Raw genomic sequence first — 57,671 nt, forward strand, 5'->3', positions numbered from 1 at the left:
CGAAGTTGTAGAAGTCAGTTTCCACTTCATAACCGTCAACGATTTGGTAGCCCATTCCTAGGAAGATATCTTCGATTTCTTCAGTTGTTTGAGTCAAAACGTGGCGAGTTCCGCGTTTCACTTCCTTACCTGGTAGGGTTACGTCGATTGTTTCATTCTTAAGGGCTTCCTGCATGGCTTTTTCCTCAAGCTCAGCTTTCTTGCTTTCAAGAAGGGCTGAAACCTTGTCACGGAATTCGTTTGCAAGGGCACCGATTACTGGGCGTTCTTCAGGTGAAAGATCCTTCATCCCTTTAAGAATTTCGGTAAGCTCCCCTTTTTTCCCAAGAATAGCTACACGGATATCATTTAAAACTTTCTCGGTATCGACTTCTTCAAGTTTTGCAAGGGCTTTTGCTCTTAATTCTTCAATTTGTGTTTGTAAAGTCATAGTTCTCCTCTTACTTATACTATATATTTATTAATTTTATAACAAAAAAACGGCCCTTCGCTCCCTAAAGGAACGAAAGACCGTGGTACCATCCTAATTTATGCACTTAAAAAGTACAACTCTTTTTGATAAGGGAACACTCCCTGCCCATACTACTGGGTGAACTTCATCTAGTCATAAACTAGTGTGCTTACAGTCGGTGGCACACATTCCCTTTAAGTCGTATACTAAACTACTCTTCCAGAAAAAGGCTGTTATTGGCTTCATTATATCACATAATTAAGCTATTAAAAAAGAATCTTTAACAGATTCTTTAGAAACTCCGCCAGTAGGACTCGAACCTACGACATCATGATTAACAGTCATGCGCTACTACCAACTGAGCTATGGCGGAATATTCGCTTGGCGCCTACCATATCTCACAGGGGGCAACCCCCAACTACTTCCGGCGTAACGAGACTTAACTTCTGTGTTCGACATGGGAACAGGTGTATCTCTCGTGCAATAAGCACCAAACTTGTTTGTAATCTTTTCGGCTTACGCCATCTTCGATCACTCAAAATTGAATAATTTCATATAACTTGGAAACAACTTCAAATGTTGCTTGACTCTTATTTTAGGATAAGTCCTCGAGCGATTAGTACTAGTCCGCTACATGTGTCACCACACTTCCACTTCTAGCCTATCTACCTGATCATCTTTCAGGGCTCTTAACCAATAATTGGTGGGAAATCTCATCTTGAGGTGGGCTTCGCACTTAGATGCTTTCAGCGCTTATCCCTTCCCTACATAGCTACCCAGCGATGCTCTTGGCAGAACAACTGGTACACCAGCGGTAAGTCCATCCCGGTCCTCTCGTACTAAGGACAGATCCTCTCAAATTTCCTACGCCCGCGACGGATAGGGACCGAACTGTCTCACGACGTTCTGAACCCAGCTCGCGTGCCGCTTTAATGGGCGAACAGCCCAACCCTTGGGACCGACTACAGCCCCAGGATGCGACGAGCCGACATCGAGGTGCCAAACCTCCCCGTCGATGTGAACTCTTGGGGAGATAAGCCTGTTATCCCCAGGGTAGCTTTTATCCGTTGAGCGATGGCCCTTCCATGCGGAACCACCGGATCACTAAGCCCGACTTTCGTCCCTGCTCGATTTGTAGATCTCGCAGTCAAGCTCCCTTATACCTTTACACTCTATGAATGATTTCCAACCATTCTGAGGGAACCTTTGGGCGCCTCCGTTACCTTTTAGGAGGCGACCGCCCCAGTCAAACTGCCCGTCAGACACTGTCTCCCACCATGATTAATGGTGCGGGTTAGAGTAGCCATAACACAAGGGTAGTATCCCAACAACGCCTCATCATACACTGGCGTGCATGAATCTTAGGCTCCTACCTATCCTGTACATGTGGTACAGATACTCAATATCAAACTGCAGTAAAGCTCCATGGGGTCTTTCCGTCCTGTCGCGGGTAACCTGCATCTTCACAGGTACTAAAATTTCACCGAGTCTCTCGTTGAGACAGTGCCCAAATCGTTACGCCTTTCGTGCGGGTCGGAACTTACCCGACAAGGAATTTCGCTACCTTAGGACCGTTATAGTTACGGCCGCCGTTTACTGGGGCTTCAATTCATACGCTTCGCTTACGCTAAGCACTCCTCTTAACGCTTCCAGCACCGGGCAGGCGTCACCCCCTATACATCATCTTACGATTTAGCAGAGAGCTGTGTTTTTGATAAACAGTCGCTTGGGCCTATTCACTGCGGCTGACTTAAAGTCAGCGCCCCTTCTCCCTAAGTTACGGGGCCATTTTGCCGAGTTCCTTAACGAGAGTTCTCTCGCTCACCTGAGGCTACTCGCCTCGACTACCTGTGTCGGTTTGCGGTACGGGTAGATATTATTTAAACGCTAGAAGCTTTTCTCGGCAGTGTGACATCACATACTTCGCGACCTTAGTCGCTTCCCCATCACAGCTCAATGTTAGAAGTACAAGCATTTGACTCATACTACACCTCACTGCTTAGACCAGAATCCATTAACTGGCACATGTTAGCCTACTGCGTCCCTCCATCACTATAATATCTAGTACAGGAATATCAACCTGTTGTCCATCGGATACGCCTTTCGGCCTCTCCTTAGGTCCCGACTAACCCAGGGCGGACGAGCCTTCCCCTGGAAACCTTAGTCTTACGGTGGACAGGATTCTCACCTGTCTTTCGCTACTCATACCGGCATTCTCACTTCTATATACGCTCCAGCACTCCTCACGGTATACGCTTCGGCGCTGTATAGAACGCTCTCCTACCAATTACTTAAAAAGTAATTCCACAGCTTCGGTAATATGTTTAGCCCCGGTACATTTTCGGCGCAGGGTCACTCGACTAGTGAGCTATTACGCACTCTTTGAATGGTAGCTGCTTCTGAGCTAACATCCTAGTTGTCTGTGCAACCCCACATCCTTTTCCACTTAACATATATTTTGGGACCTTAGCTGGTGGTCTGGGCTGTTTCCCTTTCGACTACGGATCTTAGCACTCGCAGTCTGACTGCCGTACATATGTCATTGGCATTCGGAGTTTATCTGAGATTGGTAATCCGGGATGGACCCCTCACCCAAACAGTGCTCTACCTCCAAGACATTTAAATTACGACGCTAGCCCTAAAGCTATTTCGGAGAGAACCAGCTATCTCCAAGTTCGTTTGGAATTTCTCCGCTATCCACAAGTCATCCAAGCACTTTTCAACGTACTCTGGTTCGGTCCTCCAGTGAGTTTTACCTCACCTTCAACCTGCTCATGGATAGGTCACATGGTTTCGGGTCTACATCATGTTACTAAAGCGCCCTATTAAGACTCGCTTTCGCTACGGCTCCGACTCTTCATCTTAACCTCGCAACATAACGTAACTCGCCGGTTCATTCTACAAAAGGCACGCTCTCACCCATTAACGGGCTCGAACTTGTTGTAGGCACACGGTTTCAGGTGCTATTTCACTCCCCTTCCGGGGTTCTTTTCACCTTTCCCTCACGGTACTGGTTCACTATCGGTCACTAGGGAGTATTTAGACTTGGGAGATGGTCCTCCCGGATTCCGACAAGATTCCTCGTGTCTTGCCGTACTCAGGATACTGCTAGGTATACATTCTATTTCGATTACGAGGCTATTACTCTCTCTGGCTTACCTTTCCAGGTAATTCTTCTATAAAATGTAAGTCCACGTTGCAGTCCTACAACCCCAAGGGACAAGTCCCTTGGTTTGGTCTTCTTCCGTTTCGCTCGCCGCTACTCAGGAAATCGCATTTGCTTTCTCTTCCTGCAGCTACTTAGATGTTTCAGTTCACTGCGTCTTCCTTCTCATACACTATGTATTCATGTATGGATAACATCCATTAGATGTTGGGTTCCCCCATTCGGAAACTCACGGATCATCGCTTACTTACAGCTCCCCGTGAAATATCGTAGTTAGTCACGTCCTTCTTCGGCTCCTAGTGCCAAGGCATCCACCGTGCGCCCTTATTAACTTAACCTTTAATTTTGAATTATTAAATTCAGTTATAAGTTTTGATTTCTTCGTTTTTAAACTCTTTAAATCACAGCATTTTCGGTTTATTTCTTTGTTATATTAGAAATTATTCAATTTTCAATGATCGATGCGGTAGTAATTCAACTACCTATGGAGCCTAGCGGGATCGAACCGCTGACCTCCTGCGTGCAAAGCAGGCGCTCTCCCAGCTGAGCTAAGGCCCCAATCTTCTTTGAGAAGATATATATCTTGTTTTAGGTATAAACCTCTCAAAACTAAACAATGCAAAACTAAATGTGCAGGTATCCTCGTATTTTCCTTAGAAAGGAGGTGATCCAGCCGCACGCTTCCGATACGGCTACCTTGTTACGACTTCACCCCAATCATCTATCCCACCTTAGGCGGTTGGCTCCTTGCGGTTACCTCACCGACTTCGGGTGTTACAAACTCTCGTGGTGTGACGGGCGGTGTGTACAAGGCCCGGGAACGTATTCACCGCGGCGTGCTGATCCGCGATTACTAGCGATTCCGACTTCATGTAGGCGAGTTGCAGCCTACAATCCGAACTGAGAGAAGCTTTAAGAGATTAGCTTGCCGTCACCGGCTTGCGACTCGTTGTACTTCCCATTGTAGCACGTGTGTAGCCCAGGTCATAAGGGGCATGCTGATTTGACGTCATCCCCACCTTCCTCCGGTTTATTACCGGCAGTCTCGCTAGAGTGCCAACTTAATGATGGCAACTAACAATAGGGGTTGCGCTCGTTGCGGGACTTAACCCAACATCTCACGACACGAGCTGACGACAACCATGCACCACCTGTATCGAGTGTCCCAAAGGAACTCCCTATCTCTAGGGATAGCACTCGTATGTCAAGACCTGGTAAGGTTCTTCGCGTTGCTTCGAATTAAACCACATGCTCCACCGCTTGTGCGGGCCCCCGTCAATTCCTTTGAGTTTCAACCTTGCGGTCGTACTCCCCAGGCGGAGTGCTTAATGCGTTAGCTGCGACACTCAGGGGTGGATACCCCCGAACATCTAGCACTCATCGTTTACGGCGTGGACTACCAGGGTATCTAATCCTGTTTGCTCCCCACGCTTTCGAGCCTCAGCGTCAGTTACAGTCCAGAGAGCCGCTTTCGCCTCCGGTGTTCCTCCATATATCTACGCATTTCACCGCTACACATGGAATTCCACTCTCCTCTACTGCACTCAAGTTCACCAGTTTCCAATGCTTACAATGGTTGAGCCACTGCCTTTTACATCAGACTTAATGAACCGCCTGCGCTCGCTTTACGCCCAATAAATCCGGACAACGCTTGCCACCTACGTATTACCGCGGCTGCTGGCACGTAGTTAGCCGTGGCTTTCTGGTAAGATACCGTCAGCCAGAAAGCTTTCCACTCTTTCTGGTGTTCTTCTCTTACAACAGAGTTTTACGATCCGAAAACCTTCTTCACTCACGCGGCGTTGCTCGGTCAGACTTTCGTCCATTGCCGAAGATTCCCTACTGCTGCCTCCCGTAGGAGTCTGGGCCGTGTCTCAGTCCCAGTGTGGCCGATCACCCTCTCAGGTCGGCTATGTATCATCGCCTTGGTGAGCCTTTACCTCACCAACTAGCTAATACAACGCGGGTCCATCTCATAGTGTACCAGTTGGCACTTTCAACTCCGTATCATGTGATACTAAGTGTTATGCGGTATTAGCTACCGTTTCCAGTAGTTATCCCCCTCTATAAGGCAGGTTACCCACGCGTTACTCACCCGTTCGCTGCTCATCCATCTAGTACAAGTACCAGATTTCAGCGCTCAACTTGCATGTATTAGGCACGCCGCCAGCGTTCGTCCTGAGCCAGGATCAAACTCTCATATAAATTATGAGCAGACTATTAATAGTCACTAGCTCGCTTTTGTTGCTTTATTTATTGTCAAAATTGACAGTTGAATGTCTAAACATTCACCCTGCACATTTGGTTCGTTTTACTTTGTTCAGTTTTCAAAGGTCTATCGTCATCTCCTTCGAGACAACTTCATTAGTTTATCAAAACTTGTTTTACTTGTCAAGAACTTTTTTAAAGTTTTTTTCAAGCTTGTTTTGAACTGTTGCCCTCAGACAACTTTTATAGTTTACTATGACTTAATGTCTTTGTCAACTACTTTTTTTAACTTTTTTCTTAGTTGTTTAATCAAGTTATCCAACTAAGTGTTGCCCTTAAGCAACTTTGTTAGTTTACCATCTGTAGAACACTCTGTCAACATGTTTTTTAACTTTTTTTCAAAGTTATTAATCACAAATTTACCTGTCCTTGACAGTGTTATTAGTTTATCAAAGCTTTGAGTATTTGTCAACGCTTTATTTTAATTTTCTTTTAAAAAGGAATTATCAAGGGCTTGTAAGAGAGTTTTTTCCATGAAAAATCCTAATTTAGTAAGCTCGCTGTACTTGCTGATATTTTTCTTATAGGTGTCATAATCTTCTACACTTACTTGCTTAATTAGATCAGGAAGTGCATTGATATCTTGATAGACAAGGCCCAGCTTGTTTTCTTGAATAAATCTTGCCTGCACATTCTCGCTACTTACTAGAGGAGGAATTCCTAAAGCTAGATAGACTGCTAAATCCAAGGAATTATTAAAAAAATTATTTTTGACAAGGCCATAACCTGCAAGGCTACCTTGTAAAACAAGATCTGATACCTTTTCAAATTGGGTTGTTAAAAAGGGGAGGGGCTGATAATCCATGTCGCTTAAAAAGTAGATATTATCAGATTTCATAACTTCTCGAGCTTTTTGATCCAGTAAAAAATCGGTCAAATCTAAACTTAGGATATCCTTATCTCTATAACCACTTAGACTTCTGATTCTTTCTTTCATAGTCGCATTTTCAACTATTAGACAGTCAAAAAATTTTAAATTATCCTGGATATAATCGTCCTGATTTGTTATTTGATCATTAAAAGACCAGGCTGGAATGTCCCAGACGAGGGCTATGAGGATAATTTTTTTGGCCCTTAAATGTCTAATATATTCTGTGGAATATCTATCGTCATCCTGAAAAAGGGGATACTGTACAAAGACTAAATCGCCATCCTGTACCTGCTCCACTAGTTTTTCTAAATCAGCATTAAGCTCCTGGTCGGATTTATCACGCCCATCATAAGAATAGTACAAGAGGTCTTGAAAACCTAGCCTACTAGCAATTTTTGAGGCTTGCTCACTTTTTATGTACTTATCCTGCCCCTCTTCATAGTCTGGAAGATAGTACTTGCTCATCCAAATCGCCATAAGATTTCCCCTTCTATATCTATATAAGAAAAGGCGATTATTCGCCTTCTTTTATTTTACCATTCCACTCATTTAGACCATCTTTTAAGAGATAGATATCACTAAAGCCTGCCTTAGTCAAAACAGAAACAAGGCTTAAGGCTTGCTGGGGCTTACCTGCTTCATACAATAAAACTGGTTTATTCTTGTTTAAGGCTGCCAAGCTGTTTTTAAATTGACTGGCTGGAATATTCCTTGCCCCAAGAATATGCTTACGCCTGTAGTCAGAACCTTCTCTGATATCAATTAGTTGGCCTTTTGAAATATTAGCTTGAAATTCTTCATTATCAACCTTTTTAGAGGTTTTTTTCAGCACATAAGCTCGGTAAAGATTCCAAGCGATAAGAGCTAGTAAAATTACCAACAAAACAATATTAATATATTTAATCATTAATTTCTTCCTCTAAAATGCCATCAAACTGCATGGCAAGACTTGCTGCTCCAATAATTCCAGCATCATTTCCTAGTTGGGCTAGTTTAATTTTGGTTGAATCTGTGACCTGTGGGAAGGTATATTTTTGGAAGTAACTTTCAACCTGCGAACGTAAAAATTCACCTGCAGCTGAAACTCCACCACCAATAATAATTGAATCAGGATTTAAGGTATTAGCTAGGTTTCCACAAGCTAGACCCAAGTAATAAGATACCTTATCAACTATTCTAATAGCAAAAGGGTCTCCAGCTTCTGCAGCTACAAAAATATCCTTTGAAGTCACTTGCTCTCCGTCATCAATGGCTGCCTTGATTTGGCTGTCACCTTCATATTCTTCGGAAATTTTACGAGCAACTCGAACCACTCCTGTTGCAGAAGCCACAGTTTCAAGGCATCCGCTCTTACCGCAAGTACAGTCAAAACCACCTTCAGGTTCGACTGTTAAATGACCAATTTCGCCACCTGCTCCAGCTACCCCATGGATAAGGTTTCCGGCAGCAATAACACCGCCACCAACACCTGTTCCAAGGGTCATAAAGATTACATCTGGATTATTAGCACCAGCTCCTGTCCATCTTTCACCCAAGGCTGCAACGTTTGCATCATTGTCAATAGCAATAGGAAGACCTAGACCCTCTCTTATGCTCTTACCAACTTCTTGTGTTTCAGCCCAGTTTAGATTGTAGGCTCCCCTAACTGTTGCATTTTCAATATCAACACTTCCAGGACTTCCCATACCGATTCCGATGAAATCATCCTTACTTAAATTGTACAAACTCATCCTGTGCTTAATACTTTCAATGATATCTGGAACTATATTTTTCCCATCATCAGTTATTCTAGTTTCAATGGACCACTTATCCTGAATCTCACCTTCAAGGGTCAAAATTCCAAATTTAACAGTCGTTCCACCTAAATCAATACCGATGATTTTCTTTTCTAACATTAGCTACTCCTTATTACTTAATTATTTAATTCTTCTATCTTATGTTCTCTTCTTAAGATAAGCTCAGCCTGAAGATAGTCATCTCGATCAATCAGCCCTGAATCATAGAGATTTTTCAGCTCAATCTTCATCAGCTCGATATCATAGATTCTTTTTCCCACATAAATATAGATACCAAAACGCTTTAATAATTGTTGAACATCATAGAGAGTTTTCATCATTTTCATATGTGACAAGCATATCATGAAACCCTTTTTATTTCAAGAAAATAATAAAGAGACCCTATATGCCAAGGCCTCTCCCGCGTTTTTTATAGTCCTGGTGCACGTCCGATTTCAGACTCAAGCATCCAGATTGTTTTTTCGATTTCAGCATTTGCTGTAGTAAAGATGTCAGATGTTACAGGGTCACCTTCTTCATCAGAAACTTCAATACCTTGGTAGAACAAACCATCCAGATATTTGTAAGCTTCGATTACTTGCTCGATTCTTTCTTCAATATTCTTATCCCATGTTGCCTTTTCAAGTTTAATTTTTGAAAGTTCATCAAACTCTTTAAGGGTCGAAACTGGGCTTCCTCCGATTGTAATTAAACGCTCAGAAAGTGTGTCAAGAATTCCGTTCAATTGATCCATGTAGGTATCCATTTTTGGATGAAGCTTCATGAACCCAGGTCCACGCATGTACCAGTGTACTTGGTGAACAAGTGCACTTGCTTTTGATAAATCAGCAACTGATTGATTTAAAATTTCCTTTGTTTTTTCTCTAGACATTTAAATACCTCAATCTTTCTATGCTCTAATTTTATGACAATCACCATCATTTTGCAAAAATTTGGATTAAAAAATTAATATTTTTCGTATGTACAATTGAGGTGATTATTATGATTATTTATTTTATTTATGGAAGTATTTTTGGTTCCTTTTTCGGCCTTCTTATCGACCGTTTTCCAGAAGCTTCAATTGTTTTTCCAAATTCAAAATGCGATTCTTGCCAGACAAAACTTGCTTACTATGATTTAATTCCCATACTATCCCAGCTTTTTTTAAGATTTAAATGTCGATACTGTAAAAGTAAAACGAGTATCTGGTATTCTGCTCTTGAACTAATCACTGGTATTTATTTTTCCTTGTATTACCTACAAATAGTTAATTTTCCGCAAGTTCTTCTGCTAATTATGGCTACCATTCTTAGTATTTATGACATTAAAAGTCAGACCTATCCCCTAGTTGTTTGGATCGTCTTTAATTTAATTTTTTTAATTTTCCTACCTATCAATTATCTTTTTATGGTTTTCTTAGGTCTTGCCCTTTTAGCCATGGTTTTTGATTTTAAACTCGGGGCAGGGGACTTGTTTTTTCTGGCCAGCCTATCCTTATTTAATGGCTACAATCATGTGCTCTTAATAATCCAACTAGCTTCCCTGGGGGCAATCTTCTACTCAGAATCTTCCAAGAAAAGAACCATTCCCTTTGTTCCCTTTTTATTTGCCGGCCAAATTCTTATCCTCCTTTTCAAAAACCTGTAACTGTAACTCCTAAAAGTCTTATCCCTTTGGCCAAAATATCATCAAAATCTTCCAGTAATTTTACTGCACTCTTATTTATTATTTCGAAATCATCTATTTTTTCATCCATGGTCAATCGCTTGGTATGGGTTTCAAAATTAGATGTTCTAAGCTTTAAAACAATGGTTTTACCCTGAAGTTTTTCTTTTTTAAGGGTTTGACTCACATTTTTAGCCAGAGATGAAATTTCTGCTACTATGTCTTCTTCTGTGTATAAAAGTTTCCCGTAGGTTCTTTCATTACCCAGTGATTTTCTGATTCTACTAGCCTTGACCGGACTGTTATGAATACCGTGAGCTTTGAGGTAGAGGTCCCAGCCCAGAACTCCCAAATTATCAACTAACATTTGGGGACTTGCTTTAACCAGGTCAGAACCCTTATAAATTTCAAGAGCATTCAATCTCTCTTCGGTTTTTTGTCCCACTCCGTTAAACTTACTGATGGATAAATTTTCAAGAAATGCCTGAGCCTCTCCTGGGAGAATTAAGGTCAAACCTTTTGGTTTTTCAAAATCACTGGCAAGTTTTGCTAAAAATTTATTGTAGGATACGCCAGCAGAGCTGGTCAAATGGAGTTCCTTATAGATATCGTGCTGAATCATTTTAGCAATTTTAACAGCCGATAGACTGTTAATCTTATTTTCAGTCACATCTAAATAGGCTTCATCAAAGGCAATTCCCTCAACAAAATCTGTGTAGCGGTGAAAAATTTCATGGATTTGACTTGATACCTGCCTGTACTTGCTATAATTACCTGCCAAAAAAATTGCCTGGGGACAAAGTTCATAGGCAACTTTTGCAGACATGGCTGAATGAATACCGTATTTTCTGGCCTCGTAGTTGCAGGTTGAAACGACTCCACGCCCACCACTCTCCAAAGGATTTCGGGCAATAACCAAGGGTTTTCCAACTAGGGATGGGTCATCTCTTTCTTCGACTGAGGCATAAAAGGCATCCATGTCGATGTGAATAATTTTGCGACTTGTGTCATTAATCAATGGATATTCAAGCATGAATGCCTCCTTTCTTCTATCCTATTATAGCAAAAAACTGCTTTTTACAATGAAGGACGGTTCTTTTAATTTTTTCACTACCAAAAAACTCCCAGATATCCTGGGAGTCTCTTTTCTTATTAGAGTGCATCATCCATTGATAGAACTTCATGGAAAACACGTTTAGTAAGTTCTTGACGTTGTTCAGGGCCAAGGTATTTAGTGTTTACACAGTAACCAGAGATACGTACGATTACATCTTCTCCGTTCATGATTTTTCCGTAAACGTCATTAAGGTCCATAACATTTAGGTTCATGTGTTGTCCACCATTGATGAAGTAAGCATCAAGGATATCAACAAGATTTTCAATTTGCTCATCACGAGTTTTACCTAGGGCACGAGGTGAAACTTGGGTAGTCAGTGAGATACCGTCATTTGCGTGCTTGAACTCAAGTTTTGAAATTGAGTTAAGGTTTTGCAACCATCCACCGCGAGATGCTGGAAGTGGGTTAGCCCCTGGTGAGAAGAATTCAAATTCATCGTAGTTAACTGATCCATCTTCATTTAAGAATACTCCACGGTTAACTGGTGAGTGACCAGTTTGTTTAGAGTAGGCAACATTTGAAGTGATTGTTAGAAGAGATACTGTTGCTTCCGCATTCTTGTATAGTTTGTGGCGGGCAAGTTTTTCGTGATACATCTTCATAACAAGTTTACCGATTTCATCAACACGGTCGTCATCTTCACCAAAACGTGGGAATTCACCTTCAGTCACGTAGTCGACAATACGTCCTTCTTCATTACGAACTGGCTTAACAGTTGCATATTTAATAGCTGAAAGTGTGTCAACAACATTTGCAAATCCGCAAATCCCAAATCCCATATTGGCACGTTGGTGTGATGGAAGAAAGGCCATCTGAACTGCTTCATAGTTGTATTTATCAGTCATGTAGTGGATGATGTTTAGGGCATCAACATATGTATCAGTTAGCCAGTCAAGAGACTTGTCAAAGTTTTCCATTACTTCGTCGTATTCAAGAACGTCTGCAATAATTGGGGCGATGTCAAATACCTTGTAGTCGTGGTGGACATCATCATATCCTCCATCAATACCAGTAAGGAGGGCCTTAAGTACGTTTACACGAGCTCCAAAGTACTGGATGTTGTGGCGTTTGTCTTCACTTTCTGGATCAAGTGGAGATACACAACATGAAATACAAGACATTTCTCCGTATCCATCTTTAGCCATTGTTTCAACACCTTCATATTGGATAGAAGAGTGTTTGTGGCTCATATTCATACAGTAGCGACGGAAGTTATATGGAAGTTTATCTGACCAAAGGACAGTAAGGTTTGGCTCAGGAGAGTTTCCAATGTTGTCAAGGGTATTTAGGAAACGGTAGTCCATCTTAGTTACACGGTGACGTCCGTCATTACCCATACCAGCCATTGAAGTTGTAATGAATGTTGGGTCTCCTGAGTAGATTTGGTCGTAGGCTTTTGTACGAGCAAACTTAACTGAACGAAGTTTTAGGACAAAGTCATCGACAAATTCTTGGATTTCTTCTTCGGTGAAGGTTCCACGCTCAAGGTCACGTTGGGCAAAAATATCAAGAACGATTGGCACACGTCCAAGGGATGTCGCCGCCCCGTTGATAACACGAGCTGCTGCCATGAAGGCGATATTTGTCCATTGAATTGCTTCTTTAACGTTCATGGCTGGTTTACGAACATCTAATCCGTAAAGGTCACCAAGTTTTGCAACCTCATCAAGTGCTTGATACTGAAGGTTGATTTCTTCGCGTAGGCGGATTGTTTCTTCATCAATTTCAGTGATTGCATTCCAATCGGCAGCTTTTTCCTTCATAAGGAAGTCAGCTCCGTAAAGTGCCAGACGAGCATAAACCCCGATGATACGTCCTCGAGAGTAAGCATCAGGAAGACCTGTCACAGTGTGGGCGTGGCGGGCACGACGAATGTTTTGAGTGTAAGCACGGAAGATTCCGTCATTTACAGTTGTTACATATTTAGTAAAAATTTCATGAATTTCTGGTGAAATTTCGTAGCCATTTTCCTTAAGAGTAGTTTCTGCCATACGGATTCCACCCTTTGGCATTAAACTTAGACGGAAAGGTTCTGAATTTTGTAGTCCATAGATAATATCTAAATCTTTATCGATATAACCTGCTGGAATATCAGCAATACTTGCTACACGATCTGTGTCCATTGGAAAACGTGTTGCTTCATAGTGGTCTTTGGTAGTTTCTAAAATTTCTTTAACCTTAAGGCTACGGGCAGTAGGTCCAGCTAGGAAAGATTCGTCTCCATCGTATGGTTCGTAGTTAGCATTAACGAAACGCGATACTGATACTTTTTCTTTCCAATCAAGGCCTTTGAATCCCTCCCAAGCCTTTTCAAATAAATCTTGAGTTACTTCAGTCTTCATCTATTCATCTCCTTTGGATAAATGACCACATCTGTGATCTGTTACATTGACAAGTTAATAGTAACATATAGTAATCGCTTTCACAAACTTAACCTAATATTTTTTTAAAAACTTTTTTAGTACAGATTAATTTTTTAGGAAAACTGTATTATATTTTACAAACGGTATCTCCTAAAATAAAAGTCTTTATAAGGCCAATTTTTTGGCTTTAACATAAAAAAACTGAAACAGTTTTTAGGGACTGCTTCAGTTAATAACTCGTAGATAAGCATACTGTAATTTTTAGTGCTTAAGCATTTTTACGACGTATTTCATGATTTTTAGTAAGTATAAAGATAATGATAAAGATTAGGCCTGTAAGTATAAGTAAAGTTATGCTTAGGTGAGTAGATACAAGCATATCTTTATTGGAATAGCCTAAAATATATTTCAAAAATTCAACAATATGTTTTTGCACTACTTTTCCACTTAATTGAATAGCTATAACAATAAGTGTTGGAATACTCATAGCAAGAAGTAAGGCAATTATTTTTTTAATACCTGTTAACATATCATTCAAAGTTCCAACAAGTAGACCCATTGCTGAAAAAAAGACAATAATCGTAAACATCAGTAGCAGATTTAAGGCTAAATTATTATTGGTATAAAACTCATTGGACATAACAATTGCAGATACATCCAGATTCTTTATCGATATGCTCGATACAAGTAAAACTAATACCGAAGATACAAATGATGTTAGAAGGATACTTGTCAAATTTACCAAGAAAATATTAGTTCTACTTAGACCATTTTGTATAAAGAATTTAAAATCTTCTCCGCTACCAATAGCTAGGACAATTGCTGAAAAGATTACTACTGGAAAACTTATGTCCGTTGATATAGTTTCTGTGGTTCCTGAAATTAAAATTCCAATCATTGGAAGGACAATTCCCATAAAAAACCACCAAATAAAGAAGATGCCTAAAGATATTTCCTTTTTTATTAGGGTGTATTTTACTGCTGTTTCATACTTCATTATTTTTCCTCTTTTACTATTGTTATTTTTTTAAAATATTCTTGCAAGGGCATTTTACGGATTTTAACATTTTCTGTATTCTTTCCAGCCAAATTTCCCTTGATGTAGGCAGAAGTTATCCCTCCTAGTACTTTCTTCTCCAATACTTGAACGCCTTCTATGAGATAATCTACTTCACTAGTTGGACCGGATAAAATATATGTATTTTGAAGTAGATCCTCTAGGTCATCGTCCTTTATAACCCTCCCTTTATCAATGATGATAACCTTTTCCAATAAATTAGAAATCTCTTCAATCAAGTGAGTTGAGATTACAAATGTTCTTGACCTTTCTTGGTAGGTATCAAGTAAAAAATCATAGAAGATTTCACGGTGGTTAGCGTCTAAACCTAGAACAGGCTCATCTAAAAAGATATAGTCACATGGAACACATAGAGCTACAATCAACTTTGCGATACTACGATATCCAGTTGATAATTTATTTATTTGTTTAGAAGGATTTAACTCGAATTTATTTAACATTTGATGTGCAAGCTCCCAGTCAAAAGCCCCATAGAATCCTTCAGTCAACTTAAACAAAGAATTTAATTTTAATTTGGAAGGAAACATGTCATCTTCACTCATCAGATATACTTTATTTAATTCCTTTTCATTGTTTAGTAAATCTCTTCCATCAAGCTCTACTTGCCCGCTGGTAGGGAAAATTCTATTATTGATTATATTTAATAATGTACTTTTTCCAGCTCCATTATTTCCTAATAGACCATATATTTTCTTTGGCTTGAGATCGATAGAGATATTCTCTAATACAATTTTTTTACCATATATTTTGTTAACATTTTTTATTTTTAGACTCATCTCTCATAACTCCTTTTAATTAAAGTAATCAATTGTTCTCGTGAAATATTTAATTTTCCTGCTTCTTCTAGCATGTTTACTAGTTTATGGTCAATAAACTCAGTTTTTCTTTTTTCTAATAAAATCTCACGTGCCCCAACTTTTACAAACATTCCCAGACCCCTTTTCTTTTCAATCAAATTCTCATCAACCAACCTGTTCATACCTTTTAAGATGGTCGCTGGATTTATTTTGTATAATTTAGAAATTTCCGTTGTTGACGGTATTTGTGTCTCTTCCGCGTAAGAGCCATTAAAAATACCCTCTGAAATCTCATCTGCAACTTGTTGGTATAAAGGAGCGTCCCCCTCAAAATTAAATTCCATATATCTCCTTATCTTATATAGTTAACTACTCATGTAACTAACTATATAACGTTATATCATATTTGTCAACAATATTTATGCGGTAAACATTAAATCTATTTAGAATACATTACCAGCTAATAATAAAACTCCCCACTTTGATGGGGAGTTTTATTAGATCCTTTTTTTACCTTACAAATTACTGGCTAATACCTCACGGCTGTATCAAATTGTTCTGAATTCTCATAAATAAGAATTTTAATTCGCAAATTTCACACAAAAAAGACCTGCAAGCAAGTCTTTTTTTCATTAGATATATTCTAATTAAGCTTTGTTAGCTGATCCGAATACGTCGATACGTTCTTCAACAGCTTCTTGGATAGCTTTAACACCTGGTGCTAGGAATTTACGTGGGTCGAATAGTTTCTTAGCATCGTAAGCTTCTTCGTTAGCATCGTATTCTTTTGCAAAAGCACGTGTTGCGTTAGCAAAAGCGATTTGGCACTCAGTGTTAACGTTAACTTTAGCAACTCCAAGTTTGATAGCTTCTTGGATTTGTTCGTCAGGAATTCCTGATCCACCGTGAAGAACGATTGGGAAGTTTGGAACTGCCGCAGTAAGTTTCTCAAGGTGTCCAAGGTCAAGACCAGTCCAGTTAGCTGGGTATGGTCCGTGGATGTTTCCGATACCAGCTGCAAGGAAGTCAATTCCAGTTTCAACCATTGCTACAGCGTCTTCGATTGGAGCAAGTTCACCAGCACCAACGATTCCGTCTTCTTCTCCACCGATAGTTCCAACTTCAGCTTCAACAGAGATACCTTTAGCGTGAGCAAGTTTTACAACTTCACGAGTTTTTTCAAGGTTTTCTTCGATTGGAAGGTGTGATCCGTCGAACATAAGTGAAGTGTAACCAACTTCGATACACTCAAGAGCGTCATCGTAGTGACCGTGGTCAAGGTGGATTGCTACAGGAACAGTGATGTTCATTGATTCCACTAGGTTTTCGATAAGGTTTTTAGCAGTTTTGTAACCACCCATGTATTTACCAGCACCCATTGAAGTTTGAACAAGAACTGGAGCTTGTTTAGCTTCAGCAGCACGTAGGATAGCTTGAGTCCACTCAAGGTTGTTTGTGTTGAATCCTCCGACAGCGTATCCGTTGTCGCGAGCTGCTTTTACAAATTTTTCAGCTGAAACGATTGGCATTTTAATTCCTCCAAATATTTTAAATTGAGAGCCATTCCCTCATACATTGGCATTATAACACTTTATGAAAAAATATTCTAGCTCAAGATAAAAAAATGTTAAAGTACGCACAAAAAAGGCAGAAAATCACTCTCATATCTTCTGCCTGCTAAAATTTTTCCCAATCATTTGATGAAATTAGGCAAGTTCTAGCCAACTTTCAAGGAGTTCTATGAAGTCTTCATACATGATTTTTTTAGTATGGGCAATCTCTGCCCGTTGATAGTCTTCATTTTTGGCAAAAATCTCCTCAATTGTTCCTTGATTATGAGCCTGTTGTTTGAGCTTAAAAATCATTTGCTTTTTATCCATCTTGCTTCTCCTGCTTATCTATGTCTTTTGCTCAAGTATAACAAAAAAAGTTAACGCTTACAAAGATAAGGCTAATAGCCTATGACAATTTTTTCAATGTCTGAAAAAGTTGTGTCATCGATATCGTCAATAGGTAAAAGATAAACCTTATTAAGCCGGGGATTGAAGATACCAAGCCTTGAAATAGCTGTAAAATTGAGGTTTTTAGAACGCTTGCCCATTAGATAGTAAATGGCCAGCTGGAGGGTATTTTTAGAGGTCGGATTATTTTTAGAAACCTTAAAATCCCAAAGGGTATCCTTGGTTAAAAAATCACCATCTCCATTAGTTATGGTCGAGGTGTAGGCTCCATCAAAGCGAAAACCTTCTTCAGTTACTGGCCCATATTTTTTTATAAAATCTAAAGACCGCTCAACCATTATCCTGATGTTTGAAATGGTGGCCTCATCAGGCTTTATTTCTTCAATAGGTACAAAGCCTGCTTTTCCTACCCTGTAGACTGTATCATAACCAGCAAGTTTACAGGCAGATGTGATAGATAAGTCGTCAAGTCCCTTAATATTTTTTAATATCCCTTGGGCCTTGTCCTCCTCCGTTGAACCAAGATTTTTGGCTCCATATAAGGAAATTTTAAAGGATTTTTCAGGGTGCCCTGCGTCCATGAAGCGTGTCAAATAGTCAACGGCGATCCCTACAAGACCTGGGGAAATATTTTCTTTGGCTGAAAGCTCCTGATTACTTGAAAGTTCAATCTGAGTGAACCTCTTTACTGGTAAATAGCCACCATAGGGCTGTTTGACTTCTTGGATTCTCTGGGTGACTGTGACCATATTGATAACCTCCAATGAATTTATATTTTTAATTTTGTATTTTTAGTATAATATATAATTTTTATAATTACAAAAAACATCCTCCATTGATGATGGAGGATGATCCTTTTAGGCCTCTACTTGGTCAGTACGTGAGTAGTTTGCGATGTCTGAAGTGATTTCCTTGATAAAGTCGTCAAGTTTAAGAACCTTAGTTTCCTTACTTCCGTAGCGACGAACATTTACTGTTCCTTCTTCTTGTTCCTTGTCACCAACAACGATTTGGTAAGGAATTTTAGAAGTTTGGCTGGCACGAATTTTATAACCCATTTTTTCGTTACGTTCATCTACTTCTAGGCGGATTCCTTTGGCCTTAAGGGCATTTGCCACATCCCAAGCGTAGTCTGCGTGGACTTCGTTTGAAACTGGGATGATTGTTGCCTGAGTTGGAGCAAGCCAAGTTGGGAAGGCACCCTTGTAAACTTCTGTTAGATAGGCAACAAAACGTTCCATAGTTGATACGATACCACGGTGGATAACGACTGGGCGATGGTTTTCGCCGTCAGCTCCCACGTACTCAAGCTCAAAGCGTTCTGGAAGGAGGAAGTCAAGCTGGATAGTTGAAAGAGTTTCTTCGTTTCCAAGGGCAGTCTTCACCTGTACGTCAAGTTTTGGTCCGTAGAAGGCTGCTTCTCCTTCAGCTTCAAAGTAGTCAAGTTCAAGCTCATCCATGGCTGCCTTAAGCATGGCTTGGGCATTTTCCCACATGGCATCATCGTCAAAGTACTTGTGAGTGTCCTTAGGATCACGGTAGCTTAGACGGAAGCGGTAGTCGTCAATTCCGAAGTCCTTGTATACTGCAAGCATAAGCTCAAGAGTACGTTTGAATTCGTCTTTAATTTGATCAGGACGGACAAATGTGTGTCCATCATTCAGGGTCATTTCACGCACACGTTGAAGTCCTGATAAGGCTCCTGATTTTTCATAACGGTGCATCATTCCAAGTTCCGCCACACGAATTGGAAGTTCACGATATGAACGGATGTGGTTTTTATAGACCATCATGTGGTGTGGGCAGTTCATCGGACGAAGAACGAGCTCTTCACCGTCACCCATGTCCATTGGTGGGAACATGTCTTCCTTATAGTGATCCCAGTGTCCTGAAGTCTTGTAAAGACCGACATCTGCCATGATTGGAGTGTAGACATGCTCATATCCAAGGCTAAGCTCTTTATCAGTGATATAACGCTCGATTGTACGGCGAATTGTAGCTCCATTTGGTAGCCAGAAGGGAAGGCCGCTACCAACCTCTTGGCTGACCATGAATAGATCAAGTTCACGACCAAGCTTTCTGTGGTCACGTTCCTTAGCTTCTTCACGCATTTTCAGGTATTTTTTCATGTCCTTTTTGTCGAACCAGGCTGTACCATAAACACGTTGCATCATGTTATTGTCAGAGTTTCCACGCCAGTAAGCTCCAGCTACATTAAGTAGGTCGAAAACTTGGATGCGGCCTGTTGATGGGACGTGAGGTCCACGGCAAAGGTCAGTGAATTCCCCTTGTGAATAGACAGTAAGGCCTTCACCAGCATGCTCTTCAATAAGTTCAAGCTTGTAAGGATCGTCTGCAAAGATTTCACGAGCCTCGTCTTTTGTAACCTCGCGGCGGATGGCAGGGTAGTTTTCCTTGACGATTTTCATCATCTCTTCTTGGATGCGTGGAAGGTCTTCGTTGGTGATTTGACCTTCGGCATTATCGGTATCGTAGTAGAATCCGTCTTGGATGGCAGGGCCGACACCTAGTTTGATGTTAGGGAAAAGACGGCGGGCTGCTTGGGCAAAAAGGTGGGCAGCAGAGTGACGCAGTAAAGGTAGAGCTGCCTCGTGATCTGGTGTCACGATTTCTAGGCTTCCATCTTCAGTGATTGGGCGATCCCAGTCGATTAGTTGGCCGTTTAATTTACCGGCAAGAGTCTTTTTAGCAAGTGACTTGCTGATTGATTCAGCAATTTCATAAGTTGTCACACCTGATTGATACTCACGACTAGCACCATCAGGAAAAGTAATTTTTACCATGTATATCTCCTTTTATTTTTATCTTGTTCTCTAGTTTTAAGACATCACGGTCGTACTTTATTTCATAGCTTCACTTAATTTTTCAACAAAGAGATAAGCTGCTGGACAGTACTCTGTGTTTTTAAGGGTTAGGTGATTGATCTGATAAATCCTTTTGCGGTCAGTATGAGGAAACTCACGGCAGGCCTTGGGGCGGACACTGTAAATGTCACAGAGATTATCACAACCTAGGAATGGACAGGGCATGGACTGGAAGACCTTGTCGCCATCTTCGTCGACTCGTAGGTAGCTAGCCTCAAAGTCGGCAAGTTTCATGCGTTCTTTTTTAGCCACTCTTTCAATATCTGCCTCGGTCCATAAGGGACCAAGCCCCTTACAGCAGTTGGCGCATTTGGTACAGTCAACTTCTGAAAAGACCTCTTCATGGATGGCCTTGGTTAGTTTGTCTAAATTTTTTGGCTTCTTCTTTTTAAGGTTGGCCAAAAATTTTTCGTGACTTTTCCGTTTTTGAAGGGCTAAGTCCCTGTAGTAGTCTACATCTATTCTATTATCAATTTCTTTAATCATCTTTACATCTTTCTCACGGCATCTGGGTTTTTGAGTATAAAAAAAGCCCAAGCCATGCTTAGGACGTCGTAACGTGGTACCACCTAGGTTTGGGTAAACTACCCCTCTAAAGCCTTAACGCGACCCACGCACAAGGTTTCCCAAGTGTTTTTCTTAAGTAGTCTTGAACAAGTCCCTTTAATGGGCTTCCACCGTCCCCATCTCGCTTTAAAAGCTTAAATGCACAAGTTGTCTTACCCTTATTATATCCATTTGAACAAATTTTTCAAGTTAAATTATCTAATAAAAAAACGACCTGAGGTCGTTTTTAAAACATGCTAATAATGAGCTGGATATTCAAAATGGTCAGAACAATTGTTGCCACCCAAGCAAGGAGGGCAAGAATTTTCTTGTTCTTAAATCTTTTTCCCATAATTTTTTCGCTACTTGTAAAATAAACAAGGGGAATCATTGATACAGGAAGGGCAATACTTAGGAAAACTTGGCTACTTACCATCAAATCATCCAAGGCACCTTCATTGCCATTAAAGTAGATGGCACAAACCAAAACAGGGATTACTGATAAAGAACGGGTAATCAGGCGACGAATCCAGGTTGGGATTTTCATATGAATGAAGCCTTCCATAACAACCTGTCCCGTAAGGGTTCCTGTTATGGTTGAGTTTTGGCCACTGGCCAGAAGGGCTACTGCAAAAAGGGTTGAAAGGATGGGACTTGCCACATCACCTGCAATATTTTTATCCTTAAGGGCGTCATAGAGGGCTGTAAAGGTTCCAAGGTCTTCTTTGGTACCATAGAACATGGCAGCCCCTAAAATTAGAAGTAGACAGTTTATGACAAAAGCCACTGACAACTGAATATTTGAATCCCAGGTCGAAAAACGAACGGCACGTGCTACCTTCTCCGTATCCTGCCTGTCATACTTCCTACTTTGGGCTATTGATGAATGGAGGTAAAGATTATGGGGCATAACTGTCGCCCCAACAATACCTAGGGCCATTGTAAGCTCCCCGTGATTTAGGATTTGTTTTTTAGGGACGAAGCCTTCTACGATTGAGGCAAAGCTTGGATTAGAAAGGGCAACCTCGTAGCCAAAGACAATGAGAATAACCCCAATCAAACTTATGACTATGGCTTCAATCTTCCTAAAGCCTAGCTTCATCATAAAGAGAAGAAGAAAGACATCAAAGACCGTCAAGATAACTCCAAAAACAATGGGAATCCCAAAGAGGAGGTTGAGGGCTATGGCACCACCGATAACTTCAGCAATATCTGTAGCCATAATAGCAAGCTCAGTTATAATCCATAGAATGAAACCAAGCCTTCTACTGGTATGCTTTCTCGTTGCTTGGGCCAAGTCAAGCCCTGTTACAATCCCAAGTTTTGCTGCCATATACTGAAGCAGCATGGCAATCAAACTTGACAGCATGATGACTGATAAAAGGAGGTAACCGTACTGAGACCCCCCACCTATTGAGGTAATCCAGTTTCCTGGATCCATATAGCCCACGGCAACCAAGGCTCCTGGACCTGAAAATGCCATGAGATTCTTCCAAAAATTATTGTCCTTGGGCACATCCACAGTCCCATTTATCTCTTCAAGACTTGGGCCATTTGCGTATCTGGTAAAATTATTTTCTTTTTCCACAACTACTAATCCTTTCAATGATTATTTGTCAAAACATTACAATTTAAAATATAGCTCCTACTTTTCAATACCAGTTCATTATAAAAGATTAAATTATAGATGTAAAGAAAAATTAAGGCCAGCCTAAACTTTTTTTGAAAAAAATTAGGCAAATAGCCTAATTCTTACTTTTATTTGGAAAAATCCATTTCAAGGTCTGGGATAAGGCTTTCTTCAACCCCCTTAACAAAGTGAAGACCATAAAGCTCAGCCTTTACCTGTTCAAAACCTTCTTCGTTGACATAAATTTTTACATACCTTAGTCTTTTTGAGGTATAGATAAAGTCTCCATACTTTTTAAGCCTTCTTACGTGCTTGTAGCTATTGTAGTAAACATACAAGGCCCTTCTTTTTTGCAGGTCAAACTTAACTTCCACAAGATCCCCCCTTTCCATGATGGCCCTTCTTTGAAAAAGGTAGGCCCTCATCAATACTTATATCTTCTGATATAGTAGCTGCTATATCCTTGGTTAAATCAGCTAGTAGACCCTGTAAATCATTTTCTGCAAGCCTTAATTCATAAACATGCTCATTTAGATTTATTTGCCTTTGAAGCCCTCTAACCTCCCTTTGAAGCTCTTTTAATTCGGGTCTATAGGGCAAATAAGCCTCATTTTCTGCCAAAAGTTGATTTTTTTCTAGGAGACTTTTGATTTGTTCCTGAAGGAAAAAATCATCTTCAAAAGCCGATTTAGCCTTCCTATAGTGGTCAACCTGATTGAAAGTCAAAAAACTTGCCACTATTTTATCAATTACATCATCTATTTTTGCTAAACTTTCATTTACAATTAACATGTTCTTATTATAACAAATATTTTAATCGAACATAGTTTTAACCCCATCATTTTTTCTAGTCCCTACTATAAAAAAGGCTATTTCTATGTTAAAATACTAATTATTGAAATTTTGAAAGAGGTTACCATGGAAGAATATTTTAACCAACTGTCTGCTAAAAACAAGGATTATTTAATCACCGTTTCAAGGCAGCTGAGCGAAGCTGGCAAAAGCCAGGAGCAAATAGATGAAATCTTCAAGGAACATATTGATGAAATCATCAGCAACCAGGAAAAGGGAATTCCTGCCCGTAATTTCCTAGGTACCCCAAGTGTCTTTGCTAGTAAATTCATCGAAAAAAAAGAAGCTAGTACTAAAACTGAAGGTAAGCCAGTAAATACCAACAAGTACCTTATGTGGCTTGATAACTTCCTTCTACTACTTGGAGTTTTGGCTGCGGTCAATGGGGGAGTTGGACTTTTCAGTAAAAATCCACAAACTTACGGCATTATAACTCTTTTAATCATGAGTGCAGGTGCAGGTCTTATCATGAGCCTTATGTACAATAATTTTTCTAAAAAAGATAGCCAAAAATCAGGCAGTCGCCTTAAATCATTTGCCTTCATGACCCTTGCCATGTTTGCCTGGATTGCAGTTTTTGTCCTTGCATCCCTCCTACCGCAAGCAATCAATCCAACCCCAACCCCTCTTATTACCCTAATAATTGGTCTTGTGGCCCTAGTAGTCCGCTACTTTGTTAAAAAGCATTATAATATTCAAAGTTCAATGACTAACTACCAAGGTAAGTAGAATAAATAAAAAGATGATCTCTCTGATCATCTTTTTTTATGAGTTACTTATGGCCGTGAAAAATCCATTGACATAAACGTCCGTTACCAAGTCAGCAAGCTCTTCTGCAGTCAATTCATTAGTTTGGCTGGTAAAGTACTTGAAGGTTTGGATTAGGATATCAACCGAATATAGGCCCAAAAGGACGGTCTTATCATTTCTTTCGACCTCTAGGTGCCTACTCGCAAAAAAACTTTGATTAAGCTCTTTTTTGAGCTTTTCAGAAAAACTAGGACCTGCATTATCACTTAATAGGCGGTTAATTTCTTTGGCATAAAGCTTTAGATAGTTTAGGTGGTCAACAATATTTGCCCTAATAAATTCTGTGTCATTATACTTAAATTCGGCAGGCCTCCTGCCCTTCATCCCAGCTATAATCTCTTCTTCCATCTTGTCAATTAGGTCATACTTATCTTCGTAATACCTATAAAAGCTGCTTCTATTCAACTCAGCTTGGTCTACAATGTCATTAATGGTTATCTGGTCGAATCTTTTATCGGCCAGAAGGTTTATCAAGGCAGCCTGAATCTTTTTTCTAGTTGTTTGTGTCTTCTTACTATATTCCATGAGTCCTCCAACCCTTGTATTTTAGCACAAATTGTTAATATATGTCTTATTTGAGACAGATTGATTATTTTTGAACTAGAAAATAAGCTGCAAGAAGCCTATAATTTAAAAAGTTTTATAAGCTTTATTTTATAAAGATAAAGAACTATTAAGTAATTTTGAGAAAGGATTTACAAATCAAATGAATGAGACTAACAAAAATTATGACATTCATGGAAAAGAATATAACCGCTACGGTGTTCTCTTCCTGGTATTGATTGCGACTTTTGCAGGGGCCCTTATGCAGACCTCACTTGGGACTGCCCTACCAACCCTCATGAAGGCTTTTGATATCAACTTAAATACTGCCCAACAGGCAACAACTTGGTTCCTTCTAGCTAACGGAATCATGGTTCCACTATCGGCCTTCTTGGCTACCAAGGTATCAACCAAGTGGCTCCATATCTTTGCCTATGCTACCTTATTAATCGGGATACTAGCAACAGCTTTAACACCTGAGAATGGCTCATCTTGGTGGATTTTTATTGTCGGGCGTGTCCTTGCTGCGGTGGCTGTTGGAATCATGATGCCCCTTATGCAAATTGTTATTTTAAACATGTTTGCTCCTAAAGAACGTGCTCTTGCCATGGGACTTAGCGGACTTGTAGTTGGTATGGCACCAGCTATTGGTCCAACACTTTCTGGCTGGATTCTTGAAAAAAATCATGTCCTATTTGGCCTAACAATCTCTAACTCTTGGAGAACCATCTTCATCATCCCGGCAATTGTCATAGCTCTTGCCCTTGTCCTTGCTCCCTTTTTGATGAAGGATATCATCCCAACTAAGAATATCAAACTTGACTATCCATCTCTTATTCTTTCAGTTGTTGGTTTTGGAGCCTTCCTCTGGGGATTCACAAATGTTGCCTCACATGGTTGGGGAGATTTTACACGCGTTATTTCACCCATTGCAGGTGGTGTTTTACTTCTCACAATTTTTGCCTTTAGGCAGCTCAAGCTACCTGAACCCTTCCTTGACATTAAGGTCTTCAAGGTTAAGGAATTTACCATTCCAACCATTGGGCTCATTCTTTCAACCATGGCCATGTTTGGAGTTGAGATGATGCTTCCAACCTATATGCAAAATGTACACGGTCTATCACCTCTAAATTCAGGTCTTGCCCTATTGCCAGGTGCCCTTATGATTGGTCTAATGTCACCTGTGAATGGGATTCTTTATAATAAGGTTGGGGTTAAGAAGATGGCCATTCTTGGATTTACCATCTTAGGACTTGGTACCTTGCCTTTTGTCTTTCTGACTGAAACTACTCCAGTTAGTCTGATTGTTGTTTTATATGGAATTAGGATGTTTGCTGTAGCCATGCTTATGATGCCCCTTACCACGTCTGCTATGTCAGCTCTACCAGTTGATAAGGTAACCCACGGTACTGCGGCTAACAACACCTTAAGGCAGATTGCCTCATCAGTCGTTGTCGCTCTTTTGACCTCAATTGTTCAAAATATCATTAACAGCAACACACCAGCTTCTTCCCTTAAGGAAGGAAATCCCATGGAGTATGCCAGCCAGATGCTTACAGCTTCAATGGACGGCTTCCGTGTAGCCTTTCTTGTTGGTTTGAGTTTTGCGGTTACCGGACTAATCTTTGCCTTCTTCCTAAAGGGGGAGAAAAATACAGATCGTGAGGGAGAAAAATAAATGATACTTTATATTATAGTTGCCCTAACAATTTTAAGCTTCCTAAGTTGGCTGGTTCTTAAGAATAAAGTCCTAAGAGTAACTCTTGGAAGCATTTCAACAATCTTACTTTTTGGAGCAGTGGGTCTTCTTTCCCTTAATATGTCAAACCACTACGGAATGGAAGAGAAGACTGTCACAAGTGAAATAAGTGATATTTTCACAGCAGGTGATACTTCTTCTCCCGTAAATATGCTGATTGCCAATCAAATCGGTAGCGACTCTGGAAATTATGCTCTAGTTTATCGCGATCAGGCTAGTGATGCACAGGCCAGTCCCCACTTTGTTCCCAATCAAGATGATATAATAAACTCTGTCAAAAAATCTGCCAGCTATGAATTATCAGATTCAGCTAAAAATGCAAGTATCATTACCCAAAAAACCTACTGGGTTTATAAGTCAGATTTCTATAAAAATCTATTTGAATTAAAGTCAGATGATGAGGATATTAACCTAATCTCTGAAAAGACAACTGTTGAGCTTCCTAAGGGTAGCTGGGTGGTCCTATCAGCTGATCAGGCTAAAAAACTTGCTGAAAAACAAGCCAGTGTAACAGATGAGCAGAAAGCTGCTCAAAAAACTGCCCTGGAAACTGCTATTAAAACAAAGCTTGCAGAATACATGGCTCAAAATAAAAATGCCAGCAAGGAAGATATTGAAGCATTCACAAAGGCTGAGACCACTAAACTTGCCCTTGAATCAATCAATACTGCCCTTAAAGGACTCAATTAAAAACAAAGAAAAAACTTCAGGAAATCCTGGAGTTTTTTTCTTTTATACTAAACTAAGACCTTTTCTTCGTCCTTTAATTGTTTACTTCTCAACTGACCACAAGCTGCATCAATATCTGTTCCATGTTCTTGACGGATGACACAGTTAATTCCGTTCTTCTTAAGAATATCATAGAAGACTAAGACATCTTCCTTGGAAGAGCGTGAATATTGGTCGTGTTCACTTACTGGGTTGTAAGGAATTAAGTTAACATAGACTAACTTCTTCTTGTCCTTTAGTAAGTCAGCAAGCTCTTGGGCGTGGTGGCGACGATCATTAACACCTGAAAGCATGATGTACTCAAATGTTACACGGCGATTAGTTTCTTCGATATAGTAGTCAATTGCTTCAAACAGTTTTTCGATTGGAAAACTTCTGTTAATCCGCATGATGCTTGTACGGACATCGTTGTTTGGAGCATGAAGACTAACGGCAAGGTTAACCTGAAGACCATTGTGAGCAAATTCGCGGATTTTTGGTGCAAGTCCTGAAGTTGATACAGTGATGTGACGAGCTCCGATGGCAAGACCATTATCATCATTGATGGTATAAAGGAAGTTTGTTACATTATCGTAGTTATCAAATGGTTCACCAATACCCATTACTACCACATGGCTTACACGCTCATCTTGACCACGTTTATCGAAGTATTTTTGCACTAGCATGATTTGGGCAACAATTTCTCCTGCTGTAAGGTCACGTTGTTTTTTCAATAGACCGCTGGCACAAAAGGTACAACCAATGTTACAACCTACCTGGGTGGTTACACAAACTGAAAGACCATACTTTTGACGCATGAGAACTGTCTCAATTAGCATACCATCAGGTAGTTCAAACAAGTATTTAACAGTTCCATCAGCTGATTCTTGGATAACCTTTTCTTCAAGCGGGTTAATCACAAAGTTATCTTCTAATTTTTTAAGTAAATCCTTAGAAAGGTTGGTCATTTGTGAAAATTCATCAACACGTTTTCTATAAAGCCACTCCCAAATTTGTTTGGCCCTGAATTTTTTTTGGCCATTTTCTAAGACCCAGTCAGTTAATTGAGCCAAGGTTAGCCCGTAAATTGAATTTTTCATTGTTATTATTTTGTCCTTTGTATTTAGTCAGCTTTATAGTCTACCATCTTTTTTAGAAGTTGACAATAGCTCTATTTAGATTCTTCCTCATCTTTTTGAATGATTGTAAAAGTCTGTTTTCTTCCCTTATTTTGCCTCGTTGGCCGGTCTGAGCTGATTTTACTTCTGCTAGGCTCATGTTTTTTGTCAGAAACCTTGAATTTTCTCTCCTGCACATGGGCTGGTTTAAAATTGTTTTTCTTTTTACCAGTGCTTGAATTCTTACTTGGCTTATCCTGATCTCTATTTTTGATTATAGAAGCCTTATCTTGTCCTAGATTAAGTTTAAGTTCTGTCTTATCTAGGGACGGCTTGGCTGATTTTTCGCCCTGCCTGATTTGCCTTTCCGTATAAAGAGGACGGTCACTTTTATTTTTTTCTTTGGCCCTCAAACGCTTGATGATAAAAAAAGCACAACCATAATTACAATATTCATCCAAATAATCTTGGGCCGCAAGTATTTTTTGCTCATCAGGAATTTTTTTGCGGGAGCTTGAATAAAAACCCTTAAGCCTAAGCTGCTCATGGCCCCAATCCCCTAAGATATAATCATACTTGGTCAAAATATCGGAAAACCTTTGGGCTAATTTTTCGGAATCATAGGCCTCCTTGTAGTTGTAGACCAACCTAAAAACCTTGTCCCCAATTAAAATATCATCACCCTTTGAAATAACTGCCTCCCCCTTGAAGCGATTATAATTTTTCATCTCTTCTGGTATGTTTTTTTTATCCATTTTTCTCCCTCAAATAGCTGTAAACAACTTCCCTTAAAAATTTTGGAAATAAAATCTCTGCTTGACCACCCTCTTTTAGGCTGGGAAAATATTTGGCAAAATAATACTGGTCTGGCATGACAAAGCAGTAATTCAGACCATCCTCAATTTTTTTGCCCTTATATAGAAAATTTCCATTTGTATCTTGCTCAATGCCATAAAAAACAAGCTCACCAAAGGCCTTACCCCTAAAGCCCATGCCATATATGGGCTGGCCCTTAAGTAATTTTGAGACCTCCTTTAATTCCTTTAAAATCTCCTTAAATCTTTTTCCACCTACCTCAAAGCGAACTAGTCTCATAGAATGAGGTAAAATTTTAAGGAGTTCAGCTGGACTTAGCTTCTGGGGTAAACCATAAACAACAAGGCCACTATTCAAGATGGCCGCAGGAACTTCTGCATAGGCAGCAAAAATTTGACCAATAAACTGACTGGCTTCATAATCTGGGCTAGTATTTGGAAAGTCACGAGCTAGTATGATATCACCGCGGGCTCCAAGCAAGCGTTCGCCCTTTAAAATCCAAGAATTTGTAGTTGTCAAATCAGATTTTCTTGCAGGCAAGCTGTTGGTTGGCAGGGCAATTATTTCAGATGATTTGAGCCTCTTGTCATCGCCAAAATTCAAGATAATTTGGCCGATATACTCCCCGTAACTTCCAGCCGCAGCAATTAAGGTTCCATTTTTTTCCATCCCCTCTTCAAAGACATGGTGGGTATGTGCCCCAAGAATTAGGTCAATATCATACTTACTGGCAATCTCCTCATCATACTTTATTCCCAAATGACTAAGGAGGATAACAAAGTCACAGTCAAGATTTTCAAGCATCCGCTCAAGGGATAAAAGGGGATCTTCAATCTCCCAACCAAAGGGATTATAGGCCCTCTGATAGGGGTAGGTAAGGCCTAGAATGCCAATTTTCATACCAGCTTCTGTCTCGATAATCAATTTTTCCTGGGCCCAACTAGGGATTTTCCCCTCCTCCTTGAGGTTGGAGAGAATGACTGGAAAATTAGCATCCTCATAAAGAAGATTTAGGGCATCATGTTCAAGACTTAAGCCTTCATTGTTACCAATTGTTGCACCAGTAAGATTTAAACGATTTAAAAAATCAACATTGGCCCGACCAAAAGTTGCCTCAGTCAGAGGATGACTGCGGTCCACATTGTCCCCAATATCAAAAGCTAAGGTCAAATCATCGCTATTTTCTCTGAAAAAACGTTCAATTTTTGGTATTTTTTCAAAGTGCGAATGAAGATCATTAATGTGTAAAATTTTTATCTGCTCCATGATAGCCTACCTTCATCAATATTGCTATCAATTATAGCACAAATGAGATTACAGTTTTATGGTGCTAATTTTGCAATTTAATAATAAAATTAATAATTATGCATAAATAAATTTTTTGTCGATATAGAATATTTTTTCTTGATAGAATATTTAGAAAAATTAAAAAGGAATTTCCGAATCTTCTATTGTTAGTTATTTAACTAACAATTTTTAGTAATTATTAGTTTATTAATTTTTAAAAATTAAATTAGCTTGTAAGTTCTGTCATAGCTTAAAAAATCCTTAAATCACAAGGATTTTCGCGGGTAACTATCTTTTATAAAAGTTATCCTAAACTGATTAGTAAGTAAAAAATTCTTATATTTTGACATCTGACTATCTTTCCAAACACGAATATTTTTCCGTAAATGTTACATTTTATTTTCATTTCTAAAATAATATTCCTTTTTTTGAATAAAAATACTATAATACTAAGGCTGGTGTTTTATTAAGTCACTTTTCTTTTTTTTCTTAATAAATATTGTAAAAATAAATATTACTTTATAAAAACAATAGTTTATTTTATTATTTTTATAATTAATATGTTAAACTATTACATACACTAGTCGTTATAATACAAAAAGATTATTAAAATAAAAATTAGAGGTATAGACATGCAAAAAATTAATCCTAAAGAATTAGAAATCCTAGACATCCTTTGGAACAAAGATATTCCAATGACTTCAAAAGACATCCTTGAAGCTGAGCCCGTTCTTGTTATGAGTACTATCCAAAGCACTCTTAAAAAACTTCTTAAAAAGGAACTTGTTGTAGTTGATGGAATCACTTACTCAGGTACTGTACTTACTCGTACTTATGTTCCAACTATCTCTCAAGAAGAGTTTGTTCTTCGTCAATACAAGGGACTTGATGCTACTAAACTTGTATCACTTGTTCTTGAAAACGTTAGCGACCGTGCCGCTAAAACTGCAGAAATCAAAGAAATTATTAGCTAAACATACATGACATATAAAAAAATCTGCCCACTAGGGCAGGTTTATTTATTTTCCCTAAGGTAAGTCAAGGCATCACTTACATTTTTAACGGGAATAATTTTCATATCTGTTTTTAATTTCTTAGCAGCTGCTAGGGCTTCTTCATAGTTACTCTTGATGGTTGGATCAGCCTTCTTCATGTCATCAGTGATTTCATCGTCTGGAGCAAAAAAGATTTTGGCACCATTCTTACTTGCTGTAGCAATCTTCTTATCAATGCCACCAATACGACCAACGACTCCGTCGTGCTCAATGGTTCCAGTCCCTGCAATTTTTTGGCCGTGCCTTAAATCCTCAGCTGTAAGTTGCTCGTAAATTTCAAGGGTAAACATAAGGCCTGCACTAGGACCGCCGATGGAACCTGCATTGATGGTAACTTCTGGACTACTCTTAACCTCTGTTTTATCAACCAGACTGATTCCAATTCCATTTTTACCATTGCTGAGTTTGATGATTTTACCCTCAGCCTTCTTGTCAACTCCACTATCCAAAAAGCTTATTTCAACCTGATCTCCAATGGATTTTTGGCCAACATAGGCAATCAAATCTTTAGAAGACTCAAAATTTTTACCATCAACCTGGGTTAGGGTATCTGCAACATGAAGGACATTTTTAAAGGTCGAATCATCTGTAACCTCTAAGACGTAAACCCCCATATACTTAAGGTCAAAGGGTTTATCAGCCAGTTTAAAGGCCTCATAAATGGCAGTATTTTGGGCATTCTCCATGTAAAAAAGATTCATTCGGTTGTAATCCTCATCACTTGAGTCTCCCATCAACTCTTTTGAGGTATAAATGCTTACAAAGCTTGTAAACCTTGACTTGATAACACTCAAAAGATTGGCCCGACCAATGGCAACAGTGGTTAGATTAAAGCTTCCATCTGCCTTATCCACAGATTTTCCATCAATTTTGACCATGGAAGAAAGATTTTCCGTTGTTCCTGGAAGCTCCACATAGTAACCTGGAATGGGTACCAGCATAACAATTAAGGCCAAAAGGCCCACCAAAAATATTTTTACATGAATGGATGAAAAAAGGCTGACTTTTTCCTCTTTTTGCACTAAGGAATCCTTCTTTTTCTCTTTAGTCATTAAGCTTCTCCATTTCCTTTAAAATATTCTCGGGCAGGTAAGAGCTCACATCTCCACCAAGTTTAAAAATTTCCTTAATCCTACTGCTACTGATGTACTGCAAGTCAGCCTTGACTGGTAGGAAGATGGTTTCAATATCCGCTAGATTCTTGTTAAAAAAAGCCATCTCACTTTCATAATTTAAGTCCTCACTATTTCTGATAGCACGAACTAGGCTTGTAACTTTTAAATCTCTTGCAAGTTTTGCAGTCAAAATATTTGAATGGCTAATAACCTGAACATTTTCATATGATTTACTAGCTTCCTCAATCATCTTCTTTCGCTTTTCAAGGTCAAAAAGGGGATTTTTTTGGGCATTGGTAAAAAGACCAACATATAAAATATCAAAGAGATTAGAGGCTCTTTTGATGATGTCTAAGTGGCCATTTGTAAGGGGGTCAAATGACCCGGTAAAAAGACCTATTTTTTTGTGTTCCATGGGCTAAGTCCTTTCGTAAATGGTGATTTTACTAATCCCGTAAACCTTAGATTTAATTAATTCAAAGCCCGCAATCTCCTTTGGTAAATCAACCTTTTTATCAGTCTCACAAACAATCAGAGCAGACTCATTCATTAGATCAAGCTCCCTCATAAGATTTATATCCCTAATAATTTCCTCCTTGGCATAAGGGGGATCTAAAAGAATCAAATCAAACTTTCTTTTACCACTTAAGGCCTTCAAAGCCTTTTCAGCTGGCATCTTGAGGAGGTCAAATTTCTGACCTTCCTTGGTCATTTTAATATTTTCATTGATTATCTTTTGGGCCCTAAAATCACGTTCTACAAGGGTTGCCTGATCCATACCCCGGCTAATTGCCTCAATGCCAAGGGAGCCACTTCCAGAAAAAAGATCAAGCACCTGACCCCCATCAAAGTAGGGCCCAATCATATTGAAGATTGCTCCCTTAACCTTATCAGTTGTAGGCCTTGTTGTTTTTCCTTCCAAGGATTTTAAGGGACGCCCCCCGTATTCACCTGCTACTACTCTCATTTTTATCTCCATCTTTCTTTTGCATTATTTTACCATAAAATATGACATAAAAAACGGCCAAGAAGCTAGGAAAGGAAAGAAAAAGTGACTACTGGTCTTCCTTTAATTTTTTGAGTTTTTCTAGGAGGTCTTCTTTTTCAGAAGCACTTGAAATAACAAATAAATTCTCCACATGGTTATCTCTTAAGGCCTGCCATAATTTTTTATCATAGTTAAAGGCAATTTTTAAAAATTCCAAGTATTCCCCGTCAAATTTTTCCTCGAACTGTTCAGGCATATCAGGACGAGTCGCCTTTGATTTCTTAAATTTAAGGCTCCTTTTAATAATCCTAAAAATTCTTTTGTATCTGGGACACTCAAGAACAACAACCAAATCAGCATCCCTTAGCCTTAAGTCCAAAGTCCCCAGGTAGTTGCCATCAATCAGCCAAGAATCATGCTCTTTCATAAAGGCTTCTTGCTGGCTTCTAAGAATTGATTCAGCCTCTTTGGAGTAATCAGTCTCATGCCAGATTTTATCCAAATGAAGGGTTGGTATATTTAAACTTTCTGCTAGCTTTCTGGCTAAAGTCGACTTACCACTTCCCGGTGGCCCTAGTAAAAGCAATTTCATCATTAGTCCTTTCTTCAAAAGCCTTCTTCAAGGCTTTTTAGCTGGTCAGATAGTTAAAAAGGTCGTCATCAGGAGGGCTTATAAATTCAAAATCAATTCCGACAGCCTTTTCCACCTTCCCATTTGATCTTGGGATATGACATTCACGAACCGTATCTAAGAGCGGCCTTGCCTGGCCAACAAAATAGGAGCTGGTTTCTTTTTCGGCATCTGATTTTTTTATGAAAATATAGGTCTCAAGGCCGTAAGCCTCATAATTTAAAAGGGTCTCAATCTCAGGGCTCGTAAGACTTCTTTTGGCCTTAGAAAACCAATTTATCCTATTTTTGCCAATAAATTTATTTTCATAAAGGGTCTGAGTGCTTGAAAGACCATCAATCCTTGACATGGTGATGAAAATCATCATTTTTTTCCTGTCTGGCCGAATTTTGTAACCTGCAATGGCTAAATCAACCTCTTGGTGGTCAAAGTTAAGAAAGCGGGTAACATCCCTTTTATCATACTTCTTAGCAGGGGTGAATATTTTTTCTCCGTCAAAATCACGGTTTTTATAAAGGGCAAGCTCCAGATAATCTGCAAAAGTTTCTCTGAAAAGCTGATTTTTTAAGGCCCTAACAAGAGAGGAACTTGGCCTAATCATCTCCTCTAATTCACTATAATCTATCAGTGGAACTGAATAGGTTTTGGCATAATTTGAAACCCAAAAGGACATATCTAAAACCTTGACCAGGGTCCTAAAGATTTCTTCATCCATAAGGACTTGCTGGGTTTTACAAAGTTCAAAAAATTCCTTTTTAGTCAAATAATCCTGTCCTAAAAAGGACCCTAAAAGAATAAGCTCTCTCCTTGATTTACCAGCTAGAAGCTCCCGGCCCATAAAGCGAAGGATACTTGTCTCCTCAAAACTTAGGTGGGGAATGGTCGGTTCAAGCTTGGCTAAAAATCCTGGATAGCTATCATAGCGGGTTGCTAGGGTAAAGGTGCTAGCTTCACTCAAATGCTCAAAATCCATGAGCCTAGGAATTCGTCCCATCCTATTTTTAAGGTGGAAGTAGGCGTCTCGCAAGAATTTCATGCTATCCAACTTGGCACTATTGATGGAGTCATAAATCCTACTTCTTGCAATCTCTTCAAAGTTTACAGTTGATAGACCTGGGGTATAATTACTTGAAAATAAATCATATCTTAGACTATCTTTACTACTAGACTTATGGCCAGATAAGGCCATGGGAATCAGGTAGTTGTTCTTATAGTTTCCAATAAAATCAAGGACAACCACATAATCCTTATCTGAAGAAAGCCTAAGCCCCCGGCCCAGCTGCTGGATAAAGACGATGCTTGATTCAGTATTTCTAAGCATGACCACCTGATTAATACTTGGAATGTCAATCCCTTCATTGAAAATATCCCGACTGATGATATAGTCAAGCTGACCCTCCTCCAAAGCCTCAACCGCCTGAGTCCGCTTACTAATGCTATCGCTAGCTGAAAGGGCACATGTCCTATATCCACGAGCATTTAAGAGATGACTCAAGCTTTGACCTTCTGCAACAGATGAGCAGAAAATTAAGCCGCAAGTCCTGCCTGATGAGGTTCCGTAGTAAGCCATTTTTTCGACAATGTAGTCGATTCGCTCTTCATTTAGGAGCTCCTTCAAGGGACTTTTTTCATCAACCACCTGTCCCTCATGGCTATAATCAGCTACCCCGTAGTAGTGAAATGGGGTGAGAAGTCCCTGGTCTAAGGCAGCTTCCAGGCGAATTTCATGGGCAATATTGTAGTCAAAAAGTTCAAAAAGATTGTAGTCATCATTTCTTTCAGGAGTAGCTGTCATCCCCAGAAGGAAGCTTGGCGTAAAGTAGTCAAGAACCTTTAAATAAGATTCAGACCCTGCCCTGTGGGCTTCATCAATAATGATATAGTCAAAATGATCTTTGGCAAAATCAAGTAGATTTTCATCCCTTGATAAGGACTGGATGGTCGCAAAAAGATAGGGCTTATGAATCTCTTTTTTTAAGGAAGAATAAAAGCCATAATCTTTAGCATTTCCACCTAAAACCCTTTGAATGGTGGCCCTAGCATCCCGTAAAATCTGCTCCCTATGAACCACAAAAAGGAATTTTTGGGGCTTGAATTTTTTTAGGTCAAAGGCTGACAAGTAGGTCTTACCTGTCCCTGTCGCGGCTATCAAAAGAGCCTTCTTAAAACCATTGATACGCGACTCTTCAAGACCTTTTAAGGCCCTAAGTTGCATCACATTGGGGCTGATTTCAACTTTACTATCAGATAATTCAGCAGGTAACTTTGAGGTCTTTTCTAAGGGTTTGTAATTTTTTTGATAACGGTCAATAAAGTCTTGGTCTAAATCAACTGACTCCTCCCAGAGATTTTCAAAGGATTGGTCCATCTGCCTTGAAAAATCACTTGCTGCTGGCCTCTTAACTAGAGTATTCCACTCTAAATTGATTTTTAGGGCCGTTTCGGTAAGATTGGATGAGCCAGTCAGATAGCTCCTATAATTATCAGCCCTTTTAAAACTGTAACTTTTCAGGTGAAAGCCGTCCTGTAAATTTATCCGAACCTGCAAGTTAGGTATTTTTTTTAATTCCCTAAAAACTTGTGGGCTGTTAAAGTCCAGGTAGGTCGAGGTTATAAGCCGACCTTGAATCCCTCTGTCGTTCAAATCCGAAAGAGTGCTCTTTAACATGGCAAGACCCGACATGGTCACAAAGGCCACAGCAATAGTAAAACTTTGGCAGTCTCTTAATTCAGCCAGCAAGCTTGCAAGAACTGTCTCGTGTGTATTTTTTTTATTAGTAACAAGGGCTGGTTCAGATTCAAAGCTTTCAGCTGAACTTGAAGAACCTACCCTAAAATTTAAGTCCTTATCCATCCCTACTATACTAACAAGAAGACTCAAAAAAATCCACCAATAAGAGTTATAACATCAAAAAACCCTGGAAATCCAGGGTTTTTATTATTTTACAGGCTTTCCAGTTCTGCAATGCGGGCTACTGTCGTATCAAACTTAGTTTGGTAGTCAGCCCGCTTATCTTTTTCCTTTTGGACGATTTCAGCTTTTGCATTGGCTACAAAGCGTTCATTTGAAAGTTTCTTAGAAACCATTTCAAGTTCTTTCTCCCACTTAGCTTTTTCCTTGTTAAGACGAATAATTTCGTCTTCGATGTTGATTAAATCAGCCAGTGGCAAGTAGATTTCAGCATCAGATAGGATTGAAGTCATAGCTTTAGCTGGTGCTTCAAGGCTAGATGAGATTTCAAGGGTTTCAGGGTTTGTAAAGCGGCGGAGGTAGTTTTCATTTGCCTTGAAGAAGGCTTCGATCTCAGGGTTTTTCGCCTTGATAAGGATTGTAATCGGCTTACTTGGAGCCACGTTTACTTCGCTACGGGCATTACGGACACTACGGATTACTTCTTTTAGAACCTCAACCCCGTGGGCAGCTTCTGGCTCAGTAAAGACAGGGCGAACTACTGGGTATTTTGCTCTTACAAGAGTTGCCTCAGTGTGGGGGATATTTTCGAAGATTTCTTCAGTAACAAAAGGCATGATTGGGTGAAGGAGGCGAAGGATCTGGTCAAGAACGTAAGTTAGGACACTTCTTGTAACCTCTTTTTCCTCTTCATTATCCCCGTAAAGGACTTCTTTTGTAAGCTCGATGTACCAGTCCGCAAACTCGTCCCAGATGAAGTTGTAAAGGGCGCGCCCTGCTTCACCAAACTCAAACTTGTCGAAGTTTTCGGTAACTTTTTCAACTGTTTCGTTAAGGCGAGTTAGGATCCAGCGGTCTGTAACGTTTCCTGCGGTCTTGTTAGCTACTTTTTCAAGGTTGGCTGAAATATCTTCAACTGTTAGCCCTTCATTGTTCATGATGATGTAGCGGCTAACGTTCCAGATCTTGTTGATGAAGTTCCAGGCAGCGTCCATCTTCTCGTAAGAGAAACGTACGTCTTGACCAGGTGCTGAACCGTTTGATAGGAACCAGCGGAGGGCGTCTGCCCCATATTTTTCAATAACATCCATTGGGTCAATCCCGTTACCGAGTGACTTAGACATCTTGCGACCTTCTTCGTCACGGATTAGTCCGTGGATGAGGGTGTTCTTGAAGGGAGCACGTCCTGTAAACTCAAGTGACTGGAAGATCATACGGCTCACCCAGAAGAAGATGATATCATATCCTGTAACCAAAGTATTAGTTGGGAAGTAGCGTTTGAAGTCGCTAGACTCTTCGTCAGGCCAACCCATGGTTGAAAATGGCCATAGGGCACTTGAGAACCATGTGTCAAGAACGTCTGGATCCTGCTCCCAGTTTTCAGCGTCAGCTGGTGCTTCCATACCAACGTACATTTCACCTGTTTCCTTGTGGTACCAAGCTGGAATTTGGTGACCCCACCAAAGTTGGCGTGAGATTACCCAGTCATGGACATTATCCATCCACTGGAGGAAGGTGTCGTTGAAACGTTCTGGGAAGAAGGTTACCTTATCGTCTGTTTCCTGGTTCTTAACAGCGTTAGCTGCAAGTTCTTCCATCTTAACAAACCACTGAGTTGATAAACGGGCCTCAACTGGAACACCAGTACGTTCAGAGTGACCTACACTGTGGACGATTGGTTCAACCTTAACAAGATTTCCACTTTCGCGAAGGAGTTCAACAACCTGTTTGCGGGCCTCAAAACGGTCAAGTCCGTTAAGCTCACCAGCTAGTTCGTTCATGCTTCCGTCAGCGTTCATTACATTGACCTGTGGAAGATCATGGCGGCGGCCGACCTCAAAGTCATTTGGGTCGTGGGCTGGTGTAATCTTAACTACCCCTGTCCCAAATTCAGGGTCAGCGTGCTCATCACCAACAATTGGGATTACCTTGTTGACAAGCGGAAGGATTACGTTTTGACCGATAAGGTCCTTGTAGCGAGGGTCTTCAGGGTTTACGGCTACAGCCACGTCCCCAAACATTGTTTCTGGACGAGTTGTCGCAACTTCTAGTGACCCCTCGCCATTCTCAAGGTCGTAGGTCATGTGGTAGAAGGCACCTTGAACTTCCTTGTGGATTACCTCAATATCAGAAAGGGCAGTCATAGCTTTTGGATCCCAGTTGATGATATATTCAGCGCGGTAGATAAGTCCTTTTTCGTAAAGGCTTACGAAAACCTTTCTTACAGCTTCAGAAAGTCCAGCATCTAAAGTAAAACGTTCACGTGAGTAGTCAAGTGAAAGTCCAAGTTTACCCCATTGTTCCTTAATGGTTGAAGCGTACTCGTCCTTCCATTCCCAGACTTTTTCGATGAATTTCTCACGCCCAAGGTCATACCTTGTAATCCCGTCTTCACGGAGGCGTTCTTCAACCTTAGCCTGTGTCGCAATCCCTGCGTGATCCATCCCTGGAAGCCAGAGAGTATCAAAGCCTTGCATCCTTTTTTGGCGGATGATCATGTCTTGTAGGGTTGTATCCCAGGCGTGTCCCAGGTGAAGTTTACCTGTTACATTAGGTGGTGGAATAACGATGCTATAGGGTTCAGCATTTACGTCACCTGATGGTTTGAAGGCATCAGCTTCAAGCCATTTTTCATAGCGTCCCGCTTCAACTTCCTGTGGATTGAATTTTGTTGAAAGTTCAGTCATAATTTATCCTCTTATATTTTATTTGAGTTTTTCAGGTATTGTATTTAAGGGTAGCAAAAAACACCCCAACCTAGTCAGGGTGCTTCCGCACGGTACCACCTGTATTGCAGTTTCCTGCCACTCATTTATTAACTTATTTAAACACAAGCTACCTTCCTTTACCTTCAATAGAACCTTCCAGCAACCAGTTCCTCTCTTTAATTTCCGAATAAAGTACTCCTCTTGATTTTTCTAGTTTAGCAAATTTAGCTCCTAATTACAAGCAAGCTAGCAACTAATAGTTGAGCATATCCATTAATCCGTCTGGCAGGTCATGAAAACCTTTTTTTGCATGAAGGTTTGCAAACTTCATCAGTAAAAATTGATAGGCATCCAAACGGCTTTCATAGCGAATAACTGCTTCGCAAGCCCGCTCGTCACCTTCGTCTGCTACCTTTTGAGCTTCATTTACTGCCATTTCATTGACCTTTACCTGGGTTTCAACCCACTCTTCAAACTCTTTTAAAAATTCTTGTTCGTAAGTCATTTTTTCTCCAAATCTATTATTAATTGTCTAATATGCACTGGTAGGCCAGACGTTTACCTTCAAATTTAACCACACCCTGGTAGTTAAATCCTGCCTTAACTAGGGCTGCCTGCATGATTTTATTGGCAGGATGGGTATCTACCCTTATGTCCTCAAAGCCCTGATTACTAGCTAGAGCAAAGATATTTGACCACATGTAAGTCATAAGACCTTGGCCCCTGAAGCTATCATGAATAGCAATCCTATGAATACTAGTATATGCCTTATCACCTTGCCACTTGCCTTCTGATATCTTCTCATAAGCTTCTTCTGGCCCTTCAATCATTACGCAGTAACCAGCTAGCTGACCATCTACTAAAAGGGCATAGGGACTAGTATGATCTTCCCTTAAGTCCATTTGAATATCATCAATTGAGGGATAGTCACCCTGCCACTGATCTATGCCCTGACTTTTAAGAAAGGTGCGAGCACTGTCAATAAGCTCCATTATTTGGAAAATATCTTCCTGCCTGGCTGGTTTTAAATATATCATTGACTACCTCTTTGTAAGTTTAACAACAGCCTCTGTACGGCTAGTTTGAGGGAACATATCCACGGACTGGATATACTCAATTTTGTAAGCCTTGGCAAGTTTTACCAAATCACGGGCAAGGGTTGAGACATTGCAAGAAACATAGACCATCTTACTGGGTTTGTACCTAAGAATCACGTCAAGCAACTTGTCATCAACACCTGTCCTTGGTGGGTCAACAATCAAGGCATCAGCCCGGAAGCCTTCAGAATACCATTTGGGAATAATGTCTTCTGCTGCTCCCACCTCATAATGGGTATTATCAAAACCTAGATTTTGGGCATTCTTTTTGGCATCTTCAATCCCTTGGGCAATAACGTCCATTCCCCTCACCGATTTAACACGCCCCGCAAAGGCTAGACCAATAGTCCCAACCCCGCAGTAGGCATCAATTATATTATCATCTTCTCCTACATCAAGAGCTTTTACAGCTTCACTGTAGAGGGTGTTGGTCTGCTTACTGTTAAGCTGGTAAAAGGCCCTGGGACTTAGAGAAAATTCATAGTCAAGAACTCCTTCCTTAATGGTCTCCTGGCCCCAAAGAAGTTCTGTCTTCTCCCCGTAAATTTCACTGGTCTTTTTGGCATTAATATTCAGGGCAATTGTCCTAATCTCAGGATTTTCCTTGACTAAATCAGCAATTAAAGAGCTTAAATTCAAATTTTTGCTGCTGATAAAAACCAGCTGAACTTGATTGCTTTTTTGCCCGTGACGAATCATTACTGTTCTCAGACCTTGATTTTTCCTCTCGTCATAGAGGCTAATCTTGTATTTTCCAATCAGTCTTCTGACATCATTCAAAATCTTTTGGGTGAGCTTGTCCTGAACCAGGCAGTCATCAATATCAATAAGCCTGTGGCTATTTTCAGCATAAAGGCCTGCTAGAACCTTACCTGAAAATTCCCTGGTCTGAAATTGAAGTTTATTCCTATAATGCCAAGGGTCATCCATCCCCTTGGTTGCCCTTAAATCATAAGATTCAAAGCCTTCTGGCTTAAATTTATTTAGGGCCTGACGCAAGATGTCTCTCTTATACTCAAGCTGAGCTGGATAGGCCAGATGCATGATTTGACAACCTCCACAGGTTGAGTAGACCTTGCAGGCTGGAATCACCCTATTTTTTGATTTTTTATTGATTTTTACAATTTTTGCTTCAACATAATTTTTTTTAACTAGGGTAATCTGAGAAAAAACCTCCTCGCCCTTGAGGGCTCCCCGCACAAAGACTGTCTGTCCCTTATAATTTCCGATACCTTCACCGTTAATTCCCATTTTTTTAATTTTCAGGGGAATTTTTTGACCTGCTTTTAAATATACCATATAGAAATTATAACAAATGGATAGGTGGCTAGCTAGTTTTTTACAAATTTAATCCAATAAATCTTAACCTTTATTCATGTTAATTTTTTATCAAAATCCCTTGAAATCTCAATATTGGTAGCGTAACCATTCCCACCATGAAAACCTTTATCATAAATTTCAGAAGAGCATAATTCTTGCTAAAAAACTTACTTTTGTGTAAGATATAACTATCTTAAAGAATTTAGAGGAAAAGCAATGAGAACTGTTATTATCGGTACCAACCACGCTGGTATTGCGGCTGCAAATACCCTTTTAGATAACTATCCTGACCAGGAAGTTGTAATGATTGACCGTAACTCTAACTTGAGTTACCTAGGTTGTGGAACTGCTCTTTGGGTGGGCCGTCAAATTGATGGTTACGAAGGACTGTTTTATACCAATGAAGAAACCTTCATCCATAAGGGTGCTGAGATTCACATGGAAACAGTCGTTGATAAGATTGATTTTGATGCTAAGAAGGTTCACACTACAAGCCTTGCTGGCAAGGAAAGTGTTATCGATTATGACAAACTTGTTCTAGCGACAGGATCTCGCCCAATTATCCCAAATATTCCAGGAAAAGACCTTGAAGGACTTCACTTCCTAAAACTTTTCCAAGAGGGACAAGAGGTTGATAAGGATTTAAGCCGTGATGAGGTTAAGACTGTAGCCGTTATCGGAGCAGGTTATATTGGAGTTGAGATTGCAGAAGCTGCCCGCCGCCGCGGAAAGAATGTTCTTTTATTTGATGCTGCAACAACTTCACTTGCCTCTTACTATGATGAAGACTTTGCAAAACTTATGGATAAAAATCTTGAGGACAATGGAATTGAGCTTCACTTTGGTGAGCTTGCTACGGCCTATGAAGGAAGTGAGCGAGTTGAGCGTCTAGTGACTGACAAGGGAAGTTATGATGTCGATATGGTTATTAATGCCATTGGATTTACTGCCAATGCAGCCCTTGGTGCAGGCAAGCTTGAAACTTTTGCAAACGGAGCATATCTAGTCGATAAGCACCAACAAACAAGCAATCCTGACGTCTATGCTGTTGGGGACTGTGCTACTATTTACTCAAATGCCCTTCAAGATACTACCTATATTGCCCTTGCTTCAAATGCTGTTCGTTCAGGACTTGTTGCTGGTCACAATATTGGTGGTACTGAACTTGACGCCATTGGTGTTCAAGGATCAAACGGAATTTCAATCTTTGGCCTAGATTTAGTGTCTACCGGTCTATCTGTTAAGGCAGCAGAACGCTTTGGTTTCGAGGTTCTTTCTACTGAGTTTGAGGACTTACAAAAACCTGAGTTCATCAAAGAAGGTAATGCCATGGTTAAGATTAAGATTGTTTACGATAAAAACAATCGTCGTATCCTTGGAGCCCAGCTTGCTTCAACCTACGATATCTCAGCAAACATTCACATGTTTAGCCTAGCCATCCAAGAAGGTTTAACCATTGATAAACTTAAACTTTTGGATATCTTCTTCCTACCTCACTTCAACCAACCATACAACTACATCACAATGGCCGCTCTATCTGCAGAATAAAAAAATAATCACTGTCAATTGGGCAGTGATTTTTTTCTTGGAAAATTAAAATAGGAATAGAAAAAAACTTTTTCCATTCCTATCTCACAAAAACAAATACAATACTTTATCTTATAAGCAAAATAAGTACCGACGGTGTACAAAGCCGTAAAGAAATTATAGCATACTTTAGCTGCCTTATTTCACTTTAATTCCAAGATTTCATCTTTTTTTACAAAATACAAAAATATCCTATTGAATTATTTTCCTTTATCCCTATCTTTACCCATAAAGAAGCAAATAATAACTATTTAAGTCGTTTTTTCGTATAATATAGCATATGATAAAAATTACAAAAATTGAAAAGAAAAAAAGACTCTACAAGGTTGAATTCGATCAATCTGAAACCATCTATGTCACAGAAGATACCATTGTCAAATACATGATGTCAAAGGGTTCTGAATTTTCGGAGGCTGACCTCAAAGAAATTAGTGATTTTGCTAATTTTTCTCGTGGCAAAAATTTGGCCATCTACTATATTAGCTTTAAGATGCGGACTAAGATGGAAGTTATCCTTTATTTAAAGGAGCATGAGATTGATAACCATCAAATTGCCCGGGTCATCACTAGCCTTGAAGAAAGTAGATACATTGATGATGAGAACTATGCCGAATCCTTCATCAACTCAAAAATTAATGGCCAAAATATGGGGCCCCAGCAAATTAAGCAAAAATTAATGGCCAAGGGTATTTCAAGGGAGCTTGTTGAAGCAAAATTAGCTGACCTTTTTGACTACGACAAGCAAGTCGACGCCGCAAGTCAATTGGCTGAAAAATTAATCATGCAAAAATATCAAAAATTACCCCTTAAGATGCTTAAAATTAAAATAAGCCAAAGCCTGGTTAACAAGGGCTTCAGCTATGATTTAGCCAAGGAGGCCCTTGCTTCTTTGGAACTTGAAAGTGACCCACAAATCGAAAATGACCTCTTTGACAAAGATTTTAATAAAATTTTAAAGAGGTACCAAAATAAGTATGAAGGATATGACCTCAAACAAAGGATTACAGCAGCTCTTGCCCGTAAGGGCTATGACTTTGATTTAATTCGCAAGAATCTGCGGGAGTTTGATTTTTAATCTTAGTCAAAATAAGGGATAAGACTTACAATCTCTTCCTGGGTGAGCTCTCGAAAGTCACCAGCTCCTAAGTTTTCATCCAAATCCAGGGGACCAAATTTTACTCGCCTTAGTTTTAAGACAAGCTTTCCCCTTGAAAGAAACATCTTTCTTACCTGGCGATTCTTACCTTCTGACACCTGGACCAAGGCCTCATGACCTGATTTAAGGTCAAGAAATGCTTCCTTTAATTTGACATGACCATCAATTGTAAGACCTGCTTTAAAGGCAGCTACATCACTCAAATCAAGAGCTTCCTTGGTAGTCACCTGGTAAAGCTTGTCGACATGACTTTGAGGATTAAGCATTCTTCGGCCCAGGCGACCATTATCAGTAATCAACAAAAGGCCACTTGTCCAAAAATCTAAGCGGCCGACTGAATACAAATCCTTTTGATCAATATCGCCCAATAGGTCAAAAACCGTGGGATACTTGTCATCCTTGTTGGCACAAATGGTCTGAACTGGCTTATTCAGCATGTAGTAACGATGGGGGCTAAAGTTAATCTGCCTGCCCTCGTAAGTAATTTTTTGAACCCTGCTATCAACATTTTGACTTATTTTATAGGCCGCTTGCCCATCTACTAGAACCAAATTCTTTTTAATGGCCTGCCTTGCGGCCTTTTTATCAAGCCCCTGGGTCCTTATCAATAATTCATCTATCCTCAATCTCTTTACTTGACCTTTTTTTCCCTTTAATATATTCTAATATTACATTTTAAACAATTTATGAACAAAATAAAAGGGGGAAATTAAGATGGCTTTCACAAATACAAATAGCCGGGCTGCAAGCTTTGGTATTGCTTCAAGTCTACCCAGCCAAGTTATTGATACTTTTTGGTATATTATAGACAATAACTTGAAGGGAGTCTTTGTCTTGGAATCACTTATTAATTTTGAGCTTGTTGATGATGACAGCTACCTAAGCATCGTCTTTTCGCAAAACGGTTCCCCCGATAAGATTAAATTTGACTTCAACTACCCCTTCAGCAAGACTTGGCCAACAGACATTCATGTCATTGACCGAATGGGACGGGAGACAGTCCTTCTTCCAAGCGAGATGTAAACAAAAAAACCTATCAAGTAAGATAGGTTTTTTATTTTTTAATACAAGTCTCCAAAAGATAATTTTTCAAAATAGGTAGGTTCAAGTTTTACCTGTTCAACAGTAACCCCCATTTGATCAATTAGTTTGCTGGCATAGGCATTATTTTTATAGTCATTTAGGTAGTAAATTTTCTTAATACCTGCTTGAAGAATAGCCTTGGTACATGGAAGACAAGGAAAGTGAGTCACATAAATTTCCGCCCCATCAGTTGAAATCCCAAATTTTGCACACTGCAAAAGAGCATTCATCTCAGCATGGATGGTTCTGACACAGTGACCATCGACCACATAGCAGCCCTCATCTATACAATGATCATCCCCCTTAACAGAACCATTGTAGCCTCCTGCAATAATCCTTGAATCTTTAACAAGGGCTGCTCCAACCTCAAGCCTGGTACAAGTACTGCGGAGGGATAAAAGTAATACTTGGGCGATGAAATATTGATTCCAGGGTATCCTTTTATTTTTTTCAGAAAGCATTAGCTAATTCCTTTCAAATTTTTTAACTTTAATTTAACAAAAAAGAACCAGCAAGGCTAGTTCTCATTTATTACTTTTTAGTTTTCGTCATTTGCAACGAATGGAAGTAAAGCCATAACACGTGCACGTTTGATAGCGTTAACTACTTTACGTTGGTTTTTAGCTGAAGTTCCAGTTACACGACGAGGTAAAATTTTACCACGTTCGCTGATGAAACGTTTTAAAAGTTCAGTGTCTTTGTAATCAACATGTTCGATTTTATTAGCTGCGATAAAATCAACTTTTTTGCGACGTTTGAATCCGCCACGACGTTGTTGAGCCATATTATTTCTCCTTATATTATATTTTTCTACATCCAAGTATGCTTATACTTAAAATGGTAGGTCATTATCATCAATATTGACTGGATTTCCGCCACCGAAAGGATCTGAATCATTTCGTCCGAAATCAGGAATTTTGACATCTGATGAACCATAAGAGTTATTATTCATCTCAGAAGCTTGAAAGCCTCCGTTTAATGAACCATAAGCATTATTGTTTCCCTGCGGAGCCTGATAGCCTCCACCTGATGAAGGGCCACCTTGACTCTCGCGTACAGCACGACTTTCAAGGAAACTTGCATTGTCGGCAACTACTTCTGTTACATACACACGCTGACCTTGCTGGTTTTCGTAAGAGCGAGTTTGGATTCTTCCAGTTACACTAAGAAGATTTCCCTTTTTCGCACCGAAACGAGCCAGAAACTCCGCCGTATTTCTCCACGCCACAACGTTTATGAAATCAGCATCATACTCACCCTTTTGGTTTTTAAAGTTACGAGTAACAGCCAGGGTAAAGCTTGCATTTGATTGTCCATTAGCAGTCTGACGAAGTTCAATGTCCTTGGTCAAACGTCCTACTAGTACTACGTTATTAATCATATAAGATGGTCCTCCAATGATTGCTTAAAATAGAATTAAGCTTCTACCTTAACGATCATGTGACGAAGAATGTCGCCGTTGATTTTAGCAAGACGATCAAATTCGCTTGTTGCTGCTGCGTCTGTAGCTGCTTCGATATTTACAATGTGGTATAAACCTTCATTGAAGTTTTTGATTTCGTAAGCAAGACGACGTTTTTCCCAGTCTTTTGATTCGATAATAGTAGCACCATTATCAGTCAAAATCCCATCAAAACGCTCAACTAGAGCTTTTTTAGCTTCCTCATCAATGTTTGGACGGATAATATAAAGAATTTCGTACTTAGTCATTGAATTTTTTCCTCCTCTTTTGGTCTAATGACGTCTTGTCTTTCCAAGACGTAAGTGAGGTATACTCACAGACCACCATTATATCAGTAAATCATCAAAAAGGCAAGCTCTTTTGTAAAAAAATCCTCCCAATCATGGAAGGATTTAATGACTAAAAGAGTCCTAAAATAAATTTGATGGCTGCATAAACAAGAAGAATTAAACCAAGGACAATCCGGTACTTCCCAAAAATTGTAAAATCATGTTTCTTGATGTAATCCATCAGGAATTTGATAACCACAACTGAAACAACAAAGGCTGTAAGACTTGCAATAAGAAGAACTAAAAACTCTTGTCCTGAAAGAACTTCCCCATTTTTAATAAACTTAAGCACCTTGATGGCTGACCCACCAAACATGGCTGGAATGGCCAAGAAGAAGGTAAATTCAGCTGCCACATAGCGGCTCGCCCCAAGAATTATCGCCCCTAAAATAGTAACCCCACTCCTACTAGTCCCAGGCATAAGGGCAAGGACTTGGAAAACTCCAATATAGAAGGCAAAAAGATAAGGCATCTTATTTAGGCTGGTTACTGTTGGTGTCTGACTCTTGGCCCATTTTTCCACATAAATGAAGGCAAAACCATATAAGATAAGCATGAGGGCAACACTTACAAAATTGTAGAAATGTGCTTCAAACCAGTCATCAAACTTGATTCCAATAATTCCAGCAGGAATGGAAGCAATTAAGACCTTAACCCAAAGTCGCCAGGTGCTCCGCTTTTCCCCGTAACTTTTTTTACCATCAAAGGGATTTAGCTTGTCAAAAAAGATTACCACAACCGCCATAATTGCACCCAGCTGGATTACAACATTAAACATGGACTTGAAGGATTCACTTGCATTTAACTTTACAAATTCTTCTGCTAAAATCAAGTGCCCCGTACTTGAAATTGGAAGCCACTCGGTAATGCCCTCAATGATTCCTAAAAAAATCGCCTTAAGTATCTCTAACATAAAACTCCAATCTATAAAAAAATTTCTAAAGTCATTATAACAAACTAGCTCTGGCTTAGCCATTTAAATTTGATCGATTAATCACTTTTTCAGACACCTTTACTTATAGATAAAATAATGCTAGAATCATCAGTATAATTAAATAAATATAGAGTTTAGAGGTTGCATCTTTTATTAAGCCTGTTGAGTTTTGTGGAACATTGACACAGGTCTAGGAAAAGTTGCCGAAAAAATTACCTGCCACCTCAGGTCATTTTTGGGCCGGATTGTAAATAACATCCGGACTGTCTTGGTCCCACCAAGTTGTGCTTTACTTACTTAATAAGCCTATTCTATCCTCTTACCTCAAGGGGATTTTTCTATTTTTATTTAAAAATAATTTTATTTTTAGGAGTTGTGATGAAAAAATTACTAAATATCCTACTGCCCCTCCTTGCAATCTTTGCCTTTTCCATAAGTGCTCAGGCTGATCAAGGGGAGTTTCGCGTAGGAATGGAAGCTGGCTACCCACCTTTTAACTGGACCCAGAAGACTGATGCTAATGGTGCTGTAAAAATTGACGGCAGCAACCAATATGCTAATGGTTATGACGTTCAGATTGCTAAAAAAATTGCCAGCAAGTTGGATAAAAAACTGGTTATTGTTAAAACCAAGTGGGACGGTCTAGTGCCTGCCTTAACCTCTGGAAAGATTGATGCAATCATCGCTGGGATGAGCCCGACAGCTGAAAGACGTCAAGAAGTAGACTTTTCAGACAACTACTATACCAGCCACCTGGTAATTGTTGTCAATAAAAATGGTAAATATGCCAATGCTACCAAGTTGTCTGATTTTGCTGGTGCAAAAATCACTGCCCAACAAGGTACCTTCCACTACAATCTAATCCCTCAAATCCCAGGCGTTCAAATGGAGCAGGCCATGTCAGACTTCTCAGCCATGCGTGTGGCCCTTGAAGCTGGAACAATTGATGGTTATGTGGGTGAACGTCCTGAAGGAATTACAGCTCAGGCTGCTAACGATTCATTTAAGATGATTCAATTTGCTGATGGTGACGGCTTTGCAACTGATCCAGATGATACTCAGACTGCCGTTGGTGTCCGCAAGGGAGATGAGGACCTGCCAACAATCAACCAGGTTCTTGCATCAATCTCTGATGATGAACGTACTGAAATCATGGACCAGATGACTGACCTTCAAAATCACCCAGATAAAAAAACTGGTTGGTGGAATCAAGTTTTTGCTATCGCCAAAGAAAATGGTAGTGAATTCATCAAGGCTGCAGGTGTTACCCTTTATATTTCCCTCATTGGTACAATTATTGGAACCTTAATCGGACTTTTAATTGGAGTTTACAGAACTGCTCCAAAGGCTTCTAATGCAGTCCTTGCCTTCTTCCAAAAACTTCTAAACTGGATTATCAATATCTACATCGAAGTGTTCCGCGGAACTCCGATGATTGTACAGGCCATGGTTTTATACTACGGTACAGCTCAGGCCTTTGGAATCAACATGGACCGTACTCTTGCTGGTCTTGTAATTGTTTCAATCAACACTGGTGCCTACATGAGTGAGATTGTTCGTGGTGGTATCTTATCTGTAGACAAGGGACAATTTGAAGCCGCAAGTGCTCTTGGAATGAACCACGCACAAACAATGATTAAAATCGTTTTACCTCAGGTTATCAGAAATATCCTTCCTGCAACAGGTAATGAATTTGTCATCAACATCAAGGATACATCTGTCCTTAATGTAATCTCTGTAAGTGAGCTCTTCTTCCAAGGAAATACCGTAGCCCAACAAAACTATCAGTACTTCCAAACATTTGCCATCATCTCAGTCATCTACTTTGTCCTAACATTTACTGTTACAAGAGTTCTAAGATTGATTGAAAGAAAGCTTGACTCTGACACCCACACAACTGGGGCCAATCAAATGCAAGTGGAGGTTAAAAAATAATGTCACAAAAAGTATTAGAAATTAAAAACCTAAAAAAATCATTTGGAGCAAATGAGGTCTTAAAAGATATCAGCATGAATATCAACAAGGGTGAGGTCATCTCAATCATCGGCTCATCTGGTTCTGGTAAATCAACCTTCCTAAGGTCAATCAACCTCCTTGAAATCCCAAGTGGTGGTGAAATCCTCTACCACGGAGAAAATGTCCTACAAAAAGGATATGATCTACCTAAATATAGAACCCACCTGGGTATGGTTTTCCAATCATTTAACCTTTTTGAAAACCTAAATGTCCTTGAAAATCTAATCGTGGCCCAAACAACAGTCCTAAAAAGAAGCCGTGATGAAGCCAAGAAGATTGCTGTCGAAAATCTGAGCAAGGTTGGTATGGACGCTTTCGTAAATGCTAAACCCCGCCAACTATCAGGAGGGCAAAAGCAGCGTGTAGCCATTGCCCGTGCCCTGTCAATGAACCCTGAGGTTATCCTCTTTGATGAGCCAACAAGTGCCCTTGACCCTGAAATGGTCGGGGAAGTTCTTGGTATTATGAAAGACGTTGCAAAATCAGGTATCACCATGGTCATTGTAACCCATGAGATGGAATTTGCTAGAGAAGTATCTGACAAGGTAATCTTCATGGATCAGGGAGTAATCGCTGAGGAAGGTAAGCCAGAAGACATCTTTACTAGTCCCAAAGAAGATAGAACCCGTGAGTTCCTATCACGCTATCTTAAATAAAAAGAAAAAAACCAAGTGGGATGGACTTGGTTTTTTTCTTTATTTTAAAATGTATTTTCTTATCATGGGAATTCTTTGCAGGGCTGGAATCAGTGCCATGGTAATGGCTAGTCTAATTGGTATTTCTAAGATTTTAAAGATTCTTCCTTGGACAAAGTATTGCACCTTGAAGGATACTCCGTAGTAAATTTTAACTAGAAGTGGTGTAAAGATAAAGGTTCCAGCAAGCATGATAACGATAATCGCTAAACTTGTGTAAATCCAGTCGCGGACATTCTTTGGATCAAGCTTTTTCTTGTAGAAGAATAGGCCGTAAAGGAAGCCCAAGAGGGCTTGAAGGAGACTAAAACCCCAAATAAAGCTAGAACCTGCACCATCCCCGGTTACTATCTTAAGGAAGTCTGAAAGAATGAAAACAATAGGACTTACAATTGGTCCTGCAATGGCACCAATTATAGTATCTGGAATGAAGGAAAAAGTTAATTTCAAGTTTCCTGGAATAATCCAGATTGATAGTTTTTCAATAATGAATTTTAAGGCCATAAGCATGGCAAGGGCTACAGTCAGCCTTGTTGATGCCTTAGGTAAGTATTTGTTGACAATTTTTTGCATTGAGCTCTCCTCTTTTTTGGTGAGCTGTTAAAAATTTTCTGGACATACCACATAATTTTTCACAGCGAATGCGTTTCACAAACCGCACCAATTGGCTTCGTTCCAGGGCAACATCCCATCCCGTGGACACTTGACGCTTGTAAAACTACTCTGTAATAGATATTACCTGATGATTATATCATATAAAACCAAAAAATAATTGCCCTGGCAAATTTTTTTACAGGTTCCCCAAAGGACAAAAAAAGCAAATCATAAATTTATGATTTGCTTTTTGCACTAGTTTGTAAATTTTTCTACATCACGTGCAATGACCAACTCTTCATCAGTCGGTACTACAAGCACCTTAACTGCTGAATCAGCTGTTGTAATTACACCCTCATAGCCACGGACATTTTTTTCAGGGTCAAGCTTAATCCCAAACCAGCTTAATTCTTCAGCTATCTGTGCCCTTAATTCAGGAGCATTTTCACCAATCCCAGCTGTAAAGATGATGGCATGTGCTCCGTTTAAAACAGCAAGATACTGACCGATGTACTTTTTAATTCGATCAATGTACATGCGGTAGGCAAGATCTGCCTTTTCATTTCCTGCTTCAACACCAGCTGTAATGTCCCTCATGTCACTTGAAATTTCACTGATTCCTAAAAGGCCAGATTCCTTGTTTAACATGTCAACAACATCTTGAGCATTAGTAAGTTTTTCATCCCTTGCAATAATATAAGGGAAGATTGATGGGTCAATATCACCTGAGCGAGTTCCCATCATAATTCCAGCAAGGGGGGTGAATCCCATTGAGGTATCAACTGACTTACCACCATCAACAGCTGTAATTGAAGCTCCATTCCCCAGGTGACAGCTAATTAATTTTAAGTCCTCAAGCTTTTGGCCTAAAATCTCTGCAGCCTTTTGGCTAACATACTGGTGACTTGTTCCGTGGGCCCCGTACTTACGCACTGCATAATCATCATAGTATCTATTTGGCATTGGATAGCGGAAGGCCTGATCAGGCATGCTTGTGTGAAAGGCTGTATCAAAGACGGCAACACTTGTAATATCAGGTAAAAGTTCCTTGAAGGCTTTAATTCCAGCTAGATTGGCCGGATTATGAAGGGGAGCTAGGGGAGCTAGCTTGTCTATTTCTTCCATCACCTGGTCATCAATTAAGGTTGATTTTTTAAAAATTTCACCACCTGCAACCACCCGGTGGCCAACACCTGTGATTTCCTCGTATGAAGAAATTATGTCAAATTTAATGAGATCATCCAAAAGAATTTTTACAGCTTCTTCATGGTTAGGAATATCAAAAGTTTTTGTGTCAGCCTTATCATCCCACTTAACGGTTGAAATTGATGCAGGTAGACCAATACGCTCAATAATACCCTTGGCTAAAACTTCTTCCTCAGGCATTTTATATAATTGCCATTTAAGGCTTGAGCTTCCAGCATTTATTGCAATTGTTTTTGACATTTTAAAAATCTCCTCTTCTAGTAAAGGTATAAGGGTTAAAAGTTAGTAAGTTTGTTACTGATATTTTGTTAATATTATATCATATTTTCCTTAAATTCTCGCATGAAATCTTGAATCAAACCAGGCTCAGTTAAACTTGACAGATTATAAACAAAGGTCGGTTTTTTAGCTTCTGTTTTCCTAAAAACAAAGATGGCCTTGGGACTTGACTTAAATAAATTCTGCGGCAAAGCAATTAAAGCCTCGAGGCTTCCTGCCTCCTTAAGCCAATCCTTAAGTTCCAAAGCTTGTTCACTAGCCATTAAATCAAGGGGAGCTAGGAAGATAGCAAGACCGTCTTCTTTCAGGTGCTTAAGACCTTGTTCCATCAGAAGATGGTGGGCATAGGTATGGCCTTCCTTACGGCTTCTAACCGTAAAATTTTGGGCTTCTTGGTCGTCTGGATAAAAACCTACTGGTAGGTCACTAACAAGAACGTCTGATGGATCAAGAAGGAGAGGCTTCACTGCATCTTGCTGCATGTATTCAATGTCGTAACTAGCAACATCTGCCATGCTTGCAGCAAGGTCAATCAAGAGATCATCGACCTCAACTCCTGTGTAATGAATTTTTTTGTCACTTCCTGTCACAATTGTTGCAGCAAGATTCCCTGTCCCAGAACCAAATTCAGCTATCGAAAGCTCCTCCTGGGGTTTAAGATTACTTATAATAAAATTGATAATGTAGGCGATACTGTCTGGTGTAAACTGATGGTTGGCCTGAAGCTTAGCTGTCTGACCTCCTTTAATAAGGACAAATTGAAAGGCCTTCTGCCACTCAGCCTGGCTAAGTTTAAGCTCCTTAAGCTTGGCATTATTTTCTTCGACAAGCTTATTTTCAGACTTCCCTTCAACATAGGCCACATTTTGTTCAATTAAGGCCTCATAAAAATGAGTATGAAGCTCCTGCTCCAAGCTTTGCGTATTTTCAATTATTAGGTTGAATGCCTGTTCTACTTTTTCGATATTCATTTTTAATCTATCTCCCATAACATGTTGTACCACTCTTCGCCCCCAAGATTTGAAGCTGATTTTCCTTCATTCTTAAAACCATATTTTTCATAGTAGCCAAGAAGATAGTCGTGACAGGTCAGAGTAATACCTGCCCTACTTTTCTTCCTAGCTTCGTTTTGGGCAAAGGTGAGAAGTTTTGTCCCTATACTTTGACCATGAACCTTCTTATCCACTGAAAGGCTTGTGATGGCAAAATAGCCCCCTTTTTCTGGATTCTTATCCACATGGCTAAAAAGGTCATCTGTCAGGTATTTATCAGCTATAACAGCCCCTTCAAGGTAGCCAACAAGCTTTCCGTCAATCTCTGCTACATAAAAGGTATCAGGTGTTTTATTGATCCTCTCTTCCATGGCAGCCCTAGTAGTTGCGACCCTTCCAAAGTTATCAAGCTCAAGTCGCATTACATGGTCGAGATCTATGGCTTCAACCGGTCTGATTTTAAAGTTACTATTTTCCATATGTATATAAGTCCTTTTCCTCATGCTAGCTTAATTATAACATGGGCTTTCAGCTATTAAAATTATAATGGATATTTTCGCCAACAAAAAAAGCCACCGAAGTGGCTGATTTCGAATTAACGACGTAGTCCAAGTGAAGAAATTAGTTCACGGTAACGTTGAACGTCTTTTTCACGTAGGTATCCAAGAAGGTTACGACGGTGTCCGATTTTTTTCATAAGTCCACGGTAAGTAGCGTGGTCTTTTTTATGCTCTTTAATGTGTCCGTTTAGGTGGTTGATTTCCCAAGTAAGTACAGCGATTTGTACTTCAGGTGAACCAGTGTCCCCTTCGTGACGTGCGTATTGAGCGATGATTTCATTTTTTTTCTCTTTTGAAATTGCCATGATATTTCTCCTTTTTTGTAAGTACATCCGAGTTAACGTTTGGCGTTTCGTTTTACCAAGATGCCTTCTTGTAGAAAACTACTTGTTTATGATAAACTATTATTATTGAAATTTCAAGCATTGGAATATTTTTTTGTGCATTTAACTTGCAATTTAAAGTAAAAAATGTAGGATTATAGGTATTAATTACACGGAGGAATACAAATTGAGTAAAATAAAACATTTAACATCTGCCAGTCATCTGATTGATATGAAGGATGTTATCAGAGAGGGTAACCCAACCTTAAGAGATGTTGCAAGCGATGTCGAGCTTCCCTTAACTGATGAAAATATCATCCTGGGAGAAAAGATGCTCAACTTCTTGAAGCATTCTCAAGATCCAGTTATGGCTGAAAAGATGAAACTTCGTCCAGGTGTTGGGATTGCAGCTCCTCAACTTGATGTATCAAGAAAGATTATTGCAGTCCTTGTACCCAAGGAAGATTCAGGTGATGATGCAGCAAATGATGCTTATAGCCTAGAAGAAATCATGTATAATCCGCGCGTGGTATCTCACTCTGTCCAAGATGCAGCCCTTGCTGACGGTGAAGGATGTCTATCTGTTGACCGCGAGGTACCAGGTTATGTTATCCGCCACGCCCGTACAACTGTTGAGTATTTTGATAAAAACGGCGAAAAGAAAAGAATCAAGCTTAAAGGATTTAATGCTATTGTTGTCCAACATGAGATTGACCATATCAACGGAATCATGTTCTATGACCGAATTAATGAAAAAAATCCATTTGCCATGCCAGAAAATCTCTTAATCATCGAATAAAAATAAAAAAACTTCCATCAGTCGGTGGAAGTTTTTTTGATTAGCTGTCCAAGTATCGAGCCCATAGCTGTTCCTAAAAGGATAGCAAGCATTCCGTATGGGCCTACAATTAAGCTATTGCATAGAAGGCCAAAAGATAGCCCCAGTAAGGGGGCAAGATTAGCTAGTTCCTTGCTTCCAAGCTGCTGCTTCTTTTTAAGGGCAACTATAGTAGCACCTAGGCCCAAAAGATAGCCCACTGATAGGCTAATATTCATCCAGTAAAGAAGATTACCTAAAAAAATGCCCAAGATATTTCCTACTGCAAAAAAGCCAAGCAGGCAAATTGCCAGACTGTAGTCCCAAAAGTTCGTCTCTGTCTTCATAAAATCCTCCGTCCCCTTAGATAATATCACAAAAACTTCCTCCAGTAAAAATTCACCAACAAAACCTATTCCGCAGAATAGGTTTTGTTTTTCTTTTTTAGTTTTTCTTTTTTTCTTTTTTAGTTTTTCTTTTTTTCTTTTTTATTAGTAGGTTAAAATAAAATATTTTTTCTTACCACGGCGGATTACAGTCAGCTCGCCTTCCAGCTTGTCTCTATCAGTTAACTGGTAGTTAGTATCTTGAATTCTTTCACCGTTCACGTAGATTGCCCCATTTTGGACATCTTCACGGGCCTGGCGTTTAGAGTTTACAACACCAGACTGCACAAGAATCTCAACCAGGTTTAAGTTATCATCAACTTGAACTTGATAGCTCGGCACATCTTTTAGACCTTGTTTGATTTCTTTTACAGAAAGTTCCTTGATGTTTCCGCTAAAGAGCATTTGTGAGATTTTCACAGCCTGCTCATAGGCAGCTTCACCGTGGACAAGAGTTACTACCTCTTTAGCCAGAGTCCTTTGAGCTAAACGCTCATGTGGTGCTGCTTCAAACTGGCGTTCAATTTCAGCAATTTCTTCAAGACTTAGGAAGGTGAAGATCTTCATGAATTTAATGGCGTCAGCGTCAGCCACATTCAACCAAAACTGGTAGAACTCATAAGGGGAAGTCTTTTCTGGATCAAGCCAGACAGCATTCCCTTCAGATTTACCAAATTTTTTCCCAGTTGAGTCAGTGATTAAAGGTACTGTGACAACATGGGCTTCTTTACCTGATTTTTTACGAATCAAATCAGTCCCAGCTACCATGTTCCCCCACTGGTCAGAACCACCAATTTGGAGGGTCACATTTTCACGCTCATTGAGCTCATAAAAATCATACCCTTGAAGGATTTGGTAGGCAAATTCGGTATAAGAAATCCCTGTTTCAATCCTACGTTTTACTGACTCCTTGCTCATCATGTAGTTGATGGTATAGTACTTACCAACATCACGCAAGAAA

56 protein-coding genes, 2 tRNA genes, 3 rRNA genes and 2 riboswitches (2 of these 63 running past the window's edge) are annotated in these 57,671 nt (G+C 39.7%); of the genes, 11 read left to right on the forward strand and 50 right to left on the reverse strand.

The window, feature by feature from the left end; genetic code table 11:
* The 11 genes from pheS to OZX68_05835 form a co-directional block, all read right to left on the reverse strand.
* Positions 1–430, reverse strand: partial view of a phenylalanine--tRNA ligase subunit alpha gene (gene pheS, locus OZX68_05785; GenBank protein ID WEV60433.1) — the start only. 608 nt of this gene lie to the left of the window's left edge; the window shows 430 of its 1,038 coding nt (coding positions 1–430); its start codon is at positions 428–430; its stop codon lies off the left edge, out of view.
* Between the two features lie 320 nt (positions 431–750).
* A tRNA-Asn gene (locus tag OZX68_05790) sits at positions 751–824 on the reverse strand.
* Between the two features lie 6 nt (positions 825–830).
* Positions 831–946: ribosomal RNA gene (gene rrf, locus OZX68_05795) — 5S ribosomal RNA — on the reverse strand.
* A 101-nt stretch (positions 947–1,047) separates the two neighbouring features.
* Positions 1,048–3,955 (reverse strand): 23S ribosomal RNA (locus OZX68_05800).
* Positions 3,956–4,102: 147 nt separating this feature from the next.
* Positions 4,103–4,175: transfer RNA gene (locus tag OZX68_05805), tRNA-Ala, on the reverse strand.
* Positions 4,176–4,274: 99 nt separating this feature from the next.
* A 16S ribosomal RNA gene (locus tag OZX68_05810) occupies positions 4,275–5,822 on the reverse strand.
* Together the 16S, 23S and 5S rRNA genes with 2 tRNA genes alongside form the textbook arrangement of a ribosomal RNA operon.
* 484 nt (positions 5,823–6,306) lie before the next feature.
* The gene (locus OZX68_05815; protein WEV60434.1) at positions 6,307–7,233 is read right to left on the reverse strand and encodes a hypothetical protein; all 927 of its coding nucleotides are present in this window, start codon (positions 7,231–7,233) and stop codon (positions 6,307–6,309) included.
* Between the two features lie 37 nt (positions 7,234–7,270).
* The gene (locus OZX68_05820) at positions 7,271–7,663 is read right to left on the reverse strand and encodes a rhodanese-like domain-containing protein (GenBank protein ID WEV60435.1); all 393 of its coding nucleotides are present in this window, start codon (positions 7,661–7,663) and stop codon (positions 7,271–7,273) included.
* Positions 7,656–8,651, reverse strand: a complete 996-nt coding sequence (locus OZX68_05825; protein ID WEV60436.1) for an ROK family glucokinase — start codon at positions 8,649–8,651, stop codon at positions 7,656–7,658. The genes OZX68_05820 and OZX68_05825 overlap by 8 nt, the downstream gene beginning before the upstream one ends.
* Positions 8,652–8,668: 17 nt before the next feature.
* Positions 8,669–8,869: a YqgQ family protein gene (locus tag OZX68_05830; GenBank protein WEV61388.1), complete on the reverse strand. Its 201-nt coding sequence runs from the start codon at positions 8,867–8,869 to the stop codon at positions 8,669–8,671.
* Positions 8,870–8,961: 92 nt separating this feature from the next.
* Positions 8,962–9,423: a DNA starvation/stationary phase protection protein gene (locus tag OZX68_05835; GenBank protein ID WEV60437.1), complete on the reverse strand. Its 462-nt coding sequence runs from the start codon at positions 9,421–9,423 to the stop codon at positions 8,962–8,964.
* A 110-nt stretch (positions 9,424–9,533) separates the two neighbouring features.
* Here OZX68_05835 and OZX68_05840 point away from each other — a divergent pair, with 110 nt between their 5' ends.
* Entirely contained in the window at positions 9,534–10,178 is a 645-nt protein-coding gene (locus OZX68_05840) for a prepilin peptidase (protein WEV60438.1), read from the forward strand.
* Here the strand turns inward: OZX68_05840 and dinB are convergent.
* The 13 genes from dinB to OZX68_05905 form a co-directional block, all read right to left on the reverse strand.
* Positions 10,165–11,229 carry a DNA polymerase IV gene (dinB, locus tag OZX68_05845; protein WEV60439.1) on the reverse strand — a complete coding sequence of 355 codons (1,065 nt, stop codon included), beginning with the start codon at positions 11,227–11,229 and terminating at the stop codon, positions 10,165–10,167. The genes OZX68_05840 and dinB overlap by 14 nt on opposite strands.
* Before the next feature lie 119 nt (positions 11,230–11,348).
* Positions 11,349–13,655 carry a formate C-acetyltransferase gene (gene pflB, locus OZX68_05850; protein WEV60440.1) on the reverse strand — a complete coding sequence of 769 codons (2,307 nt, stop codon included), beginning with the start codon at positions 13,653–13,655 and terminating at the stop codon, positions 11,349–11,351.
* Between the two features lie 289 nt (positions 13,656–13,944).
* On the reverse strand, positions 13,945–14,673 hold the full coding sequence (locus OZX68_05855) for an ABC transporter permease (protein ID WEV60441.1): 729 nt from the start codon (positions 14,671–14,673) through the stop codon (positions 13,945–13,947).
* Positions 14,673–15,530 (reverse strand): ABC transporter ATP-binding protein, encoded by an 858-nt coding sequence (locus OZX68_05860; GenBank protein ID WEV60442.1) that lies wholly within the window; start codon positions 15,528–15,530, stop codon positions 14,673–14,675. The genes OZX68_05855 and OZX68_05860 overlap by 1 nt, the downstream gene beginning before the upstream one ends.
* Positions 15,527–15,895 (reverse strand): GntR family transcriptional regulator, encoded by a 369-nt coding sequence (locus tag OZX68_05865; protein ID WEV60443.1) that lies wholly within the window; start codon positions 15,893–15,895, stop codon positions 15,527–15,529. Before OZX68_05865 ends, OZX68_05860 begins: the two co-directional genes overlap by 4 nt.
* Positions 15,896–16,198: 303 nt before the next feature.
* The gene (locus OZX68_05870; GenBank protein WEV60444.1) at positions 16,199–17,080 is read right to left on the reverse strand and encodes a fructose-bisphosphate aldolase; all 882 of its coding nucleotides are present in this window, start codon (positions 17,078–17,080) and stop codon (positions 16,199–16,201) included.
* Positions 17,081–17,257: 177 nt separating this feature from the next.
* Positions 17,258–17,431 carry a hypothetical protein gene (locus OZX68_05875; GenBank protein ID WEV60445.1) on the reverse strand — a complete coding sequence of 58 codons (174 nt, stop codon included), beginning with the start codon at positions 17,429–17,431 and terminating at the stop codon, positions 17,258–17,260.
* A gap of 71 nt (positions 17,432–17,502) precedes the next feature.
* Positions 17,503–18,261: a hypothetical protein gene (locus OZX68_05880; GenBank protein WEV60446.1), complete on the reverse strand. Its 759-nt coding sequence runs from the start codon at positions 18,259–18,261 to the stop codon at positions 17,503–17,505.
* 108 nt (positions 18,262–18,369) lie between these two features.
* Positions 18,370–20,316 (reverse strand): threonine--tRNA ligase, encoded by a 1,947-nt coding sequence (gene thrS, locus OZX68_05885; GenBank protein ID WEV60447.1) that lies wholly within the window; start codon positions 20,314–20,316, stop codon positions 18,370–18,372.
* Between the two features lie 57 nt (positions 20,317–20,373).
* Positions 20,374–20,883 carry a YkgJ family cysteine cluster protein gene (locus OZX68_05890; GenBank protein ID WEV60448.1) on the reverse strand — a complete coding sequence of 170 codons (510 nt, stop codon included), beginning with the start codon at positions 20,881–20,883 and terminating at the stop codon, positions 20,374–20,376.
* A gap of 307 nt (positions 20,884–21,190) precedes the next feature.
* Complete coding sequence (locus OZX68_05895) at positions 21,191–22,531, reverse strand: Nramp family divalent metal transporter (GenBank protein ID WEV60449.1); 1,341 nt, start codon at positions 22,529–22,531, stop codon at positions 21,191–21,193.
* 170 nt (positions 22,532–22,701) lie between these two features.
* Positions 22,702–22,947, reverse strand: coding sequence for a YlbG family protein (locus OZX68_05900; GenBank protein WEV60450.1), 246 nt, complete (start codon positions 22,945–22,947; stop codon positions 22,702–22,704).
* The gene (locus tag OZX68_05905) at positions 22,937–23,365 is read right to left on the reverse strand and encodes a YlbF family regulator (GenBank protein ID WEV60451.1); all 429 of its coding nucleotides are present in this window, start codon (positions 23,363–23,365) and stop codon (positions 22,937–22,939) included. The genes OZX68_05900 and OZX68_05905 overlap by 11 nt, the downstream gene beginning before the upstream one ends.
* 126 nt (positions 23,366–23,491) lie before the next feature.
* Between OZX68_05905 and OZX68_05910 the strand changes: the two genes are divergently transcribed.
* Positions 23,492–24,154, forward strand: coding sequence for a DUF1129 family protein (locus OZX68_05910; GenBank protein WEV60452.1), 663 nt, complete (start codon positions 23,492–23,494; stop codon positions 24,152–24,154).
* A gap of 36 nt (positions 24,155–24,190) precedes the next feature.
* On the opposite strand, the gene OZX68_05915 is transcribed toward OZX68_05910, so the two are convergent.
* Positions 24,191–24,760, reverse strand: coding sequence for a TetR/AcrR family transcriptional regulator (locus tag OZX68_05915; protein WEV60453.1), 570 nt, complete (start codon positions 24,758–24,760; stop codon positions 24,191–24,193).
* Between the two features lie 181 nt (positions 24,761–24,941).
* Here OZX68_05915 and OZX68_05920 point away from each other — a divergent pair, with 181 nt between their 5' ends.
* Together OZX68_05920 and OZX68_05925 are read left to right on the forward strand one after the other, a co-directional pair.
* Positions 24,942–26,456 carry an MDR family MFS transporter gene (locus OZX68_05920; GenBank protein ID WEV60454.1) on the forward strand — a complete coding sequence of 505 codons (1,515 nt, stop codon included), beginning with the start codon at positions 24,942–24,944 and terminating at the stop codon, positions 26,454–26,456.
* A complete protein-coding gene (locus OZX68_05925; GenBank protein WEV60455.1) occupies positions 26,457–27,227 on the forward strand; it encodes a DUF4811 domain-containing protein in 771 nt (256 codons plus the stop codon).
* 47 nt (positions 27,228–27,274) lie between these two features.
* Here the strand turns inward: OZX68_05925 and rlmN are convergent, their stop codons facing one another.
* The 3 genes from rlmN to OZX68_05940 all read right to left on the reverse strand — a co-directional run bounded on the left by rlmN (position 27,275) and on the right by OZX68_05940 (position 30,445).
* Positions 27,275–28,345: a 23S rRNA (adenine(2503)-C(2))-methyltransferase RlmN gene (rlmN, locus tag OZX68_05930; GenBank protein ID WEV60456.1), complete on the reverse strand. Its 1,071-nt coding sequence runs from the start codon at positions 28,343–28,345 to the stop codon at positions 27,275–27,277.
* A 71-nt stretch (positions 28,346–28,416) separates the two neighbouring features.
* Positions 28,417–29,118 (reverse strand): YutD family protein, encoded by a 702-nt coding sequence (locus tag OZX68_05935; protein ID WEV60457.1) that lies wholly within the window; start codon positions 29,116–29,118, stop codon positions 28,417–28,419.
* The gene (locus tag OZX68_05940) at positions 29,111–30,445 is read right to left on the reverse strand and encodes a metallophosphatase (GenBank protein ID WEV60458.1); all 1,335 of its coding nucleotides are present in this window, start codon (positions 30,443–30,445) and stop codon (positions 29,111–29,113) included. The genes OZX68_05935 and OZX68_05940 overlap by 8 nt, the downstream gene beginning before the upstream one ends.
* 653 nt (positions 30,446–31,098) lie before the next feature.
* On the opposite strand from OZX68_05940, the gene OZX68_05945 reads away from it, so the two are divergent.
* A complete protein-coding gene (locus OZX68_05945; GenBank protein WEV60459.1) occupies positions 31,099–31,440 on the forward strand; it encodes a BlaI/MecI/CopY family transcriptional regulator in 342 nt (113 codons plus the stop codon).
* Positions 31,441–31,481: 41 nt separating this feature from the next.
* Here OZX68_05945 and OZX68_05950 read toward each other — a convergent pair whose 3' ends face one another.
* The 9 genes from OZX68_05950 to rlmD all read right to left on the reverse strand — a co-directional run bounded on the left by OZX68_05950 (position 31,482) and on the right by rlmD (position 42,270).
* Entirely contained in the window at positions 31,482–32,573 is a 1,092-nt protein-coding gene (locus OZX68_05950) for a PDZ domain-containing protein (protein WEV60460.1), read from the reverse strand.
* Positions 32,566–33,051, reverse strand: a complete 486-nt coding sequence (gene coaD, locus OZX68_05955; GenBank protein WEV60461.1) for a pantetheine-phosphate adenylyltransferase — start codon at positions 33,049–33,051, stop codon at positions 32,566–32,568. Before coaD ends, OZX68_05950 begins: the two co-directional genes overlap by 8 nt.
* 3 nt (positions 33,052–33,054) lie before the next feature.
* Positions 33,055–33,603 (reverse strand): 16S rRNA (guanine(966)-N(2))-methyltransferase RsmD, encoded by a 549-nt coding sequence (gene rsmD, locus OZX68_05960; protein ID WEV60462.1) that lies wholly within the window; start codon positions 33,601–33,603, stop codon positions 33,055–33,057.
* Between the two features lie 88 nt (positions 33,604–33,691).
* Positions 33,692–34,219 (reverse strand): AAA family ATPase, encoded by a 528-nt coding sequence (locus OZX68_05965; protein WEV60463.1) that lies wholly within the window; start codon positions 34,217–34,219, stop codon positions 33,692–33,694.
* 34 nt (positions 34,220–34,253) lie between these two features.
* Complete coding sequence (locus tag OZX68_05970) at positions 34,254–37,109, reverse strand: DEAD/DEAH box helicase (protein ID WEV60464.1); 2,856 nt, start codon at positions 37,107–37,109, stop codon at positions 34,254–34,256.
* 89 nt (positions 37,110–37,198) lie between these two features.
* A complete protein-coding gene (locus OZX68_05975; GenBank protein WEV61389.1) occupies positions 37,199–39,856 on the reverse strand; it encodes a valine--tRNA ligase in 2,658 nt (885 codons plus the stop codon).
* A gap of 271 nt (positions 39,857–40,127) precedes the next feature.
* Positions 40,128–40,379, reverse strand: coding sequence for a DUF1912 family protein (locus OZX68_05980; protein WEV60465.1), 252 nt, complete (start codon positions 40,377–40,379; stop codon positions 40,128–40,130).
* 19 nt (positions 40,380–40,398) lie between these two features.
* Positions 40,399–40,911, reverse strand: a complete 513-nt coding sequence (locus OZX68_05985) for a GNAT family N-acetyltransferase (GenBank protein ID WEV60466.1) — start codon at positions 40,909–40,911, stop codon at positions 40,399–40,401.
* A gap of 3 nt (positions 40,912–40,914) precedes the next feature.
* Positions 40,915–42,270, reverse strand: a complete 1,356-nt coding sequence (gene rlmD / locus OZX68_05990) for a 23S rRNA (uracil(1939)-C(5))-methyltransferase RlmD (GenBank protein ID WEV60467.1) — start codon at positions 42,268–42,270, stop codon at positions 40,915–40,917.
* A gap of 237 nt (positions 42,271–42,507) precedes the next feature.
* On the opposite strand from rlmD, the gene OZX68_05995 reads away from it, so the two are divergent.
* Both OZX68_05995 and recX read left to right on the forward strand, forming a co-directional pair.
* Positions 42,508–43,839 carry an FAD-dependent oxidoreductase gene (locus OZX68_05995; GenBank protein WEV60468.1) on the forward strand — a complete coding sequence of 444 codons (1,332 nt, stop codon included), beginning with the start codon at positions 42,508–42,510 and terminating at the stop codon, positions 43,837–43,839.
* Between the two features lie 319 nt (positions 43,840–44,158).
* Positions 44,159–44,953 carry a recombination regulator RecX gene (recX, locus tag OZX68_06000; protein ID WEV60469.1) on the forward strand — a complete coding sequence of 265 codons (795 nt, stop codon included), beginning with the start codon at positions 44,159–44,161 and terminating at the stop codon, positions 44,951–44,953.
* A gap of 2 nt (positions 44,954–44,955) precedes the next feature.
* Here recX and OZX68_06005 read toward each other — a convergent pair whose 3' ends face one another.
* Complete coding sequence (locus tag OZX68_06005; protein WEV60470.1) at positions 44,956–45,642, reverse strand: pseudouridine synthase; 687 nt, start codon at positions 45,640–45,642, stop codon at positions 44,956–44,958.
* 106 nt (positions 45,643–45,748) lie between these two features.
* Here OZX68_06005 and OZX68_06010 point away from each other — a divergent pair, with 106 nt between their 5' ends.
* Positions 45,749–46,057, forward strand: coding sequence for a DUF960 domain-containing protein (locus OZX68_06010; protein ID WEV60471.1), 309 nt, complete (start codon positions 45,749–45,751; stop codon positions 46,055–46,057).
* Between the two features lie 38 nt (positions 46,058–46,095).
* On the opposite strand, the gene OZX68_06015 is transcribed toward OZX68_06010, so the two are convergent.
* From OZX68_06015 to OZX68_06035, 5 genes are all read right to left on the reverse strand, one after another.
* A complete protein-coding gene (locus tag OZX68_06015; GenBank protein WEV60472.1) occupies positions 46,096–46,578 on the reverse strand; it encodes a ComE operon protein 2 in 483 nt (160 codons plus the stop codon).
* A gap of 77 nt (positions 46,579–46,655) precedes the next feature.
* Positions 46,656–46,901, reverse strand: a complete 246-nt coding sequence (gene rpsR / locus OZX68_06020) for a 30S ribosomal protein S18 (protein WEV60473.1) — start codon at positions 46,899–46,901, stop codon at positions 46,656–46,658.
* Positions 46,902–46,949: 48 nt separating this feature from the next.
* On the reverse strand, positions 46,950–47,498 hold the full coding sequence (gene ssb, locus OZX68_06025; GenBank protein WEV60474.1) for a single-stranded DNA-binding protein: 549 nt from the start codon (positions 47,496–47,498) through the stop codon (positions 46,950–46,952).
* A gap of 35 nt (positions 47,499–47,533) precedes the next feature.
* Positions 47,534–47,827 (reverse strand): 30S ribosomal protein S6, encoded by a 294-nt coding sequence (gene rpsF / locus OZX68_06030; protein ID WEV60475.1) that lies wholly within the window; start codon positions 47,825–47,827, stop codon positions 47,534–47,536.
* Positions 47,828–47,978: 151 nt separating this feature from the next.
* Positions 47,979–48,821, reverse strand: a complete 843-nt coding sequence (locus OZX68_06035; GenBank protein WEV60476.1) for an undecaprenyl-diphosphate phosphatase — start codon at positions 48,819–48,821, stop codon at positions 47,979–47,981.
* A 148-nt stretch (positions 48,822–48,969) separates the two neighbouring features.
* Positions 48,970–49,140: riboswitch (Lysine riboswitch) on the forward strand.
* An 80-nt stretch (positions 49,141–49,220) separates the two neighbouring features.
* Between OZX68_06035 and OZX68_06040 the strand changes: the two genes are divergently transcribed.
* Positions 49,221–50,777 (forward strand): ABC transporter permease subunit, encoded by a 1,557-nt coding sequence (locus OZX68_06040; protein ID WEV60477.1) that lies wholly within the window; start codon positions 49,221–49,223, stop codon positions 50,775–50,777.
* Entirely contained in the window at positions 50,777–51,514 is a 738-nt protein-coding gene (locus OZX68_06045; protein ID WEV60478.1) for an amino acid ABC transporter ATP-binding protein, read from the forward strand. The genes OZX68_06040 and OZX68_06045 overlap by 1 nt, the downstream gene beginning before the upstream one ends.
* 39 nt (positions 51,515–51,553) lie before the next feature.
* On the opposite strand, the gene OZX68_06050 is transcribed toward OZX68_06045, so the two are convergent.
* From OZX68_06050 to rpsO, 5 genes are all read right to left on the reverse strand, one after another.
* Complete coding sequence (locus OZX68_06050; GenBank protein WEV60479.1) at positions 51,554–52,126, reverse strand: folate family ECF transporter S component; 573 nt, start codon at positions 52,124–52,126, stop codon at positions 51,554–51,556.
* A 60-nt stretch (positions 52,127–52,186) separates the two neighbouring features.
* Positions 52,187–52,281, reverse strand: a riboswitch (THF riboswitch).
* A 121-nt stretch (positions 52,282–52,402) separates the two neighbouring features.
* Entirely contained in the window at positions 52,403–53,593 is a 1,191-nt protein-coding gene (locus OZX68_06055) for an acetate kinase (GenBank protein ID WEV60480.1), read from the reverse strand.
* Positions 53,594–53,667: 74 nt separating this feature from the next.
* Positions 53,668–54,603 carry a class I SAM-dependent methyltransferase gene (locus tag OZX68_06060; protein WEV60481.1) on the reverse strand — a complete coding sequence of 312 codons (936 nt, stop codon included), beginning with the start codon at positions 54,601–54,603 and terminating at the stop codon, positions 53,668–53,670.
* 2 nt (positions 54,604–54,605) lie between these two features.
* A complete protein-coding gene (locus OZX68_06065; GenBank protein WEV60482.1) occupies positions 54,606–55,103 on the reverse strand; it encodes a GNAT family N-acetyltransferase in 498 nt (165 codons plus the stop codon).
* 116 nt (positions 55,104–55,219) lie between these two features.
* Positions 55,220–55,489 (reverse strand): 30S ribosomal protein S15, encoded by a 270-nt coding sequence (gene rpsO, locus OZX68_06070; GenBank protein ID WEV60483.1) that lies wholly within the window; start codon positions 55,487–55,489, stop codon positions 55,220–55,222.
* A 205-nt stretch (positions 55,490–55,694) separates the two neighbouring features.
* On the opposite strand from rpsO, the gene def reads away from it, so the two are divergent.
* Positions 55,695–56,306 carry a peptide deformylase gene (def, locus tag OZX68_06075; protein WEV60484.1) on the forward strand — a complete coding sequence of 204 codons (612 nt, stop codon included), beginning with the start codon at positions 55,695–55,697 and terminating at the stop codon, positions 56,304–56,306.
* 17 nt (positions 56,307–56,323) lie between these two features.
* Here the strand turns inward: def and OZX68_06080 are convergent, their stop codons facing one another.
* Positions 56,324–56,671 (reverse strand): hypothetical protein, encoded by a 348-nt coding sequence (locus OZX68_06080; GenBank protein WEV60485.1) that lies wholly within the window; start codon positions 56,669–56,671, stop codon positions 56,324–56,326.
* A 144-nt stretch (positions 56,672–56,815) separates the two neighbouring features.
* A protein-coding gene (gene tyrS / locus OZX68_06085) for a tyrosine--tRNA ligase (GenBank protein ID WEV60486.1) crosses the window boundary here: on the reverse strand, positions 56,816–57,671 show its 3' portion. It continues 398 nt past the right edge of the window; the window shows 856 of its 1,254 coding nt (coding positions 399–1,254); the start codon falls outside the window, past its right edge; it ends in the stop codon at positions 56,816–56,818.

This window comes from Streptococcaceae bacterium ESL0729 (genome assembly GCA_029391995.1).
Taxonomy (GTDB): Bacteria; Bacillota; Bacilli; order Lactobacillales; family Streptococcaceae; genus Floricoccus.

What these genes read in the sequence shown, in the direction of transcription:
- OZX68_05995 (WEV60468.1), top strand. Translation starts at nt 42,508, where the DNA reads ATGAGAACTGTTATTATCGGTACCAACCACGCTGGTATTGCGGCTGCA.
- rpsF (WEV60475.1), bottom strand. Translation starts at nt 47,827, where the DNA reads ATGACTAAGTACGAAATTCTTTATATTATCCGTCCAAACATTGATGAG.
- OZX68_05830 (WEV61388.1), bottom strand. Translation starts at nt 8,869, where the DNA reads ATGAAAACTCTCTATGATGTTCAACAATTATTAAAGCGTTTTGGTATC.
- OZX68_05920 (WEV60454.1), top strand. Translation starts at nt 24,942, where the DNA reads ATGAATGAGACTAACAAAAATTATGACATTCATGGAAAAGAATATAAC.
- OZX68_06010 (WEV60471.1), top strand. Translation starts at nt 45,749, where the DNA reads ATGGCTTTCACAAATACAAATAGCCGGGCTGCAAGCTTTGGTATTGCT.
- rlmD (WEV60467.1), bottom strand. Translation starts at nt 42,270, where the DNA reads ATGGTATATTTAAAAGCAGGTCAAAAAATTCCCCTGAAAATTAAAAAA.
- OZX68_05840 (WEV60438.1), top strand. Translation starts at nt 9,534, where the DNA reads ATGATTATTTATTTTATTTATGGAAGTATTTTTGGTTCCTTTTTCGGC.
- OZX68_05905 (WEV60451.1), bottom strand. Translation starts at nt 23,365, where the DNA reads ATGTTAATTGTAAATGAAAGTTTAGCAAAAATAGATGATGTAATTGAT.
- OZX68_06080 (WEV60485.1), bottom strand. Translation starts at nt 56,671, where the DNA reads ATGAAGACAGAGACGAACTTTTGGGACTACAGTCTGGCAATTTGCCTG.
- OZX68_05820 (WEV60435.1), bottom strand. Translation starts at nt 7,663, where the DNA reads ATGATTAAATATATTAATATTGTTTTGTTGGTAATTTTACTAGCTCTT.
- OZX68_05985 (WEV60466.1), bottom strand. Translation starts at nt 40,911, where the DNA reads ATGATATATTTAAAACCAGCCAGGCAGGAAGATATTTTCCAAATAATG.
- OZX68_05935 (WEV60457.1), bottom strand. Translation starts at nt 29,118, where the DNA reads ATGGATAAAAAAAACATACCAGAAGAGATGAAAAATTATAATCGCTTC.
- OZX68_06035 (WEV60476.1), bottom strand. Translation starts at nt 48,821, where the DNA reads ATGTTAGAGATACTTAAGGCGATTTTTTTAGGAATCATTGAGGGCATT.
- thrS (WEV60447.1), bottom strand. Translation starts at nt 20,316, where the DNA reads ATGGTAAAAATTACTTTTCCTGATGGTGCTAGTCGTGAGTATCAATCA.
- OZX68_05970 (WEV60464.1), bottom strand. Translation starts at nt 37,109, where the DNA reads ATGGATAAGGACTTAAATTTTAGGGTAGGTTCTTCAAGTTCAGCTGAA.
- OZX68_05890 (WEV60448.1), bottom strand. Translation starts at nt 20,883, where the DNA reads ATGATTAAAGAAATTGATAATAGAATAGATGTAGACTACTACAGGGAC.
- OZX68_05860 (WEV60442.1), bottom strand. Translation starts at nt 15,530, where the DNA reads ATGAGTCTAAAAATAAAAAATGTTAACAAAATATATGGTAAAAAAATT.
- OZX68_06060 (WEV60481.1), bottom strand. Translation starts at nt 54,603, where the DNA reads ATGAATATCGAAAAAGTAGAACAGGCATTCAACCTAATAATTGAAAAT.
- OZX68_05870 (WEV60444.1), bottom strand. Translation starts at nt 17,080, where the DNA reads ATGCCAATCGTTTCAGCTGAAAAATTTGTAAAAGCAGCTCGCGACAAC.
- rpsO (WEV60483.1), bottom strand. Translation starts at nt 55,489, where the DNA reads ATGGCAATTTCAAAAGAGAAAAAAAATGAAATCATCGCTCAATACGCA.
- OZX68_05910 (WEV60452.1), top strand. Translation starts at nt 23,492, where the DNA reads ATGGAAGAATATTTTAACCAACTGTCTGCTAAAAACAAGGATTATTTA.
- OZX68_06055 (WEV60480.1), bottom strand. Translation starts at nt 53,593, where the DNA reads ATGTCAAAAACAATTGCAATAAATGCTGGAAGCTCAAGCCTTAAATGG.
- dinB (WEV60439.1), bottom strand. Translation starts at nt 11,229, where the DNA reads ATGCTTGAATATCCATTGATTAATGACACAAGTCGCAAAATTATTCAC.
- recX (WEV60469.1), top strand. Translation starts at nt 44,159, where the DNA reads ATGATAAAAATTACAAAAATTGAAAAGAAAAAAAGACTCTACAAGGTT.
- OZX68_05855 (WEV60441.1), bottom strand. Translation starts at nt 14,673, where the DNA reads ATGAAGTATGAAACAGCAGTAAAATACACCCTAATAAAAAAGGAAATA.
- OZX68_05815 (WEV60434.1), bottom strand. Translation starts at nt 7,233, where the DNA reads ATGGCGATTTGGATGAGCAAGTACTATCTTCCAGACTATGAAGAGGGG.
- OZX68_05835 (WEV60437.1), bottom strand. Translation starts at nt 9,423, where the DNA reads ATGTCTAGAGAAAAAACAAAGGAAATTTTAAATCAATCAGTTGCTGAT.
- coaD (WEV60461.1), bottom strand. Translation starts at nt 33,051, where the DNA reads ATGGAACACAAAAAAATAGGTCTTTTTACCGGGTCATTTGACCCCCTT.
- OZX68_05950 (WEV60460.1), bottom strand. Translation starts at nt 32,573, where the DNA reads ATGACTAAAGAGAAAAAGAAGGATTCCTTAGTGCAAAAAGAGGAAAAA.
- rlmN (WEV60456.1), bottom strand. Translation starts at nt 28,345, where the DNA reads ATGAAAAATTCAATTTACGGGCTAACCTTGGCTCAATTAACTGACTGG.
- ssb (WEV60474.1), bottom strand. Translation starts at nt 47,498, where the DNA reads ATGATTAATAACGTAGTACTAGTAGGACGTTTGACCAAGGACATTGAA.
- OZX68_06040 (WEV60477.1), top strand. Translation starts at nt 49,221, where the DNA reads ATGAAAAAATTACTAAATATCCTACTGCCCCTCCTTGCAATCTTTGCC.
- OZX68_06015 (WEV60472.1), bottom strand. Translation starts at nt 46,578, where the DNA reads ATGCTTTCTGAAAAAAATAAAAGGATACCCTGGAATCAATATTTCATC.
- OZX68_05945 (WEV60459.1), top strand. Translation starts at nt 31,099, where the DNA reads ATGCAAAAAATTAATCCTAAAGAATTAGAAATCCTAGACATCCTTTGG.
- OZX68_06065 (WEV60482.1), bottom strand. Translation starts at nt 55,103, where the DNA reads ATGGAAAATAGTAACTTTAAAATCAGACCGGTTGAAGCCATAGATCTC.
- rsmD (WEV60462.1), bottom strand. Translation starts at nt 33,603, where the DNA reads ATGAGAGTAGTAGCAGGTGAATACGGGGGGCGTCCCTTAAAATCCTTG.
- OZX68_05965 (WEV60463.1), bottom strand. Translation starts at nt 34,219, where the DNA reads ATGATGAAATTGCTTTTACTAGGGCCACCGGGAAGTGGTAAGTCGACT.
- OZX68_05875 (WEV60445.1), bottom strand. Translation starts at nt 17,431, where the DNA reads ATGGATAAAAAGCAAATGATTTTTAAGCTCAAACAACAGGCTCATAAT.
- OZX68_05940 (WEV60458.1), bottom strand. Translation starts at nt 30,445, where the DNA reads ATGGAGCAGATAAAAATTTTACACATTAATGATCTTCATTCGCACTTT.
- OZX68_05925 (WEV60455.1), top strand. Translation starts at nt 26,457, where the DNA reads ATGATACTTTATATTATAGTTGCCCTAACAATTTTAAGCTTCCTAAGT.
- OZX68_06050 (WEV60479.1), bottom strand. Translation starts at nt 52,126, where the DNA reads ATGCAAAAAATTGTCAACAAATACTTACCTAAGGCATCAACAAGGCTG.
- OZX68_05865 (WEV60443.1), bottom strand. Translation starts at nt 15,895, where the DNA reads ATGGAATTTAATTTTGAGGGGGACGCTCCTTTATACCAACAAGTTGCA.
- OZX68_06045 (WEV60478.1), top strand. Translation starts at nt 50,777, where the DNA reads ATGTCACAAAAAGTATTAGAAATTAAAAACCTAAAAAAATCATTTGGA.
- OZX68_05825 (WEV60436.1), bottom strand. Translation starts at nt 8,651, where the DNA reads ATGTTAGAAAAGAAAATCATCGGTATTGATTTAGGTGGAACGACTGTT.
- pflB (WEV60440.1), bottom strand. Translation starts at nt 13,655, where the DNA reads ATGAAGACTGAAGTAACTCAAGATTTATTTGAAAAGGCTTGGGAGGGA.
- OZX68_05980 (WEV60465.1), bottom strand. Translation starts at nt 40,379, where the DNA reads ATGACTTACGAACAAGAATTTTTAAAAGAGTTTGAAGAGTGGGTTGAA.
- OZX68_05915 (WEV60453.1), bottom strand. Translation starts at nt 24,760, where the DNA reads ATGGAATATAGTAAGAAGACACAAACAACTAGAAAAAAGATTCAGGCT.
- OZX68_05880 (WEV60446.1), bottom strand. Translation starts at nt 18,261, where the DNA reads ATGGTCACAGTCACCCAGAGAATCCAAGAAGTCAAACAGCCCTATGGT.
- rpsR (WEV60473.1), bottom strand. Translation starts at nt 46,901, where the DNA reads ATGGCTCAACAACGTCGTGGCGGATTCAAACGTCGCAAAAAAGTTGAT.